Annotated in this window: 54 protein-coding genes and 3 pseudogenes (1 of these 57 only partly in view); 27 read left to right on the top strand and 30 right to left on the bottom strand. The window is 61.4% G+C overall.

The genetic code is table 11. The features are described 5' to 3' along the window. Positions 1-1,774, bottom strand: partial view of a heavy metal translocating P-type ATPase gene (locus AC07X4_RS10420; RefSeq protein WP_494740009.1) — the 5' portion only. It extends 548 nt beyond the left edge of the window; only the first 1,774 of its 2,322 coding nucleotides appear in the window; the start codon lies at positions 1,772-1,774; its stop codon lies off the left edge, out of view. 78 nt (positions 1,775-1,852) lie between these two features. Between AC07X4_RS10420 and AC07X4_RS10415 the strand changes: the two genes are divergently transcribed. Both AC07X4_RS10415 and AC07X4_RS10410 read left to right on the top strand, forming a co-directional pair. Beyond that, positions 1,853-2,287 (top strand): Cd(II)/Pb(II)-responsive transcriptional regulator, encoded by a 435-nt coding sequence (locus tag AC07X4_RS10415; protein ID WP_056637555.1) that lies wholly within the window; start codon positions 1,853-1,855, stop codon positions 2,285-2,287. A gap of 60 nt (positions 2,288-2,347) precedes the next feature. After that, positions 2,348-2,539, top strand: a complete 192-nt coding sequence (locus tag AC07X4_RS10410) for a heavy-metal-associated domain-containing protein (RefSeq protein WP_056637557.1) — start codon at positions 2,348-2,350, stop codon at positions 2,537-2,539. Positions 2,540-2,696: 157 nt separating this feature from the next. Here AC07X4_RS10410 and AC07X4_RS10405 read toward each other — a convergent pair whose 3' ends face one another. The 6 genes from AC07X4_RS10405 to AC07X4_RS10380 all read right to left on the bottom strand — a co-directional run bounded on the left by AC07X4_RS10405 (position 2,697) and on the right by AC07X4_RS10380 (position 7,149). Further along, positions 2,697-2,990: a hypothetical protein gene (locus tag AC07X4_RS10405; RefSeq protein ID WP_131798401.1), complete on the bottom strand. Its 294-nt coding sequence runs from the start codon at positions 2,988-2,990 to the stop codon at positions 2,697-2,699. Positions 2,991-3,068: 78 nt separating this feature from the next. After that, positions 3,069-3,410 carry a copper-binding protein gene (locus AC07X4_RS10400; RefSeq protein WP_056419633.1) on the bottom strand — a complete coding sequence of 114 codons (342 nt, stop codon included), beginning with the start codon at positions 3,408-3,410 and terminating at the stop codon, positions 3,069-3,071. A gap of 38 nt (positions 3,411-3,448) precedes the next feature. Next, positions 3,449-3,934 (bottom strand): cupredoxin domain-containing protein, encoded by a 486-nt coding sequence (locus AC07X4_RS10395; RefSeq protein ID WP_056419630.1) that lies wholly within the window; start codon positions 3,932-3,934, stop codon positions 3,449-3,451. Positions 3,935-3,969: 35 nt separating this feature from the next. Further along, positions 3,970-5,382 (bottom strand): multicopper oxidase family protein, encoded by a 1,413-nt coding sequence (locus AC07X4_RS10390; RefSeq protein ID WP_494740008.1) that lies wholly within the window; start codon positions 5,380-5,382, stop codon positions 3,970-3,972. Positions 5,383-5,401: 19 nt separating this feature from the next. Continuing rightward, on the bottom strand, positions 5,402-6,835 hold the full coding sequence (locus tag AC07X4_RS10385; protein WP_494740007.1) for a TolC family protein: 1,434 nt from the start codon (positions 6,833-6,835) through the stop codon (positions 5,402-5,404). Then, positions 6,832-7,149, bottom strand: a complete 318-nt coding sequence (locus AC07X4_RS10380; RefSeq protein WP_015012919.1) for a hypothetical protein — start codon at positions 7,147-7,149, stop codon at positions 6,832-6,834. The genes AC07X4_RS10385 and AC07X4_RS10380 overlap by 4 nt, the downstream gene beginning before the upstream one ends. Positions 7,150-7,293: 144 nt before the next feature. Here AC07X4_RS10380 and AC07X4_RS10375 point away from each other — a divergent pair, with 144 nt between their 5' ends. The 4 genes from AC07X4_RS10375 (at position 7,294) to fliE (ending at position 11,186) form a co-directional block, all read left to right on the top strand. Beyond that, positions 7,294-7,980, top strand: coding sequence for a heavy metal response regulator transcription factor (locus tag AC07X4_RS10375; RefSeq protein WP_015012920.1), 687 nt, complete (start codon positions 7,294-7,296; stop codon positions 7,978-7,980). After that, positions 7,977-9,383: a heavy metal sensor histidine kinase gene (locus tag AC07X4_RS10370; RefSeq protein ID WP_421561396.1), complete on the top strand. Its 1,407-nt coding sequence runs from the start codon at positions 7,977-7,979 to the stop codon at positions 9,381-9,383. The genes AC07X4_RS10375 and AC07X4_RS10370 overlap by 4 nt, the downstream gene beginning before the upstream one ends. After that, on the top strand, positions 9,376-10,638 hold the full coding sequence (locus tag AC07X4_RS10365; protein ID WP_494740006.1) for a type II restriction enzyme NmeDI-related protein: 1,263 nt from the start codon (positions 9,376-9,378) through the stop codon (positions 10,636-10,638). The genes AC07X4_RS10370 and AC07X4_RS10365 overlap by 8 nt, the downstream gene beginning before the upstream one ends. 239 nt (positions 10,639-10,877) lie before the next feature. Further along, positions 10,878-11,186 (top strand): flagellar hook-basal body complex protein FliE, encoded by a 309-nt coding sequence (gene fliE, locus AC07X4_RS10360; RefSeq protein ID WP_015012923.1) that lies wholly within the window; start codon positions 10,878-10,880, stop codon positions 11,184-11,186. Positions 11,187-11,329: 143 nt separating this feature from the next. Here the strand turns inward: fliE and AC07X4_RS10355 are convergent, their stop codons facing one another. The 3 genes from AC07X4_RS10355 to merR all read right to left on the bottom strand — a co-directional run bounded on the left by AC07X4_RS10355 (position 11,330) and on the right by merR (position 12,947). Continuing rightward, positions 11,330-11,854, bottom strand: a complete 525-nt coding sequence (locus AC07X4_RS10355; RefSeq protein ID WP_015012924.1) for a DUF4148 domain-containing protein — start codon at positions 11,852-11,854, stop codon at positions 11,330-11,332. Positions 11,855-11,949: 95 nt separating this feature from the next. Then, on the bottom strand, positions 11,950-12,321 hold the full coding sequence (locus tag AC07X4_RS10350; protein ID WP_015012925.1) for a hypothetical protein: 372 nt from the start codon (positions 12,319-12,321) through the stop codon (positions 11,950-11,952). A gap of 197 nt (positions 12,322-12,518) precedes the next feature. Next, positions 12,519-12,947, bottom strand: coding sequence for a mercury resistance transcriptional regulator MerR (gene merR, locus AC07X4_RS10345; RefSeq protein WP_015012926.1), 429 nt, complete (start codon positions 12,945-12,947; stop codon positions 12,519-12,521). 70 nt (positions 12,948-13,017) lie between these two features. Here merR and merT point away from each other — a divergent pair, with 70 nt between their 5' ends. From merT to AC07X4_RS10315, 6 genes are all read left to right on the top strand, one after another. Then, positions 13,018-13,368 carry a mercuric ion transporter MerT gene (merT, locus tag AC07X4_RS10340; protein WP_494740005.1) on the top strand — a complete coding sequence of 117 codons (351 nt, stop codon included), beginning with the start codon at positions 13,018-13,020 and terminating at the stop codon, positions 13,366-13,368. 15 nt (positions 13,369-13,383) lie between these two features. Next, the gene (merP, locus tag AC07X4_RS10335; protein ID WP_008905582.1) at positions 13,384-13,659 is read left to right on the top strand and encodes a mercury resistance system periplasmic binding protein MerP; all 276 of its coding nucleotides are present in this window, start codon (positions 13,384-13,386) and stop codon (positions 13,657-13,659) included. Positions 13,660-13,730: 71 nt separating this feature from the next. Beyond that, complete coding sequence (gene merA / locus AC07X4_RS10330; RefSeq protein ID WP_015012928.1) at positions 13,731-15,413, top strand: mercury(II) reductase; 1,683 nt, start codon at positions 13,731-13,733, stop codon at positions 15,411-15,413. Positions 15,414-15,734: 321 nt separating this feature from the next. Then, positions 15,735-16,007, top strand: coding sequence for a hypothetical protein (locus tag AC07X4_RS10325; RefSeq protein WP_015012929.1), 273 nt, complete (start codon positions 15,735-15,737; stop codon positions 16,005-16,007). A 213-nt stretch (positions 16,008-16,220) separates the two neighbouring features. Then, positions 16,221-16,460: a DUF2933 domain-containing protein gene (locus tag AC07X4_RS10320; RefSeq protein WP_015012930.1), complete on the top strand. Its 240-nt coding sequence runs from the start codon at positions 16,221-16,223 to the stop codon at positions 16,458-16,460. 119 nt (positions 16,461-16,579) lie between these two features. Further along, positions 16,580-18,871: a heavy metal translocating P-type ATPase gene (locus tag AC07X4_RS10315; RefSeq protein ID WP_494740004.1), complete on the top strand. Its 2,292-nt coding sequence runs from the start codon at positions 16,580-16,582 to the stop codon at positions 18,869-18,871. 30 nt (positions 18,872-18,901) lie between these two features. Here the strand turns inward: AC07X4_RS10315 and AC07X4_RS10310 are convergent, their stop codons facing one another. Beyond that, positions 18,902-19,294, bottom strand: coding sequence for a Spy/CpxP family protein refolding chaperone (locus tag AC07X4_RS10310; RefSeq protein WP_015012932.1), 393 nt, complete (start codon positions 19,292-19,294; stop codon positions 18,902-18,904). 198 nt (positions 19,295-19,492) lie between these two features. On the opposite strand from AC07X4_RS10310, the gene AC07X4_RS10305 reads away from it, so the two are divergent. Continuing rightward, positions 19,493-20,224, top strand: coding sequence for a Crp/Fnr family transcriptional regulator (locus tag AC07X4_RS10305; protein WP_442854098.1), 732 nt, complete (start codon positions 19,493-19,495; stop codon positions 20,222-20,224). A 63-nt stretch (positions 20,225-20,287) separates the two neighbouring features. Here the strand turns inward: AC07X4_RS10305 and AC07X4_RS10300 are convergent. After that, positions 20,288-20,920: pseudogene (locus AC07X4_RS10300) on the bottom strand (histidine kinase dimerization/phospho-acceptor domain-containing protein); the annotation flags it as partial. A 166-nt stretch (positions 20,921-21,086) separates the two neighbouring features. On the opposite strand from AC07X4_RS10300, the pseudogene AC07X4_RS10295 reads away from it, so the two are divergent. Then, positions 21,087-21,524 (top strand): annotated as a pseudogene (locus AC07X4_RS10295) (DDE-type integrase/transposase/recombinase); the annotation flags it as partial. Between the two features lie 280 nt (positions 21,525-21,804). Here AC07X4_RS10295 and AC07X4_RS10290 read toward each other — a convergent pair. Both AC07X4_RS10290 and AC07X4_RS10285 read right to left on the bottom strand, forming a co-directional pair. Then, on the bottom strand, positions 21,805-22,419 hold the full coding sequence (locus tag AC07X4_RS10290; RefSeq protein WP_015012936.1) for a cation efflux transmembrane domain-containing protein: 615 nt from the start codon (positions 22,417-22,419) through the stop codon (positions 21,805-21,807). A 70-nt stretch (positions 22,420-22,489) separates the two neighbouring features. Then, complete coding sequence (locus AC07X4_RS10285) at positions 22,490-24,631, bottom strand: protein-disulfide reductase DsbD family protein (protein WP_051022651.1); 2,142 nt, start codon at positions 24,629-24,631, stop codon at positions 22,490-22,492. A gap of 213 nt (positions 24,632-24,844) precedes the next feature. Between AC07X4_RS10285 and AC07X4_RS10280 the strand changes: the two genes are divergently transcribed. Both AC07X4_RS10280 and nadE read left to right on the top strand, forming a co-directional pair. Further along, entirely contained in the window at positions 24,845-26,080 is a 1,236-nt protein-coding gene (locus AC07X4_RS10280) for a sterol desaturase family protein (RefSeq protein ID WP_015012938.1), read from the top strand. Positions 26,081-26,092: 12 nt separating this feature from the next. Continuing rightward, positions 26,093-26,926 carry an NAD(+) synthase gene (gene nadE, locus AC07X4_RS10275; RefSeq protein WP_015012939.1) on the top strand — a complete coding sequence of 278 codons (834 nt, stop codon included), beginning with the start codon at positions 26,093-26,095 and terminating at the stop codon, positions 26,924-26,926. 3 nt (positions 26,927-26,929) lie between these two features. Here nadE and cadR read toward each other — a convergent pair whose 3' ends face one another. After that, positions 26,930-27,328, bottom strand: coding sequence for a Cd(II)/Pb(II)-responsive transcriptional regulator (cadR, locus tag AC07X4_RS10270; protein WP_015012940.1), 399 nt, complete (start codon positions 27,326-27,328; stop codon positions 26,930-26,932). Between the two features lie 95 nt (positions 27,329-27,423). Between cadR and AC07X4_RS10265 the strand changes: the two genes are divergently transcribed. The 9 genes and pseudogenes from AC07X4_RS10265 to AC07X4_RS10225 all read left to right on the top strand — a co-directional run bounded on the left by AC07X4_RS10265 (position 27,424) and on the right by AC07X4_RS10225 (position 39,051). Then, on the top strand, positions 27,424-30,348 hold the full coding sequence (locus AC07X4_RS10265) for a heavy metal translocating P-type ATPase (protein WP_015012941.1): 2,925 nt from the start codon (positions 27,424-27,426) through the stop codon (positions 30,346-30,348). A 5-nt stretch (positions 30,349-30,353) separates the two neighbouring features. Next, positions 30,354-30,977, top strand: coding sequence for a phosphatase PAP2 family protein (locus tag AC07X4_RS10260; RefSeq protein WP_015012942.1), 624 nt, complete (start codon positions 30,354-30,356; stop codon positions 30,975-30,977). 157 nt (positions 30,978-31,134) lie between these two features. Continuing rightward, positions 31,135-31,632 (top strand): signal peptidase II, encoded by a 498-nt coding sequence (lspA, locus tag AC07X4_RS10255; RefSeq protein ID WP_015012943.1) that lies wholly within the window; start codon positions 31,135-31,137, stop codon positions 31,630-31,632. Between the two features lie 126 nt (positions 31,633-31,758). Continuing rightward, complete coding sequence (locus tag AC07X4_RS10250; protein ID WP_015012944.1) at positions 31,759-32,187, top strand: TlpA disulfide reductase family protein; 429 nt, start codon at positions 31,759-31,761, stop codon at positions 32,185-32,187. Between the two features lie 145 nt (positions 32,188-32,332). Further along, positions 32,333-32,449, top strand: a pseudogene (locus AC07X4_RS10245) (copper-transporting ATPase); the annotation flags it as partial. 69 nt (positions 32,450-32,518) lie between these two features. Further along, positions 32,519-32,974 (top strand): hypothetical protein, encoded by a 456-nt coding sequence (locus AC07X4_RS10240; RefSeq protein WP_494740003.1) that lies wholly within the window; start codon positions 32,519-32,521, stop codon positions 32,972-32,974. A 75-nt stretch (positions 32,975-33,049) separates the two neighbouring features. Beyond that, positions 33,050-34,375 (top strand): TolC family protein, encoded by a 1,326-nt coding sequence (locus AC07X4_RS10235; protein ID WP_108625375.1) that lies wholly within the window; start codon positions 33,050-33,052, stop codon positions 34,373-34,375. Between the two features lie 12 nt (positions 34,376-34,387). Beyond that, positions 34,388-35,905, top strand: a complete 1,518-nt coding sequence (locus AC07X4_RS10230; RefSeq protein ID WP_056419591.1) for an efflux RND transporter periplasmic adaptor subunit — start codon at positions 34,388-34,390, stop codon at positions 35,903-35,905. After that, on the top strand, positions 35,902-39,051 hold the full coding sequence (locus AC07X4_RS10225; protein ID WP_494740002.1) for an efflux RND transporter permease subunit: 3,150 nt from the start codon (positions 35,902-35,904) through the stop codon (positions 39,049-39,051). Before AC07X4_RS10230 ends, AC07X4_RS10225 begins: the two co-directional genes overlap by 4 nt. Before the next feature lie 397 nt (positions 39,052-39,448). Here AC07X4_RS10225 and AC07X4_RS10220 read toward each other — a convergent pair whose 3' ends face one another. The 9 genes from AC07X4_RS10220 to AC07X4_RS10180 all read right to left on the bottom strand — a co-directional run bounded on the left by AC07X4_RS10220 (position 39,449) and on the right by AC07X4_RS10180 (position 48,956). Continuing rightward, positions 39,449-39,841, bottom strand: a complete 393-nt coding sequence (locus tag AC07X4_RS10220; protein WP_015012950.1) for a YkvA family protein — start codon at positions 39,839-39,841, stop codon at positions 39,449-39,451. Beyond that, on the bottom strand, positions 39,838-40,824 hold the full coding sequence (gene dmeF / locus AC07X4_RS10215) for a CDF family Co(II)/Ni(II) efflux transporter DmeF (RefSeq protein WP_015012951.1): 987 nt from the start codon (positions 40,822-40,824) through the stop codon (positions 39,838-39,840). The genes AC07X4_RS10220 and dmeF overlap by 4 nt, the downstream gene beginning before the upstream one ends. 40 nt (positions 40,825-40,864) lie before the next feature. Then, the gene (locus AC07X4_RS10210; protein ID WP_494740001.1) at positions 40,865-41,137 is read right to left on the bottom strand and encodes a metal/formaldehyde-sensitive transcriptional repressor; all 273 of its coding nucleotides are present in this window, start codon (positions 41,135-41,137) and stop codon (positions 40,865-40,867) included. A gap of 595 nt (positions 41,138-41,732) precedes the next feature. Then, positions 41,733-44,903, bottom strand: a complete 3,171-nt coding sequence (locus AC07X4_RS10205) for an efflux RND transporter permease subunit (RefSeq protein WP_015012953.1) — start codon at positions 44,901-44,903, stop codon at positions 41,733-41,735. 11 nt (positions 44,904-44,914) lie between these two features. After that, positions 44,915-45,256: a P-II family nitrogen regulator gene (locus AC07X4_RS10200; protein WP_015012954.1), complete on the bottom strand. Its 342-nt coding sequence runs from the start codon at positions 45,254-45,256 to the stop codon at positions 44,915-44,917. Positions 45,257-45,270: 14 nt separating this feature from the next. Next, positions 45,271-46,794: an efflux RND transporter periplasmic adaptor subunit gene (locus tag AC07X4_RS10195; protein ID WP_015012955.1), complete on the bottom strand. Its 1,524-nt coding sequence runs from the start codon at positions 46,792-46,794 to the stop codon at positions 45,271-45,273. Positions 46,795-46,810: 16 nt separating this feature from the next. Next, positions 46,811-47,971: a TolC family protein gene (locus AC07X4_RS10190; protein WP_494740000.1), complete on the bottom strand. Its 1,161-nt coding sequence runs from the start codon at positions 47,969-47,971 to the stop codon at positions 46,811-46,813. 206 nt (positions 47,972-48,177) lie between these two features. Beyond that, on the bottom strand, positions 48,178-48,576 hold the full coding sequence (locus AC07X4_RS10185; protein WP_148279920.1) for a hypothetical protein: 399 nt from the start codon (positions 48,574-48,576) through the stop codon (positions 48,178-48,180). Between the two features lie 41 nt (positions 48,577-48,617). After that, on the bottom strand, positions 48,618-48,956 hold the full coding sequence (locus tag AC07X4_RS10180; RefSeq protein ID WP_015012957.1) for a hypothetical protein: 339 nt from the start codon (positions 48,954-48,956) through the stop codon (positions 48,618-48,620). A gap of 157 nt (positions 48,957-49,113) precedes the next feature. Here AC07X4_RS10180 and AC07X4_RS10175 point away from each other — a divergent pair, with 157 nt between their 5' ends. Together AC07X4_RS10175 and AC07X4_RS10170 are read left to right on the top strand one after the other, a co-directional pair. Continuing rightward, positions 49,114-49,800, top strand: coding sequence for a heavy metal response regulator transcription factor (locus AC07X4_RS10175; protein WP_015012958.1), 687 nt, complete (start codon positions 49,114-49,116; stop codon positions 49,798-49,800). Next, positions 49,797-51,131: a heavy metal sensor histidine kinase gene (locus tag AC07X4_RS10170; protein ID WP_015012959.1), complete on the top strand. Its 1,335-nt coding sequence runs from the start codon at positions 49,797-49,799 to the stop codon at positions 51,129-51,131. The genes AC07X4_RS10175 and AC07X4_RS10170 overlap by 4 nt, the downstream gene beginning before the upstream one ends. 81 nt (positions 51,132-51,212) lie before the next feature. Here AC07X4_RS10170 and AC07X4_RS10165 read toward each other — a convergent pair whose 3' ends face one another. The 6 genes from AC07X4_RS10165 to AC07X4_RS10140 all read right to left on the bottom strand — a co-directional run bounded on the left by AC07X4_RS10165 (position 51,213) and on the right by AC07X4_RS10140 (position 55,331). Further along, entirely contained in the window at positions 51,213-52,457 is a 1,245-nt protein-coding gene (locus AC07X4_RS10165; RefSeq protein ID WP_015012960.1) for an MFS transporter, read from the bottom strand. A 3-nt stretch (positions 52,458-52,460) separates the two neighbouring features. Further along, positions 52,461-53,198, bottom strand: a complete 738-nt coding sequence (locus tag AC07X4_RS10160) for an MBL fold metallo-hydrolase (protein ID WP_015012961.1) — start codon at positions 53,196-53,198, stop codon at positions 52,461-52,463. 81 nt (positions 53,199-53,279) lie between these two features. Then, complete coding sequence (locus tag AC07X4_RS10155; RefSeq protein ID WP_015012962.1) at positions 53,280-53,948, bottom strand: ArsR/SmtB family transcription factor; 669 nt, start codon at positions 53,946-53,948, stop codon at positions 53,280-53,282. Between the two features lie 376 nt (positions 53,949-54,324). Beyond that, the gene (locus AC07X4_RS10150) at positions 54,325-54,831 is read right to left on the bottom strand and encodes a hypothetical protein (RefSeq protein ID WP_015012963.1); all 507 of its coding nucleotides are present in this window, start codon (positions 54,829-54,831) and stop codon (positions 54,325-54,327) included. Positions 54,832-54,849: 18 nt separating this feature from the next. Continuing rightward, positions 54,850-55,173: a heavy-metal-associated domain-containing protein gene (locus tag AC07X4_RS10145; protein ID WP_015012964.1), complete on the bottom strand. Its 324-nt coding sequence runs from the start codon at positions 55,171-55,173 to the stop codon at positions 54,850-54,852. Positions 55,174-55,193: 20 nt separating this feature from the next. Continuing rightward, complete coding sequence (locus AC07X4_RS10140; RefSeq protein WP_156391310.1) at positions 55,194-55,331, bottom strand: hypothetical protein; 138 nt, start codon at positions 55,329-55,331, stop codon at positions 55,194-55,196. Between the last annotated feature and the right edge of the window lie 301 nt (positions 55,332-55,632).

The following is a 55,632-nucleotide window of genomic DNA, read 5'->3' as shown; positions in this document are numbered from 1 at the left end:
CCTTGATGGTGTCGGCCACCGCAAAGATGGCAAGAACCTCCGATTGACTGGCCAGAAGGGTCACCGTGCGGCCCTGCGATTCCTGTGCCTGTAGCAGCGTCTCAATGGCGGGGCTGCAAAGACCCCGTTCCTCGATGAGCCGGTGATTCCCGAGAATCAGGGGTTGGCCATCAAGCTGGGCTTCCACACCACGTCCGGCAAGGGCCGTGAAGCCTGCCACGATGCCCTGGCCAGCAGACAGTCCTTGCGCGATGGCCTTGGACACGGGGTGGTCAGAGTGACCGGCCAGGTCCGCCGCCCAGCCCAGAATCTGGGTTTCGGGATACGTTCTGGCCAGCACGTGCTGGGCCACCAGTTTGGGTTTTCCTTCCGTGATCGTGCCGGTCTTGTCGAGCGCAATGACCTTGAGTTTGTGCGCGTCTTCCAGGTAAACCCCGCCCTTGATGAGGATGCCACGCCGGGCCGCAGAAGCCAGACCACTGACCACCGTCACCGGCGTTGCGATCACCAGCGCACAGGGGCAGGCGATGACCAGCAGTACCAGAGCCTTGTAGACGGCATCCACCCACGTCAGGTCCATAAAGACCGGAGTGAGCGTCGCCACAAGAACGGCCATGATGAACACAGCCGGGGTGTAAATGGCAGCAAACCGGTCCACGAACTGCTGTGTGGGGGCGCGTGAGCCCTGCGCCTGTTCCACCGAGTGAATGATGCGGGCCAAGGTGGTGTTGCTGGCCTCTGCCGTGACCATCACCTCCAGGGTGCCTGTTTCGTTGATGGTGCCAGCAAACACGGGATCTCCAGGAACCTTGTCCACCGGAATGCTCTCTCCCGTGACCGGCGCCTGGTTGACTGCGCTGGTCCCAACGGCCACCGTGCCGTCCAGCGGCATGCGCTCGCCCGGCCTGACCCGGACGATGGCGTTGACGGGAACCTGTGCAGCGGCCACCGATTTCCAGCTGCCGTCAGGCTGGCGTACTTCGGCCGTCTCGGGCGTGAGATCCAACAGGCTCTTGATGGCATTGCGTGCACGGTCTACCGCGCGGCCTTCGATCAATTCAGCAATGGCATAGAGGGCCATCACCATGGCGGCTTCTGGCCATTGGCCAATGAGAAACGCGCCGGTCACGGCCACCGTCATCAGCGCATTGATGTTCAGCCGTCCCTGCAGCAAGGCGGCAAACCCCTTGCGGTAGGTGGAAAAGCCCGCCAGCCAGATGGCCGCCGCCGCCAGGGCCATGCCAATGCCCTTGAAGGCCAGCGTGTCTGGAGAGAAGAAGGCCACGGCTTCGGCGCAGACGGCCAGGCCCAGCGCCAACCCCATACGCCCGAGTTCGTCGGTGGTGGAGGCCCGCCCAGGGGCTTCGCCCGTTGCCGCAGCGGTTGCCACGGGCTGCGGGTCGAACCCTGCCTTGCGAATGGCCGCCAAGGCTTGAGGAATCACAGCATCAGGGGCGTCAATGGTCAGCGTGCGTGCGCCGAGCTGAAACCCCAGGCCGCGCACCCCGGCAATTGACTTCAGCGCGCGGCGGATCTCACTTTCTTCGGCTGCGCAGTCCATGGCCTCGATGCGGAACATGGCTCCCTGGGGGCCACGCCCATTTGCAAACGAAGGCGCTGCGGTTGCTAGCGAATGTGGGGTACAGCAAGTATCTGGAGAGGCCGCAACCGGGCTGGCGCAACAGGAATCAAGCTGAGTAGAGACGGGAGCGGCTGGAGCGCAGCATGGGTCCTGGGAGGTTGGTTTTTGTGCTTCGTCGCAGCAGGATTTCATAAATTTCTCTCCTTGATGCCTCGATTGGAAACCTTGGAGTAGCTACAGTGTCAAGACCTCCAATATCCAGCTCTCAACATGCAGATCAAGGAACTGGCCGCCGCAACAGGCGTTGACGCCGAAACGATCCGTTTTTACGAAAAGGAAGGCTTGTTGCCCCAGCCCGCGCGGCTGGCCAACGGCTATCGCAACTATGCTCCCGCTCACCTGGAGCGGCTGTCCTTTGTACGGCACTGTAGGGCACTCGACATCCCACTGGCAGATGTGAGGAGCCTGTTGGGTGCGCTAGATGCGCCCCAGGAGGCGTGCGCAGACGTCAACAATCTGATTGACGACCAGCTAAGTCGGCTGCGCGCTCGTCTCATCAGCATGATGGCGTTGGAAAAGCAACTGCTGCAGCTGCGCTCAGCATGCAGTGGAGAGCATGCGCATCAGAGCTGTGGAATTCTTAATGAGCTTGTCGCGGCCGCCCATGGCGAGGCGTGTCTGTGCCATGGAGGAAAAAGTGGTTGACCTTGCCACTGTGGCAAGTCCGAGACTGCACTCCTCTCAACTCTTTGCCACGAGAAGTAAATGCATGAATTCCAGCTTCCCGACATGACCTGCGGGCACTGCGCAGGGATGGTGAACCAGACACTGCAGATGGTGGATCCTGGCTGCAAGGTGCAGGTGGACATGTCCAAGCGCTTGGTTACGGTGCAGAGTGCTGAAGACCGCCTGACGCTTGCGGAAGCGCTCACCGAGGCGGGCTACCCGCCCTCTTGACTACGCGTCCGTACCGCAAAAGATCTGCTCCGGCACACGTTCATCGCGGCGGGCATTGACACCGCCTTGGAGCCGCCGACCATCGCCTTGACGCAGCGATGGTCGGCCTGAGGTCTTTGGGCGGTTGCTACTTTTTTGCCACCTCTCTGTCTCGGAACTACTTGGGCGTGGAGCCCGGAGTGGCTTCCTTGTGCGGCATGGCTTCACGCGCATTGGCCTTTTCCTGACCACGGGCTTCGGCCTTGCTGGTGTCGGCGATGCCAGAGCCTTCACCCCGCGCCGTACTGCCATCCTTGGTCCGCTTCACACCGGTCGCAGGACGGGCCTTTTTGTGTTCCTCGCCATGCGCTTGCGCCTTGGAGTTGGTGTAGGGCGTGGCCTCTTGGGTGTCGCCAGCGGCGAATGCGGACGATGCGGCGGTCATGGCCAGGGCGATAAGGAGAGTTCTCATGATTTTTCCTTGGTAGGTTGACGTGCGAACAGAAGAACGCCCCCTTTTCTTGAGGGCGTATCGAGACACTTTTTGCGCTTACTTGGCAGGCTCGATGGCGGTGACCACCATCTTTCCGCCCTCGTTGATCACCATGAAGCGGATCTTGTCGCCGACCTGCGCCTTGTCGAGCAGGGCCTTGTCCTTGGCAGCAAACACCATGGTCATCCCCGGCATCTCCAAGTGCTTGATGTCGCCATGCTTGATGGTGATTTTTCCGGCGTCCTTGTCGATCTTGCGCACCTCTCCATCGGTCATGGAGGCTGCGGTCGTGGATGCGGCTTTTCCGGCGTCTCCAGCGGCCTGCGCCACGGCCGACAGCGGCATGAGAGTGACCAGCGACAACATAGCGCCGATCAATAAAGTGTTTGCGTTTTTCATACGAGCTCCTTGTTCAATTGCGTGCAGGGATTCCCCGATTACTTCTTGACCACCGTGACCTGGCCCTTCATGCCTGCGTCGTAGTGGCCTGGGTACAGGCAGGCGAACTTCACTTCGCCAGCCTTGGTGAACTGCCAGATGATTTCGCCTTGCTTGCCGGGGGCCAGCGACACCTTGCTGGGCTCGTCATGCTCCATGTCCGGGAACTTCTTCATCGTCTCGTAGTGCTCCTTGAGTTCGGCATCGGTGCCCAGGCTGAACTCATGCTTGACCTGGCCACTGTTCTTGATCACGAACTTGACCGTTTCGCCCTGCTTGACGGAGATCGCGGCGGGCGTGAAGCGCATGGTGTCAGCCATGTCCACGTTGATTGTGCGACTGACTTTGGAGGCTTTGCCTGGTTCGCCGATGGCTGACTCCTCGCTTCCATGGCCGTGACCGCCGCTGTGGGTACCGCCCGCAAAGCTGTTGAAGGACAGGGCCACCAGGGCGGAGGCGGCGATCAGGGAAAGAGTGCGTTTCATAGTTACCTTGGGTTGTGGATGAGGAAAGGAGGCGATCAGTGGCCGCTGTGCGAAGACGGCTTTTTGACCTTGACGACAGTGTCCGAACTGGACTTCTCTTTGCGGGGCATGGACTGGCCGCCCTCGGCTTTGAAGCGGGCAGGCTCCGCCATCGGACCGGTGTACTCATACGCCACCGTGCCCTCCGGGTTTTTGTACCAACCCGGGTTCTTGTAGTCGCCTGGCTTCTGGTCGCGGCGCACCTTCAGGACACTGAACATGCCACCCATCTCCACCGAGCCGAAGGGGCCTTCCCCGGTCATCATGGGGACGGTGTTGTCCGGAATAGGCATCTCCATCTCGGTCATGTCCGCCATGCCCCGTTCGCCCATGACCATGTAGTCGGGAATCAGGTTGTTGATCTTCTTGGCCACGCCCCGGTGGTCTACGCCAATCATGGTGGGAATGTCGTGACCCATTGCGTTCATGGTGTGGTGGCTCTTGTGGCAGTGGAATGCCCAGTCACCTTCTTCGTCCGCGAGGAACTCGATCTGGCGCATCTGGCCCACGGCCACGTCGGTGGTCACTTCATAGAGACGGGTGCTCTTGGGTGTAGGACCACCATCCGTGCCCGTCACCAAAAACTCGTGACCGTGCAAGTGCATCGGGTGGTTGGTCATGGTGAGGTTGCCGATGCGAATACGCACCTTGTCGTTGAGCCGGACGTTCAAGGAGTCGATGCCAGGAAAGATGCGGCTGTTCCATGTCCACAGATTGAAGTTCGTCATCTCTGCAACCTTGGGCGTCGCGGCCCCGGGCTCAATGTCATACGCACTGAGCAGGAAGCAAAAGTCTCGATTCACTTCATCAATCAGCGGATGCTTGGTCTTCGGATGCGTGATCCAGAAGCCCATCATGCCCATGGCCATCTGGGTCATTTCATCGGCATGCGGGTGGTACATGAAGGTGCCCGGGCGGCGTGCCACGAACTCGTAGACGAAGGTCTTGCCCGACTGGATTGCGGGCTGGTTCAATCCAGCCACACCGTCCATGCCATTGGGCAAACGCTGTCCATGCCAGTGGATGCTGGTGTGCTCGGGCAGCTTGTTGGTCACAAAAATGCGAACGCGGTCGCCTTCCACCACTTCAATGGTGGGACCAGGACTCTGGCCGTTGTATCCCCACAGGTGGGCCTTGAAGCCAGGGGCCATTTCGCGCACAACGGGTTCTGCCACCAGGTGGAACTCCTTGACCCCCTGGTTCATGCGCCAGGGCAGCGTCCAGCCGTTGAGCGTGACCACCGGGTTGTAGGGGCGCCCGGAGTTGGGCACCAAGGGGGCCATGGTGTCGGCGCTGCCCTGGAAAATGGGCTCTGGCAGTGCGGCCATCGCCACGCGGCTCACAGTCGCTGCGGCCACTGCCCCTCCGGCAATGCCAGCAAACCGGAAAAAATCTCTTCTTGAATTCATGTTGGTTTCCTTGAGGGGATCAGTGGCCTGCACCGGCTTCGGCAGCGGCTGCGCCGCCGCCCGAGACGCCAGCGCTGGTGGGCTTGCCGATGAGAGAGGCCTGAAGAGCAGCATCCGCCAGCCAGAACTGCTGTTCGGCGTTCAGGGCCGCCATCACCGAGCTGACCTGATCGCGGGAGTCCGCCAGCAATTCGAAAACGCTGATCAGCATCCCGTTGTAGCGAAGCTGGTTTTCTTCGGAGATGGTTTTTCGCAGGGGAATCACCTCGTCGCGGTGGTGACGCGCGATGTCATATGCAGTGCGGTACGCGGAGTAGCTCTCCCTAAGGTTCGAACCCGCCGCGCGTGCGGTTGCTTCCAGGCGGTTGGCCGCAGCCAGGGTCTGCGCATTCATGGCGTCGCGCCGCATTCCACCCCAGTCGAAGATCGGCAGCTGCAGGCTGATCTCGAAGCCGCGCCGCGTGGAGTGGGTGTTCTCGGCGGCATCAAAGACAGAGTCGCGCCGCACGCCCAACTCGATGTCTGTGAAGGTCGTGATCCTGTTCCAGCCTTGCGCGCGTGCAGCTGCGTCGTAGTCAGCCTTCGCGATCTGCAGATCCAGCCGCCCCTTAGACGCTTGGCGGCCAGCGTCCGATGGGGACAGCGGCTCCTTGGGCAGTGTGGGCAGGCGCTCAGGCAACTTGAGCTGTTGGGCTTGGCTGTCGTCCAGACCCAGCAGCCGGACCAGTTCCTCACGGGCTGCCGTGACTTGGTGCTGGGCACTGGCCAGCTGGGTCGCTGTGTCGGCATAGAACGCTTGCTGGCGTGCACGGTCAAGCTTGTTGAAATTGCCCACCGCCTGCATGCGCTTGGCCAGTTCGGCACTGGCTTGGGCACTGGCGACGACCTGTTGGGTGTAGGCCAGCGTTTGTTGCGCGGCAACGGCGCGTACCCATGCCTGACGTACCTGCGTGACTTGGTCCACTACCTCGCTGCTCAGGCGCAACTGGGTCTGCTTGATGCGCTGCTCGGCGATGCCTTTGCGCGTCGGCAAGGTCAGCAGGTCCAGCAGCCCGAAGGACAGGAGGCGGCCGATCTCCGTCTCGCTGCCCAGGCGAACGCGCTCCAGGCTCAGGATGGGGTTGGCGATGCGGCCGGACTGGGCTGCCGTGGAAGCGTCCGCCCAGTTTTGGGCCACGATGGCCTGCAGGGATGGGCTATTGACGAGTGCGAGTTGAACGGCATCCTTCTGACTGAGCGGCTTGGCCAGCAGATCCGAAGCGCGCTGGCGCAAGGCGTCCCGCTCGCTCTGGTCCCGGGCCAAGGTAAGCTGGCCGTCCGTGAAACCGCTTGCGGCTGTATTGGCGCTGGTGAGGTTCTGCTCCAGATTCACGCTGGCGCAACCAGACAAGACCGCCACTGCGGCCACGGCGATCACGAGTTTGGCGCGGGGCGTGTGCAAGGGGCGGTTCATTGTTTGCCCCCGTGGTGTGCGTCATGGCCCTGCGCGGGTTGGTCCTGGCCGGTTGTGGGTGCCGTCTGGCGAATTTCCTTGGCATAGGTGCGCCAGCCTCCGATCTCGCCCACCTTGTCATTGGCCGCTTTCCAGGGCTGGACGGATTGCTCTTTGTAGGCTTCGTAGCCCGAGAGGGCTGATCGGTACGAAAGCTGATAGTCCACCTTGGCGGATTCGCCCTCTGGCATCTGAGCCAGAGCCAGGGACGGCGCTATTAGCGCGGCGGCCAGCCAGGGGGTTGATATAGGTCGTGAAAGCCAGGAAATTTTCATAGGTTCACCATGCGTTCTTGATGCAACGCATTGTGTGATCCCAAGGCTTCCGCCGACATAACGGCTTAATTACATCTTTGTCATCTGAAAGAAAGCCCGCGATCTGCAGGCACACTTGCCGTCATTCGCAGACAGGGAGATCCCGTGAAGATATTGATCGTCGAGGATGAAATCAAAACCGGCGAATACCTGCGCCAAGGCTTGCGTGAGGCAGGGTTCAACGCCGATCTGGTTCACAACGGAGTCGATGGCCTGCATCTGGCCCAGGAAGGTGACTACGACCTGGTGATCCTGGATGTGATGCTTCCTGGGATGGATGGCTGGCAGGTGCTCACCAATCTGCGTCGCCGGGGCCTGGAGATGCCCGTACTGTTTCTCACGGCCAAGGATCAGGTGCAAGACCGGATCAAAGGGTTGGAACTGGGGGCGGACGACTACCTGGTCAAACCGTTTTCCTTTGCCGAGCTATTGGCGCGAGCGCGCACCATCCTCAGGCGTGGTCGCAATGGCACCGAGGTGACGGTCCTCCAGGTGGCCGATCTAGAACTAGACCTCTTGCGGCGGCGAGTCAGCAGATCTGGCAAACGCATCGACCTCACGGCCAAGGAGTTCGGACTCCTGGAGCTGCTGATGCGCCGCCAAGGGGAAGTTCTGCCGCGCTCTCTGATCGCGTCGCAGGTGTGGGATATGAATTTCGACAGCGATTCCAACGTGATCGAGGTGGCGATGCGCAGGCTTCGGGCCAAGATTGACGATGCCTATGACGCCAAGCTGATCCAGACGGTGCGAGGCATGGGGTATGTGCTTGAAGCGCCGCAGGAGCGTGCGTGAAAGCCCGGTACTCGCTCACGACACGGCTGACGGTCTTTTTTACTTTGGCTTCCGGGCTGGTGCTAATTGGACTGGGAACTCTCGTGGCGATTTCCATTGACCGGCATTTCGTGGAGCTTGACCGCGATGCACTGCGTGACAAGGTTCACCTGACGCGTGAAGTCATCGGCAAATCGAAGTCGCCGCAGGATCTGAAGACGCGGCTGGATGACGTTTTGCACAGCCATGAGGGCCTCTTCGTCACCGTGCTTCGCAATGGTCAATCGCTGTACTCGACGGAAGACTTTGAGTTTCCTGCGGACTTGAGCGTGCGGACCCAGCATTCCCGCTTGGGGGTCGCCTCGTGGCGAATCAAGGACCGTGAGTACCGGGGAATGTCCGAAGCCGTGACGCTGCCTGATTCCGCAGAGCCGCCGCTGCAGGTCTGGGTGGCGGTGGACATTGCCCACCACAAGCACTTCATGTACGAATTGATTTGGGTGCTTGTGGGCTACGTGGCATTGGCAACACTGGTGGCTGGGGTCCTGGGCTGGTGGGCCGCAAAGAATGGATTGGCCCCCCTTCGCGCCATGCGGTCCCGCGCTATGGCCATCACGGCACAGCGACTGGATGAGCGGATGCCAACCCAGGAGTTTCCGGTGGAGATGGCCGACCTGGCGACCACCCTCAACGAGATGCTCCGGCGCTTGAAGGAGGAGTTCGACCGCCTGTCCGAGTTTTCTTCGGACCTGGCTCACGAGCTGCGTACGCCGATCAACAATCTGATGACACAGACGCAGGTCACACTCAGCCAGGCTCGCTCCTCTGAGGAGTACCAGGACATACTGGCCTCCAACGCCGAGGAGTACCAGCGCCTGGCCCGCATGGTGGCTGACATGTTGTTCCTGGCCAAGGCTGACCACGGTCTCATTCTTCCCAGCACGGAAAGAATCGCGGTCCATGATGAAGCTCAGGCTTTGTTTGACTTCTACGAGGCCTTGGCAGAAGAGAAGCAAGTCCGACTGCAATTGATCGGGACGGCGGAGATCACAGGCGACCGGTTGATGTTGCGCCGGGCGCTCAGCAATCTCCTGTCCAACGCCATTCGCTACACCCCACCAGGCGAGCTGGTGGTCGTGGACATCCAGGGGGGCCTGCACGGAACCACCGTGGACGTCGTCAACACTGGACCTTCCATCGAGGCGCAGATGATCCCCCGCCTGTTCGACCGCTTCTTTAGGGCGGACAAGTCGCGCAAGCAGCTGGACTCGGACGGCGCGGGCCTGGGCTTGTCCATTACCCAGGCGATTGTTCATGCGCACCGGGGGCGGATTTCCGTGAGTTCGGCCGATGGCAGGACTTGTTTTTCGATGTATTTCCCCAGTGCACAGAGCATTGGCAAGCACCTCACGACAGATGCATGACCCCCTGGCAACCCTCATAGACTGCTGGAAGGCACATCCAAGCAGCACCTACAACACCTGGTTCCTGTGGGATCAGCGGATCAAGAACTTCCGCTCCATTCGCCGAGGCATCGCGCAGGTGGTGGAGGACATCCGGGGCGGAACGTTTGGCAACGCCTACCGAGGCTCCTCGCTGGAGACGATCGTGGGTTCCGTGGCAGAGCAGCGCCAGATTTTCAAGGGAGCGGACCACGCGTTCCTCTGGAAGCCCAAGCTGCGGATTCCGGACATCTACGAGAACACGAGCAACCAGCGCGCCTTTGCGGACCTCCTGCACACCTGCGATCACTGTGACTGCGCAGAAGACGTAGTGGCCGCCATACAGCGCATTGATGCGATTGGCATCAAAGGCTTGGGCCCAGCGGTCGCCAACTTGCTGTATTTCATCCACCCAACGCTGGTCTCTCCCTTCAACACGGCCATCGTCAATGGTTTCAACGCGGTGACCGGGGGGCGCGTGAAGCTTGGGCGCTGGGACCACTATCTCTCCATGCGGGAGGGCTTGCTGCGCTTGAACGCGCGGTACCGGCTAAAACTGTCGAACGATCTGGGCGCGATTGCAGGACTCATGTTTGACATTGGCAGTGGCCGATATGAAGCGCCGCCACAAGCAATGGATGTAGCGGCGACAGCTCTCTGGCAAGAAGACCTTGAACGTGTGCGGCAGGAATCCACCGCATTGCAACGAGAACTGTCCCAAGCGACCGAGAGCGATGCGACCCACACGGGTGTCCAGGCTTCGCTGCGCGACCTGGGCAAGGCGCTCGGATTTGAGGTCTGGATAGCGTCCAACGACCGGGGCCGCGCCTATGGCGGGGGGCTGCTGGGAGATGGATGCATGGCGCAGTTGCCCGCCAGCCTGGACCGAGGACTGGAGTCCGTGCGACTGATCGATGTCGTATGGGTTGATCCCCAGACCTCGCAATTCGCCGCCGCATTCGAAGTCGAACACACCACGTCCATCTATTCGGGCATCGTACGCATGCTCGATCTGGCCCTGGGAACGCCGGTTGCGGGCAACTGCGCCCTGTTTCTGGTGGCTCCAGACAATCGCAGAGACAAGGTCGCTGAGCAACTTCAAAGGCCTGCCTTCTCCAGGGTGTCGGAGCTGGGAATCCGGTACTTGCCTTACAGCCAGCTGGAGCAGAACCATGCCTCCATGAGCCGCTTTGGGTCCAGCATCAAGCCGTTGCTGGAGATTTCGCAGCGGCTGTGAGCCACGGCTATTTCGTGCGGCGCGCTTCGCTGCGCTCGGCTCTTTGGGCCCCAGGGATGCGGCGACCCACGGCGATGTCGGCAAGATGAAGTTTCTGTTATCCCGAACGGCGGGATTGACGGGTGGCGCCTTGCGTTGCGAAAGCTACAGATCGAACTCCAATCTCTACGATTGGGCGTTGCCTCGGTACAGATTTCGAGGCAGAACTTCGCAAACTCTTCGCCCCAGAAAGCCTCGGCATGAACGTCACGACAAAGCCATTGGATGCACTATTGCCTGTCAGTTCGCTGGGAAACTCTGTGCCCAAAGCACCGAGCATCCAGGGAGGCGGTTTTCTGGACGCGATGAAGCAGGCGCTTTCAACCACAAGCCAGTTGCAGAGTGAGTCTGGTCGCCTAAGCCGCGAGGTCACATTCGGCAATCCCACGGTCAGTCTTGAAGAAACGATGCTCGCTGGAGTCAAGTCGAACATCGCGTTTCAGGCCACTCTTCAGAGCCGCAACCGCATTGTCCAGGCCTACACCGATGTGATGAACATGCAAGTCTGATGCTCGGAGGCCAGAGCAATGCAAAAGTAGATGTCGCACGCACTTGCTGCTAGCGCCGCAGACATGCATGGCGAGCCAATTGGAGGAGGCCCTGTTTCGAAAGACCCCCTCCAGATCAGCCGCCGACCGCCCGGAGAACCCGTTTAGAACCGAGGGGCCTTGGTGGATTCGTCCGAGGTGGCGGCCACGCCTGCATGGTGCGCTGCGTGGTAGCGGTCAGGATAGATTTCATTGAGCTTGCGGCCGTCTTCGCCCACAGCGATGATTTCTCCTTCGCGGATGGCTCGTGCCAACTCACTCTTGACTTGTTCCCGCGTCTTCAACGACTTGCCTGCCACGATCGGATAGCGACCAGACATCAACTCATTGCGTTTGACTCCGAATTCACCGGCCACCATGATGTCACCCGTACGGATAGCCTGCTCCAATTCTTCCCGCACTTGCTCGCGGGATTTGCTAGCCTGAGTCGAAGTAGTCGAGCGATAGGCTCCGGGGTTGATTTGCTTGAGAGTCATCCCCGAGTCGCCTGCAGCAAGCATCTCGCCGTTTTGCTGAGCCTGCGCCAATTCAGCCAGCACTTGTTCGCGCGTCTTGCTGACCGCTTGGTCCGACGCAAAAGCGGGGGCTGCGATGAGGGAAAGGACGATGAGGGTGGACTTCAGTTTCATGATGGTGTTTCCTTTTTGGGTAGATGGCAATGGTTCAGGTGCAACCGCAGGCCGGTTTGGGAGGGCACGCGGTTGCCGGTGATCGTTGAGAGGGTTCAGGGCAGTTGGCGGGCATCGACCCAGCCAGCTTCGCCGCCCATATCCCGTACACCGTCACGACCGACGGGGTTGCGCTTGGCTGACTGCAACTCATCGAGGACTTGCTGGCGGGTCTTGGTCAGTTTGGGGCCCGGAACGAGTGGATAAGTGGCAGGGTAGTCACGGCTGATCCAGTACAGCGAACCGTCCTTCTGAGCGGCCAGCACGGTGCTTTCGACCGCTTGGCGGCTCACCGCATTGCCCAAATGGTCGGCGGCCAGGCTCACGCCTTCCTCCTGGCTTGGGCTTGCGTGGTAAACGGAAGTTGCGAAAGAGGCGGTGGCGGATGCAGCAAGGCTGGCGACGAGGATTGCGGTACGAACTTTCATGATGGTCTCCTGTGGCGCCGGATGCCCGATATGGTTCATCCAGGTGGCGTTTTCTGCACCACGGAGAGAAGTCTAAAAATTGCCGCCCCACATGGAGGTGACCTCCTGATTACGCTTTCGACAGCAATCTGCAATCCACTAAAACCCGAGTGCATCCCCCGCGTCGGTTCTGGGCGTCATACGACACTGCGGCCACCTCATTGCGGCAACGAGAGTCTCCCGCCGTCCTGCAGCGACGCAATCAGCGGGCAGGAGACATTCCCTTTTCTCGCATGGCATGCGCATACCAGTTCAGACAGCACCGACTCCATGCGTGCCAAATCGGCTATCTTCTCGCGCACATCCTTGAGCTTGGACTCAGCCAGTGCGCTGGCTTCTTCACAATGAGTTCCATCGTCTAGCCGCAGCAGCTCGGCTATTGCATCCAGGCTGAAGCCCAGGCGCTGAGCCGCTTTGACGAAGCGCACCCGCGTCACATCTGCATCTCCATAGCGGCGGATGCTGCCGTGAGGCTTGGCCGGCTCGGGCAACAATCCCTTGCGCTGATAGAACCGGATGGTCTCTACATTGACCCCGGCCGCCTCGGCAAAAGCGCCGATCGTAAAACTCTCCAAATTGGCTTTCATACCGCTTGACTCCGTACATGACTACGGAAGTAAGGTTACGGGATTCAACCAATTTTGAAAGGTCAAGCGCATGTCGGAGCCAAACAACGGGCGCACAGCGCTCTTCGCCGGAGGGCTGGCGGCCATCCTTGCCTCGACTTGCTGCCTCGGACCGCTGGTCCTGATCACCCTGGGATTCAGCGGGGCATGGATTGGCAACCTGACCGCGCTGGAGCCCTACCGCCCGATCTTCATCGGGGTCGCGCTGGTGGCGCTGTTCTTCGCCTGGCGGCGCATTTACCGCCCGGTGCAAGCCTGTAAACCGGGGGAGATCTGCGCGATTTCCCAGGTGCGAGCTGCCTACAAGCTTATTTTCTGGAGCGTGGCCGCACTGATTGTGGTCGCGCTCGGGTTCCCCTATGTCATGCCATTTTTCTATTGATCACAGGAGTTCTTCATGAAACAACTACTTGCCTCCCTGGCGCTCACCCTGGCCGTTGTCCCCGTGTGGGCCGCCACCCAGACCGTCATGCTGGCCATTCCCGGCATGACCTGCTCCACCTGCCCGATCATCGTCAAAAAAGCGCTTTCCAAGATCGAAGGCGTTAGCGAAGTTGAGGTGACCTTTGAGACGCGCGACGCAGCTGTCACCTTCGATGACGCAAAGACCAGCGTGCAGAAGCTGACCAAGGCAACCGCAGAGGTGGGGTTTCCATCCAGTGTCAAGCGGTGAAGCATTGACAACTGCACTGCAGCGCATGTGATGCCGTTACCTGGCGCGCACAAGCAAAAAGGATCTGTCGCATGACCCATCTGACAATCACCGGCATGACCTGCGGTTCGTGTGCGGCACACGTCAAAAAAGCCTTGGAAGACGTGCCCGGCGTACAGTCGGCATTTGTCTCCCACCCCGAAGGCACTGCCCAACTTGTCACCCTGCCGGGCACATTGCCCGATGCTCTGACTGCCGCTGTGGCCAGACTGGGCTACAAAGCAATGCTCGCCGATGTCCCCCCCAAACACAACCACGCTGGATCGCTCGATCAGGTGCGTCAGTGGACAGGGGGCGCTGACAAGCGCCGTGGCAACGAGCGTCCGCTGCAAATAGCCGTGATCGGAAGTGGTGGAGCCGCTATGGCGGCAGCACTGAAGGCCGTCGAGCAAGGCGCGCACGTCACGCTGGTGGAGCGAGGCACCATCGGCGGAACTTGTGTGAACATTGGCTGTGTGCCGTCCAAAATCATGATCCGCGCCGCGCATATCGCGCATCTGCGCCGAGAAAGCCCGTTCGATGGGGGCATGTCACCCACACCGCCGACGATCCTGCGCGAGCGGTTGCTAGCGCAGCAGCAGGCACGTGTCGAAGAACTCCGCCATGCCAAGTACGAAGGCATCCTGGACGGCAACCCAGGCATCACGGTGTTGCACGGTGAAGCGCGTTTCAAGGACGATCGGAGCCTTGTCGTCCGTTTGAGCGAGGGGGACGAGCAGATCGTGGTGTTCGACCGCTGTTTGGTCGCGACAGGAGCCAGCCCGGCCCTACCGCCGATTCCGGGTTTGAAAGAGTCACCCTACTGGACTTCGACGGAGGCGCTCGCCAGTGCCACCGTTCCCGAACGGCTGGCTGTGATTGGCTCGTCGGTGGTGGCGCTGGAGCTGGCCCAGGCTTTTGCCCGGCTAGGCAGCAAAGTAGTGATTCTGGCGCGCAGCACCTTGTTTTTCCGGGAGGACCCGGCCATCGGAGAGGCCATGACTGCTGCTTTTCGTGCCGAAGGCATCGAGGTGCTGGAGCACAGGGAAGCCAGCCAGGTCGCGCATGTTGACGGTGAATTTGTGCTGACGACGGGGCACGGAGATATCCGCGCTGACAGGCTGCTGGTCGCAACGGGGCGGACACCGAACACGCACAGCCTCGCGCTGGACGCGGCGGGGGTCACAGTCAATGCGCAGGGGGGCATCGTCGTTGACAAGGGCATGCGCACCAGTGGCCGGAACATTTACGCGGCAGGCGATTGCACCGACCAGCCTCAATTCGTCTATGTGGCCGCAACCGCAGGCACGCGCGCGGCCATCAACATGACCGGTGGGGAAGCGGCACTCGACCTGACCGCGATGCCCGCCGTGGTGTTCACCGATCCACAAGTAGCAACCGTGGGCTACACCGAAGCAGGAGCGCGCAATGGCGGCATTGAGACCGACAGCCGGCTGTTGACGCTGGACAACGTGCCACGTGCGCTCGCCAACTTCGACACGCGTGGTTTTATCAAGCTGGTGACCGATACCACCGGGCACTTGATTGGCGTGCAGGCGGTCGCGCCGGAAGCTGGCGAACTGATCCAGACGGCGGCCCTGGCAATTCGGCACCGCATGACAGTGCAGGAGCTGGCCGACCAGTTGTTCCCCTATTTGACGATGGTCGAGGGACTCAAGCTCGCGGCGCAGACCTTCAGCAAGGACGTCAAGCAGCTTTCTTGCTGTGCAGGATGAGAAGCGGGCGAGATGATGAGAGTGCCCGCACAGTAGCTCAAATCGCTATTGATTGGCGCCGACTTGCCAAGCAACAGCCAACGCCGAGCGAACTTGGTGCAGGGACACTTTTCTGAGTGAAATTTCTCAGCATCCGAAACGCTTCACGGCGCGCCCAAAGCGGCGCCTGCCAGCATTACAGAAATATCATCGACCCATCATCTTCTGGTGTGTTGCTGTATTCCAAACTTCCCCTCGTCACGACGCGCACCGAGCCCATCGGACCGCGTGGGGCCGTCAGCCTGGCTGACGTTTCAATGACTCATGATGAGGGTTAAGACCATGTTCAAAAAGATCTTTGCACCCGCCGTTGTCGCGGCGCTGTCGATGGCTTGTGCAGTTGCTTTCGCAGCTTCCGCTGGCAACGAGGCACGCGACCAGGCATCGCCGGTCAAGATGCAGGTCGGGGAAGAAACGGCACGCTACTGGAGTCATCCGAGGCTGGGAATGGTCAAGGTGGACGCCGCTGGCCGCATGCTCACGGGTGACTCTGCCAAGGATGATGCTGCGCGATCTGCAGCTCCTTCCGGCAATCCCTCGACCCGCACACGTTGACGCACCCCGGCGAGGCGGTGCAACACCCGTAGCGTCCAGGGAAGGCGGCAAGGGAGCATTGCTGCGATCAAAGTTGAACGCCTGGACATACCGCCATTCATGTGACGCAAGTCAAGGATTGATGATGATCATGCTTGACATTGCCACCATGTAAACCCTTATCGTTCCCCCAAGGTCCATCACCATCTCGATGACCACTTCTTGGAGATCGCCATGAACCACGACCACACCACAGGGCATTCAGAAGCTGCCAACGCCAGCGGAGGCAGCCGCAAATTGATCGGCGCGGTGATCATGCTTGCGCTCATCGGGGCATTCTTCTTGCTCAGGGAGCATTGGTCGCACATCGCGGGCTACTGGCCGTATCTGCTCTTGCTGGCTTGCCCGTTGATGCACCTCTTCCATGGGCACGGGGGGCACGGCTCTCACGAAGGCGATTCGAGCAAAAAGTAATCTTGCAGGCACACAACACATTTGCAGGGAGGCCATTCATGTCCAACGCGGAACCGCACGATCACACCCACCATGGCCATCAGCATCATGAGGGGGTCCACGGGGATACACCGCCGCCCATGACGAAACTGAAAGATCCAGTCTGCGGTATGGACGTGACGGAACAATCGCATCACTCGGCGGAGCATGAGGGGCGGCACTACTACTTCTGTAGCGCCAAGTGCCAAACGAAGTTTGTTGAGGACCCGGACAAGTACGCTGTCACGCCTCCCGGTACCGACAAGGTTGCGCGAGAGCCAGAAGCCACTCAGCCCGGCACCATCTACACCTGCCCCATGCACCCTGAGGTGCAGCAGGACCACCCCGGGAACTGCCCCAAATGCGGCATGACGCTGGAGCCCATGCTCCCCACGCTGGATGAGGGAGAAAACGCCGAACTCGTGGATTTCCGGCATCGCTTCTGGTGGACGTTGCCACTGACCGTGGTGGTCACTGTTCTGGCCATGGTGGGGCACAGGCTGCAGTGGTTCGAAATGGCCACACAGAGCTGGATTGAGCTCGTGCTGACGGTTCCCATCGTGCTGTGGGCTGGCTGGCCCTTCTTTGTGCGTGGTGCCCAATCCATCGCGAACCGCAGTCCCAACATGTGGACGCTGATCGGTCTGGGCACGGGTGCCGCATTTGTCTACAGCGTGGTCGCCACCGTGGCGCCTGGGGTATTTCCGGCCTCGTTCCAGGCCATGGGCCGCGTGGCGGTTTACTTCGAAGCAGCAGCCGTCATCATCTCGCTTACGCTGCTCGGCCAGATGCTGGAGCTGAAGGCACGCTCGCAGACCTCGGCCGCCATCAAATCGCTGCTGGGCCTGGCCCCCAAGACCGCACGGCGTATCGACGCCAACGGTCAGGAGAGTGATGTCCCGTTGTCCCATGTCCATGTGGGAGACCTCTTGCGCGTACGTCCCGGTGAGAAGGTGCCGGTGGATGGCGTGGTGGTCGAGGGGAGCAGCGCGGTGGACGAAGCCATGCTCACTGGCGAGCCTGTGCCCATCGTCAAAGGACCTGGGGACGCCGTCATCGGAGCCACGCTCAATACCAACGGCGCTCTGGTGATCCGGTCCGAGCGGGTGGGCTCGGCCACCATGCTGTCGCAGATCGTTCAAATGGTGGCCCAGGCGCAGCGCTCACGGGCCCCCATGCAGCGCATGGCGGACCAGGTGGCGGGCTATTTCGTGATGGCCGTGGTGGGTATCGCGTTGCTCACACTGTTCGCGTGGGGCCTGTTCGGTCCGGAGCCACGCTGGGTCTATGGCCTGGTCAACGCCGTGGCCGTGCTGATCATCGCGTGTCCCTGCGCGTTGGGCTTGGCAACCCCCATGTCCATCATGGTGGCCACGGGCCGGGGGGCGACCCGTGGCGTTTTGTTCAGGGATGCGGCAGCCATCGAAAACCTGCGCAAGGTGGACACGCTGATCGTGGATAAAACCGGCACGCTCACCGAAGGCAAGCCCTCGTTCGAGCGCGTGGTGGCCATGCCCGGTCTGTCCGAGGACGAAGTGCTGCGCCTCGCAGCCAGTCTGGACCAGGGCAGCGAGCACCCGCTGGCCGATGCCATTGTCCAGGCGGCCCGCGCCAAGGGGCTGACCCTGGACAAGCCCGAGGACTTTGAGTCCGGGTCTGGCATCGGGGTGCGCGGACAGGTCGCTGGACGCCAGCTCGCCCTGGGCAACACAGTCCTCATGGAGCAGGTCGGGGTTTCTGCGAACCCGCTGCTTGCGCAGGCAGAGGCCTTGCGCGCCACAGGCGCCAGCGTGATGTACCTGGCGGCCGATGGCCAGCTTCAAGGCCTGCTTGCGGTCTCGGATGCCATCAAGGCCAGCACGCCGGAAGCGCTGGCGACCTTGCATGCATCGGGGCTGCGCATCGTCATGGCCACGGGTGATGGCATGACCACCGCCAAGGCGGTGGGGGCAAAGCTGGGGATTGATGAGGTTCATGGCGAGGTCAAGCCTGCGGACAAGCTGGCCCTGGTGTCCCGGCTGCAGGCCGAAGGCCGTGTTGTTGCCATGGCGGGTGACGGGATCAATGACGCGCCCGCCCTTGCCAAGGCAGACGTGGGGATCGCGATGGGTACTGGCACCGATGTGGCGATGAACAGCGCACAGGTCACCTTGGTCAAGGGCGATCTGCGAGGGATTTCCACAGCTCGGGAATTGTCGGAGGCAACGGTGGGGAACATGAAGCAGAACCTGATGTTTGCCTTCCTCTACAACGCGCTGGGCATACCGATTGCTGCAGGGCTGCTGTATCCCTTCACCGGATGGCTGCTGTCGCCAATGATTGCGGCCCTGGCGATGAGCCTAAGTTCGGCGTCAGTGATCGCGAACGCCTTGCGGTTGCGTACCGGTCGATGACGGAAACACCAGGCCTGCTGTGCAGCAGCATCAATTTGCCCTGTGTTTTGGAATAGCGCTGGCAGGCGCTACATAGCCGCGCAGTTCTTGATAGCGCGCTACTTGCATTGGCGTGAGGATTGCGACCGTCCGCAGGTGGTAGTTCAGATGCGAAGCGCGAAGCGAAGCTTGCGCGAGCGCAGCGCGTTCAACTGCCTGAGTCACGCTGGCTTCGCTGGGCGGCCCTGACCTGAAGAGGCGATCCAATTCCCTTTCGGTCTCAATTGCGTCCTTGCCGAATCGTTGAGCGTCGGCCTTCATCTGCTCTGTAAGCGCCGTCGCTTCTCGCTCTTGGTCTTTCGTTAGACGCAACTTTTCGCCCAGCTCCACAACGTGGGCGGGGCCGGGGAAGCCATTGAGTTCGGCTGCAAGTGCGAGCGACATGCCTCGTCCAACTTGAAAGTCTTCGATTTGCTACGGAGAAAGTGCTTTGATTTCGCGCTGTTTATAGCCAGCGTATTGCGAGGGTGCGGTGTGCGGAGCGAGCTGAGCAGGTTGGTTTGGATCAGGATGCTTGTGGGACTGGGCTGCGACAACGGAGGCAGTGCCAGCCAGAAGGAAATAGGCGAGTAGCGTTTTCATATGGGATCTGAAGGGAGTTGGTGCCCAAAAATCTTCGTTCGATTTTTGCCAGATGAATATGATTGCAGTCATATGGAAACTTCATCACCTGAAGATGCAGAGGACTGCATCGCGCCTTCGGACAGAGCGTTTGGTGTCACGCCCTCGCTGCGTTGTCTTGCTTCGGGGCAGATGCTTTTTCGCGAGGGCGCTGCAAGTGCGGGCGTCTTTCGCCTGCGGTCCGGCTGTGTGCGCCTAATTCGCACCACCCTCACTGGCGGTCAAGCCACGATGCACACAGTGCGGCAAGGCGAGTTCTTTGCCGAAGCTTCACTTTTCTCAGCCATATACCACTGCGACGCGGTAGCACTGGAATCCTCGGAGGTACTGGTTTTTCGCAAGCAGGCATTGGTCGACCAACTGCGCAAGTCGCCCGAGCTGTTGTGGACATTCACGGCCGAGTTGGCACGGCGCGTTCAAGGACTTCGGACCAGGCTGGAGATAAAGCAGACGCGCTCAGCCGAGGAGCGGATTCTGCAATTCATAGGACTTCACTGTGACGCGTCCGGTTTTTGGACTCAACAAGGAACGCTGAAGCATCTTTCCGAAGACATCGGTCTTACTCACGAAGCGCTTTACCGGGCACTTGCTCGCCTGCAGCGACAGGGGGCCATCTTGCGCTTAAAAAATGGGTTGAAGATATGCCAACCGGGGGTGCTGGCCCCCAGCGCCGAACGTCGGCGGTGTTCATGACGTGGATCGACAGGACGTATTCGCCTCGGTGGACCGTCTTTTCCACCGGACTGCCCGGGTCACTGTGCCGAACAGCGTTGGACAGCAGATTGCCCATGGCACGACGGAACATCAGTCTGTCACCATCGAGTTCGCCGTCACCCGACAAGGTCAGGCGAACTCCCTTCTCTTCTGCCCCCGCGTCAAAGAACTCCATCAGAGCTTGGACCTCTAGTGCCATGGCAAATCGCTCGCGCCCCGGAAGCACCATGCCGCGTTCGGCGTTGGCCAGGAACAACATGTCCGACACCATGCGGGCCATGCGCTACAGCTCTTCGGCGTTCGATGCCAGGATGTTGCGGTAGGTCGGCGCATCACGTTTGGCAGACAGCGCCAGCTGGGTTTGCGTCAGCAGGTTGCTGATCGGCTTGCGCAGTTCGTGGCCAGGTCTGACGAGAACTCCGACAGCCGGTGACAGTCGTCTTGCAAGCGGTCCAGCATGCCGTGGAGCTCGCCCGCCAGATCGGCCATCTCGACCGGCACCGCCTGAACCGGCATGCGCTCGCTGAACTGATGCCCGGACACGGCAACCGCCTTGGCCTTCATTGCTCGCAGCGGCGCCAGGCCTTGGTGTGCCGCCAGCCAGCCCAGAACACCGCTCATGGCAACGGCGATCAAGGCGTACCAGAGCAAGGTGCTGCGCAACTCAACCAGAAAGTGTCATGGTGCAGCGGGACGCTTGGAGGTCATGAGCCGCATCGCGGCCCCATGCTGGGCGGTATGGTGACGGCGCCGCTGTTGTCCTTGTTCGTGATTCCTGCGGCCTATGTGCTGATGAGAAAGCCGAGAAAACGCGGCCGGCTGAACACCGAGGCCTCGTGAGGCTGGCAGGGTTCCCCCTTGGCGAGTGAGCAGTTCAATGCGCACGGACTTCGTGCTCGATGCGCTGGAACAGCTGTGTACGCCCGGCAACCGGAGTGCGACGGGAGCCTGGTCTGTCACTCCGATAGGGGATCTCAGTACCTCAGCATTCTCTACACAGAGCGGCTGGCCGAAGCCGGCATCGAGCCATCTGTGGGCAGCAAGGGCGACAGACAGCTACGACAACGACTTGCCCGAGACCGTCGACGGACTCTACAAGGCCGAGCTGATTCAACGCCGAGCGCCGTGGCGGACCAAGGAGGCTGTGAAGCTTGCAACTCTGGAATGGGTGTCATGGTTCAACCACCATCGCCTGCTCGAACCCATCGGGTACCTCCCGCCCGTTGAGGCCAACTCCTATCGACAACTTGCCAAACAGGACACTGCTGTGGTGACCTGACTTAAACCAAACAAGGACGTCCTCAACCGGCTGCCCACCCACAAGGCCAGCCGGATTGAAGAGTTGCTGCCGCATTGCTGGCAGCCCGCCGACACCATCTGATCAAAACCATACCCGCCGTCGGTAGTCAACATGGGTTCACCGCGCCCTTACGGCTGACCAGCCGATCGCTAGCCCACAGCACCTCAGATTTGTAGATTTCTGAAGGGCGGACGCGCGTTAGTATGTGGCCTCCAAGGAGCTCGCATATCCGGCGGCGTAGTGCCCATAAAAGCCGAAGTCATTCCGGAAGGGCTTCTGATGCTTCCCGCAGTATTTCGCGCCCCCCATTTGCTGCAATTGCAGCTACGACAACGCCCAGCAACAGGTCCGGGATATTCGATCCCAGCCACATGACCAGCGCCCCGGACAGCACAATGGAGCCGTTGACGATGGAGTCGTTGTTCGTGAAGATCGCCGACGCCTTGAAGTTAACGTCTTCACCGCGATGACGGCGCAGCAACCTCAAACACACCAGGTTCAAAGCCGCGTTCGCCGCAGCTATCGCCATCATCGCTGGACCCACCGGCTCCTCGCCCCCCGAGAAGCGGCGCAGAACCTCCACCAATAGCAGCACGGCTAGGCCAATAAGCAAGTAGCCGGACAAACGCGCTGCGCGTACCTTGACCATGGCCGCCCGCCCGACGGCGTACAAGCTGACGGCGTAGACCGATGCGTCGGCGAGGTTGTCCAGTCCGGCGCCCATCAGCGCAGTGGAGGCAGCCCATATGCCAAGGCCGATGCCAGCGGCGGACTGTCCCAGGTTGATCAGCAACACGGTCCGCAAGATTTTGCGGTCAGCTGCGTTGCTCGCGTCCAACCCACCGAGTTCGTCGTCTTCGTCGTGTTCAGCCATGCTTGTCCCTTAGAGTCCACACATCTTGAAGCCTACAGTGGCTGGAGGGTCAAGCACCTGCATCACATAGCTACTGCGACGCCTGCGGGCCTTTCGGCGAAGGCGCCAAGGTCGAAGCTGAGAGCGCCGCGCGCAGTTCGGACGCGCTCAATATTTCGGAAAGAACTCGCGCAGGAGCGTTGCTGGTGTAGAGCACGTACAAAGGTACGCCACTGCGCCCGAGTTTCCCCAGTGCGGCGGTAATCGCCGGGTCGCGCAGCGTCCAGTCGGCACGCAACAGGGCAACGTCCCTGGCTGCGAAGTCCGCCAGCACCACCGGGTTCTGCAACACCGTCTTTTTGTTGTACTGGCATGTGACGCACCATGCCGCGGTGAAGTCGACAAACACTGGACGGCCGCTCGCAAGCAATTGCTCCACCAGGCCCGGCGCCCAAGCCTGCCAAGTACCATCGTTCACCGCCACAGTCTTCTGCGACTGCACTGTGCCAATCTGGCCTGCGAGCAGCCAGGCGGATCCAGCCGCACACGCGACTGCAATCAGACTGACGATCACGCGCGTGCGGCCCGTCAAGCCCAGGCTCCATGCCAGCATGCTGGTGGCAACCAAGACCACCAGCAAGGCGCTGACCGCATCGATGCCGCTTTGCTGCCCTAACACCCACAACAGCCACACCACCGCTGCGAACATCGGGTAGGCCATCAGTTTGCGAAAGGTCACCATCCACTCATCTGGACGCGGTAGCAGCCGCGCAAAGGCCGGGACCCAGCTCGCGACCAGGTACGGCAGCGCCATGCCGGCGCCCAGCGCCGCGAAGATCAAGAGGGCTCGGACGGCGGGGAGCCCTACCGCGAACCCCAGCGCGGCCCCCATGAAAGGTGCCGTGCAGGGCGACGCCACCACCACCCCCAGAACGCCGGACAGAAAGGAGTTCAACACCGGATGGCTGCTCTGTAGGGAAGCCAAGCGGGTGGGGATGAGCTGGCGGACCTCGAACACGCCCGTCAGGTTCAGGCCGATCAGCGTGAACAACACGGCCAGCGCGGCGACCACTCCAGGCATCTGCAACTGGAACCCCCAACCGAGCTGCTGCCCGGCGCCGCGCAGCGCGACGACGAGCAGTCCCAGCGCCGCGAACGACGCGACCACCCCGGCGGAGTACGCCGCCCCGTCGAGGCGCCGTGCCCGCTGGTCGCTGGCATGCTGGGCGAAGCCGACCACCTTGATCGCCAGCACCGGGAAGACGCAAGGCATCAGGTTCAGGATCAGCCCGCCGAGCAAAGCGCCCAGCAAGGCAGCCGTGAACGTCAACCCGGCGCCCGATTCCGCCGCCGCCGCAGTCACATTCTTGCGAAGCGCTTCTTGTAGGGCCGGTGACACAGCGACCGGCGCGGCAGTCGCAGGCCATGAGCCTTGCACGCGTGCGTCAATGCTCCATCCTTCATTGCCCTGTGTCAGCACAATCGGCATCACATCGGGACTCTGACTTCGCTGGGGCGAGAGCGGGACCTGCGCGGTCCAGACCTGGCCGTCCCATGCTTGGCTCCAATGCGCGGAAGTCTCGATGACCTCCGTTGTTTCCGGAAAAAACTCCACCGGCTTGCCGCGAAGGCTCGCAGGCAGCCCGCTGACTCGAAGCCGCAAGGCATTCCCATCGATCGTGGCAGTTGCCTGACCCATGAGCGGCTTCGGCTGTGCCGCGAAGCTTGCCTGGAAGACGCCGCCGTGCAAAGCCGTAGCGCTCTTGGCGGAAACCGCAAGCGAGAATTCGCCCTCCTCGGGAATGCATAACTCGCGGCACACCAGCCATTGCGCCTTGAGTTTGACCTCCAGCGTCCCGCCGAGGGCCGAAGGCTTGAATTCCGGCGTGATGGTCAGAGGTACCGGTAGCAGCACCGTGTTCTCATAGCCGAAGTTGATTAGCGTGCCGATCGAATACTTGCCGGGCGTCGGCCATGCGATCTCTCCCGCCAGCACTCCGGCGGGCAGCTTCCATTCGAGCTTGGTGGGGAGCCCGGAGTCACCGGAATTTTTCCAATACGAGTGCCACTTCGGCTGATGCGCGAGCTGCAGGCCCACCCAGACCGGCTTACCCGGCTCCAAGCCCTCGGGCGCATGGGCCAGAAGTTCCGCGCGCGTCCGCTCGGTCACGACCACGCTCTTGCCGCCGAGCTGCGCCGATGCCGCGCCGCCCCACAACAGAAACAGCAGCATGAGAAGGCGGGCGGCGACGGAAGTAGATGGCGTGAACATGGAACGGCAATGCATTTGCGGCGCGCGCGATGCACGCCATCGGACGCGACTATAGGTGCATTCCGTGGGCGGATTGCCAGCAGCCTCGACCTGTCGGGGGGCTCTAATCAGGCTCGCTTGACTCTACCGTAACTAGAGGGTTTCCAATCCCAACCAGATTTCGCGAGGAATAAGATGAGTACAAAAAAATCCCCCTTCCTGGGAGCTGTCATCCGGTATGGCAGCTACCCGCTGGTCCTTGGCGCAACCGCCGTGGTGCTCTTCGGTGGGCTCGCGGCCGGCTGGCCTTATTTCCCCACGGTGCCGCTCACGGTGGCCGCCGCACTCGCTTCTGTCGCCCTGTTGGAGCGGCGACTGCCCTTTCATGAGGCCTGGGCCCGCGACCACCGGGACAGCATCTGCGACGCGATCCACGCAGTGGTCAACCTCGTCGTACTCCTCACCGTCCACGGCGTTATTGCTGCCCTGGCGCCCCTGTGGTCGGCCGGGACATTGTGGCCAGATCAGTGGCCGCTTTGGGCGCAGGCCCTCGCAGTTGGCGCGGTCCTCGATCTCAGCCTCTACAGCGTCCATTGGCTAAGTCATCGCGTGGCCTGGCTCTGGCGGTTCCACGCGATCCACCACAGCTCGGAACGTCTTTACTGGCTCAACGGAGAGCGCCGGCACCCTTTGCATGCCGGAATGATGGCCGCGCCCGGCTTGCTTGCCGTGGTGCTGATGGGAGCGCCAGCATTGGCCGTCGGAGCATGGCTCGGCCTGCTGGCCGTGCACTTGGCCTTCCAGCACTCCAACATGGACTACCGGGTCGGGCCGCTGCGCTTTGTGATCGGCGCCGCTGAAGTCCACCGTTGGCATCACAAGCGCGAGTACGAGGACGCCCAGGTCAACTACGGCGAGTTCTGGATGCTCTGGGACCACCTGTTCGGTACCTTTCGACTGCCCAAGCACAATCTGGGCGCCACTGAAGTGGGTCTGAAGGAGACTAACTTTCCGATGGACTACGGCCCGCAGCTGGGCTACCCCTTCCGCAGCCCGCCAGCGTCGACGGACGCTTTAGCCGGCGACTACGGGCTCGCCCGTGCCGCGTTCCTGCGCGAGACGGGACTAGCTGCTTCTCGCGAGGTCACCGGCGATTTGCGCGGAGCATGGCGTGCGCAAGAGCTCGGCCATATCGTGTCTCAGTGCTACTTGGGCCTGCACCTGCGTAGTCACGCATCGATGCTCGGTCTGGCCTGGAGGACTCGCGACTATTCGGAGATCTTGGCCCAAGTCGTCCGTCTCGCGCTGGCTCCCGTGGGCCATGCGCTTGGCCGCACCCCGCCGCAGAACGTCGGCACCGGGCGCTTTGGCGTGATGGAGCACGGCACGTGGCCGTCGGAGCTGGACCCCGTTACTTTTCAGCGCCGATAACATCTCCTCTTCATGACGACAGAACAGAGCCGCATTGCCGCCGAGCTGGGTGTCGACCCGCACTTCGATGCATCAACGGAGGTAGCTAGGCGCACGAAGTTCCTCGTAGAGTACGCGCGAGCCGCGACGGCGGGATCGCTTGTGCTTAGGATCAGCGGCGGAGTGGATTCGAGCGTCGCCGGACGCCTCTGCCAACTCGCGGCAGAGCAGCTGCGCTCCTCGGGGATGCCCATCCGCTTCATCGCGATGCGGCTGCCGTATGGGGTGCAGGCCGACCAGGCTGACGCGCGGCGGGCGTTATCCTTCATCGATCCGGACGAGACACTGGAAGTAGACATAAAGCCGGCCGCCGACGCGATGCTCGCGCAGTTGCAAGCAGGCGGACTCAAGTTCAACGACCACTGGCAGGAAGACTTCGTGCTCGGCAACATCAAGGCGCGCCAGCGCATGATCGCGCAGTACGCAACCGCAGGCACAACGGGCGGGCTGGTGGTCGGGACGGACCATGCCGCCAAGGCGGTGATGGGTTTCTTCACCAAGTTCGGCGACGGCGCGTTCGATCTGAGTCCGCTGGGCGGCCTCACCAAGCGGCGCGTTCGCGCCCTCGCTTTGGCGCTGGGGGGCGACGAGCAGCTGGCGCACAAGGTCCCCACGGCCGATCTGGAAACCATGCGACCATTGCGCCCCGATGAGGCCGCGCTGGGTGTCAGCTACGACGCGATCGACGACTTCCTGGAAGGTAAGGAGGTGGACGTGCCAAGCGCCGAGGTGATCGTGCAGACGTACCGCCGCACGGCCCACAAGCGGGCGCTGCCTGTCGTCCCCGCTCCCCAGCGCGCCGCTTGAGCTTCAGGCGGGCTCACTCAAGCTGTTCAGAATACCGCATTCGCGCGCGGTGCGGGCGGAGTCGCACAAGCGCCGCAAATCGATCAACTCGCGCTCCAGCTCGCGCAATTCCTTGATCTTGACCCGCACTTGAGCGATATGGGAATCGACCAGGGAGTTCACCTCGCCGCAGTCCAGCTCAGGCCGATCCCGGAAGCTCAGCAGTTGCCGAATCTCAACCAGGGTCATGTCCTTGGCCCGGCAGCGCCGGATGAACAGCAGGCGCTGCAGGTGGGCATCGTCGTACAGCCTGAAATTTCCCTCGCTGCGCGCGGGATCGAGAAGCAATCCCTCGGACTCGTAAAAGCGCACAGTCTGCACCAGGCAGTCCGCCCTTTTGGCCAGTTCGCCGATCCGCAGCATGATTCTTCTCCGCAAAAGCTTGACTCTATATCAACTAGAGGTTGTCCAATGATGGCATGCGGGGAAAGCCCCTGCCAACGAAGAGTGAGCAATCTATGAACAAAGACCCGTCCAACTCGTGCGGCTGCACCGGCGGCAACAACGGCCAAGAGGCCAGCTGTGCCAAGGAGCAGGCCGGCAGCGAGAACACGGTTTTCCATGTGAGCAACATGGATTGCCGCAACGAAGAAGCACTGGTGCGGCGGACGCTGGAGGGCATGCCCGGCGTCGAGCGGCTGGACTTCGATCTTTCGCAGCGCAAGCTCACCGTTTCGCACAGCGTGGTAACGGCCGATGCCCTGGCGCAGGCGCTGAACGCGGTGGGTATGAAGGCGCTGGCCGTCCGGGATGCCCCGGTGCTGACCACCTACCGCATCGAGAACATGGACTGCCCGAGCGAGGAGAAACTCATTCGCTCGTACCTCGGCGCGGTCGAGGGAGTCCAGGACCTGGACTTTGATCTGGCCGAGCGCACCCTGTCAGTGAAGCACCTTGCCGAGGCGCGCGCGCAGATGGAGCAGGTGCTGGCCTCGATCGGCATGCGTGCCAAGGAGCAGACCGCAACCCCCGGGAGCCCGGTGGCAACTGCGGCACTGGTCGAATCCCCGGCGGCCCAACCCCCGCAGCCCCAGTCGCCCGCCCCGGTCTCCGCGATGCCGGCCGGAGAGCGCGTGACGTACCGGATCGAGAACATGGATTGCCCAACGGAGGAAGCGCTGATCCGCAACCGCCTGGGCAAGGAGCCAGGCGTCACTGCCTTGGACTTCAACCTGATGCAACGGGTGCTGGGCGTCCAGCACACCCTCCCTTCGACGACACCGATCGAGAAGGCGCTCGTTTCCATCGGCATGCGGGCCGAGCGGCAGGACCTGCAAACGGTCACCACACTGCTGCGCATTGCAAAAATGGATTGCCCGACTGAGGAAAGCCTGATCCGCGGCAAGCTTCAAGGCATGCCCGGCGTGCAGGGACTGGACTTCAACCTGATGCAGCGCACGCTCACCGTCCGGCACGCGCCCGACGCGCTCAAGCCGGCGGTCGAAGCCATCGAGTCGCTGGGCATGGAAACCGAGATGCAGAAAACCGATGAGCCGCGCGATCCGCAGGCGCCCGCGCAAAAGACCAACTGGTGGCCAATGGCGGTTTCCGGCATCGCAGCCGTGCTCGCCGAAGGCGTGTACTGGGTCAACGACGGCAACCACTGGGCTGTCATCGTGCTGGCCCTTGTCTCGATTTTCACCGGTGGCCTAAGCACCTACAAGAAGGGTTGGATAGCCCTTAAAAACCGCAACTTGAACATGAACGCGCTGATGTCCATCGCGGTCACAGGTGGTATGGCAATCGGCCACTGGCCCGAAGCGGCCATGGTCATGTTCCTCTTTGCGCTGGCCGAGGTGATCGAGGCGAAGTCGCTGGACCGCGCCCGCAATGCGATACGCGGGCTAATGGACCTGGCACCAGAGACCGCGACTATGCGGCAGACCGACGGCTCGTGGAAGGAATTGCCGGCCAAGGAAATCGCCAAGGGCTCGGTGGTCCGGGTGCGTCCGGGCGAGCGCATTGCACTGGACGGCCTTATCACCGCAGGCAGTTCGGCTATCAACCAGGCCCCCATCACTGGCGAGAGCCTTCCCGTTGAGAAGGCGGAAGGCGACCAGGTTTTCGCGGGCACCATCAACGAGACCGGCTCCTTTGAGTACAAGGTGACCGCTGGCGCAAGCGACTCGACGCTCGCGCGCATCATCCATGCGGTGGAGTCCGCGCAGGGAAGCCGCGCGCCCACGCAGCGCTTCGTCGATCAGTTCGCGCGGGTCTATACCCCGGCTGTATTCGTGGTGGCTGTGCTGGTCGCGGTCGTTCCGCCGCTTGCGTTCGGTGGCGCCTGGTTCGACTGGATCTACAAGGCGCTGGTGTTGCTGGTGATCGCGTGCCCCTGCGCCTTGGTCATCTCCACGCCCGTCACTATCGTCAGCGGCCTGGCCGCAGCCGCCAGGCGCGGCATCCTGATCAAGGGCGGCGTGTACCTGGAGGGAGGGCGCAAGCTCAAGTCTCTGGCCCTGGACAAGACCGGCACGCTCACCCACGGCAAGCCCGAGCAGACCGACTTCCTGCCCCTGGTCGGCGATGGGAAGGAAGTGGCCGCATGGGCTGCGAGCCTCGCTGCCCGCTCGGACCATCCGGTATCCGAAGCCATTGCCCGCAGGGCGAACCGGGACGGCGTCTTGCTGCACGAAGTCGACGACTTTGCGGCATTGCCCGGGCGCGGCGTGCGGGGCCGCATTGCCGGTCGGATGCTGCAGATGGGCAATCACCGGCTCGCGAAAGAGCTCGGCCTCAGCGAAGTCGCGTTGCAATCGCAGCTGGAAGCCCTTGAGCGCCAAGGCAAGACGGCCATCCTGCTGATGAACGAAACCACAGTGCTCGGCATCTTTGCCGTCGCCGACACGGTGAAAGAAACCAGCCGTGAAGCCGTGGCCGACCTGCAGGCGCTGGGCGTGCGCACGCTGATGCTCACAGGGGACAACCAGCACACGGCCGACGCCATCGCGGCCCAGGTTGGGATCTCCGAAGCCCGTGGCGACCAGCTGCCCGAAGAAAAACTCAAAACCATCGAGAGTCTCATCGGCGGTGAGGGCCAGGTCGGCATGGTGGGCGATGGTATCAACGACTCGCCGGCCCTTGCGCGTTCCGATATTGGTTTCGCTATGGGCGCGGCTGGCACCGACACCGCTATCGAGACGGCCGACGTCGCGCTGATGGACGACGACCTGCGCAAGATTCCGACGTTCATCCGCTTGTCGCGCATGACCGCCTCGATCCTGACGCAGAACATCGTGTTGGCGTTGGGGATCAAGGCGGTTTTCCTCGCACTTACGTTCACTGGGCATGCCACCATGTGGATGGCAGTGTTCGCAGACATGGGGGCCAGCATGCTCGTCGTCTTCAATGGCTTGCGCCTGCTCAAGCTCAAGACGGCCTGACCGACATGCAAGCGCCGCACACCGCGACGCAGTGGACGAGACACTGGCTCTATGACTGGGGCGGCGCCAACGTGGACCTCTTCCTGGTCATCCAGCGCGCGCTGCCTGACGGCTGGATCTGGCTGCCCGAAACCCTAAGCGCGTTTGGCAGCTACTGGGGAGCGCCCGCCGTCGTGGTTCTGATGCTGGTTTGGCGGCGAAGGCAGGTCCGTGAACGGTCAACTCCGCTCGACGTACAGTTGTGCAGATTCGTGATTGGGTTGGTGTTTGCTTTCGCCGGCACAGCTGTTTTAAAGGCGATGTTCGCGCTGCCGCGTCCGTTCGTGGTCCTGGGAGATGCTGTCTACCGGGTCCACGCTGCGCCTGACAGCCGCTACACCATGCCCAGCGGCCACTCGGTCTATGTAGGGGTCCTGGCGGCAGCGCTTTGGCCAGCACTGGGCCGGGCGGGCAGGGTTGGCTTGCTGGTGTTCGCAGCCGCAGTAGGCTGGTCGCGCATCGTCTTGGGCGCGCATTTTCCGATGGACGTGATTACCGGCCTAGCACTGGGTGGGACATGCGTTGCGGCTGCGGGCGCATGGGTTCAACGCATCGCGCGAGGTGTGCCGATGGCAGGGCCGAGGTGGTGAATGTCGCTTTCAGGTCGTGCTGCGCAAATGCGGGCGGCCTGGACGGTTCGGACTTAACCTCCTTTTGGCTCTACCCGCGCCAGCAAAGAAACCATCAATTTCCTTTTCTCTTCCTGTCGACGCCGAGCGCGAAGTCTGCAAATCCGAGCGAAATCATATGAATCAGCCATCCGAACGAACGCAATGGTACGCACTCGCGGTCATTGTGTTTCTAGCCGATCAGTCAGCCAAGAGTTACATCGATGCGACTACCCCCTTGGGATGGTCGCATGAGGTCACGTCATTTTTTAACTTGGTCCATGTGCTCAATCCTGGTGCGGCGTTCAGCTTCCTCGCCGGCGCTGGTGGCTGGCAGCGATGGTTCTTCCTTGCGATTGCCCTCGCGGTCTCAGCCTGGCTGGTGCTGCAGCTGTACAGCCCATTGCGGAAACTGGAAGGCCTTTCATATAGCCTCATCCTGGGCGGTGCATTGGGCAACGCATTTGACCGGGCCGTGCGCGGTCAGGTCATTGACTACCTCGACTTTCACCTGCGCGGATGGCACTGGCCTGCCTTCAACATAGCCGACATGGTCATTGTTGGGGGAGCGATCACACTGGTGCTTGCGTCGCTTATGAGCGGGGACAGTCCTATCGCAGCGAAAGAGCCACGGTGAACCAGAGCGTCTTGGGAGTTCCAATCTGGTATGCCTTCGATCCCGTCCACCAAAACAGGTGCATAGATGAAACCTCTGCGACACGTCCTTGCCCTCGCCGCTATCTCATTGGCACTCACAGGTTGCATGAATTCCTCGACCGCCCCAGAAAGCACTTTCACGCTGCTGGATGGCTCGTCGCTGACCACTTCCGACCTCAAAGGAAAGGTGGCGCTGATCAACTTCTGGGCGACCAGTTGCACCACATGTGTGGCGGAGATGCCGATGCTGTCGGCCAGCCACGAAAAGTTCCGTGGCCGCGGCTACGAGACCATCGCGGTGGCCATGAGCTATGACCCCCCGGCCTACGTGGTCAACTTCGCCCAAACACGCAGGTTGCCATTCGCTGTAGCCATCGACAACACCGGCGTGGTGGCCAAGGCGTGGGGCGATGTCAATGTCACGCCTACAACGTTCCTCCTCAACAAACGAGGGGTGGTAGTGAAACGCTTTGTGGGCAAGCCGGACTTCGCTGAGCTCAATCTGCTTATCGACCGATTGCTCTCTGAAAGCTAAGCCAAGCCATTTTTTTCTTCATTCTTCATCATGATCAAAACGCTTGTTTTCTGCAGCTTTGCACTTCCCTTGACCCTTGGCATGCGTTCCACCTCGCGCGCCCAGGAAGAGTTTGCCCCGGGCAGACACTATGTGGAGGTTTCTAGCTGGGTTGCTGTATCCCTTCACCGGCTGGCTGCTGTCGCCGATGATCGCAGCCTTGGCGATGAGCCTGAGTTCGGCGTCCGTGATCGCCAACGCCCTCCGACTTCGCAAGGGCTGAGATGGCTCGGCAGGCTCGGATTTGATCTAGGTTAAGTCTGTGGCCGCCGCTGGAGATACCATTCGCACCATGATCTTCGCCAGAAGCACCGTATCGCGCCAAGGACGCTGGATAGCCAGCGTTCTGGTCGCGGCGTTGCTTCTGATGCAGTTCGCGTTGGCCGCCTATGCCTGTCCCAAGCTGGACTCCGCAGCCCATGCGGCATCGATGCAAAAAGCGGGCATGGCCATGGGAGATGCCGTCGGCATGCCCTCCATGCCCGATTGCCACGCGATGGCGGGCACCATGGATGAGCAGGATCCTCAGCTGTGCCGAGCCCATTGTGACGGCGACAGCTTGTCCTCCCCCTCGCTCCAAGGTCTCGATCTGCAGGCGCTAGCGGCGCACGCCATTTGGGTTGCCTATGTGCTGCCTGTGGTCCTGGATTCCGAGCGCCAAATCGATCCGCGTGCTGTGTACGCGGAGCTGGACAGTCGAGCGGGCTCTCCCCCCATCTATCTAACCCATCAGGTCTTTCGGAATTGATCGTGCACGCCTTGCGCGCTGCCTTGCAGCGTTTGCGCAAGTCTGACTTCGTGCCCCTTCATTTCGAGGACCACCATGCCCATCATCTCCTTCGGCGCTCCCTGCGAGCGCCTGTCTGCGCACCAGCGCATTCACCCCATCTCGCAGCGCATACAGGTGCGCAACCTCCGCCAACTGCGCCTGGGCGCTCTCGGGGTCCTGTTGACCAGCATCGGCTTGGCTGGCAACCAGGCCCACGCCCTGGGCTTTGCAGAGGCCTTGGATCTGGCGGAGCAGCACAGCCCTCGCATCACGGCCCAGCGGCTGCAGATTGACGCAGCCACCAGCACCCGGCAGGCGGCGGGAACGCTGCCGGATCCCAAGCTCTCGGTCGGTATCGAGAACTTTCCCATCAGCGGCATGGACCGCTTCAGCCTCACGCGTGAGTCCATGACCATGCAGCGCCTGGCGCTGATGCAGGAGGTGCCCAACCGGGCCAAGCGCGATGCCCAGATCGCCGGTGCCGAGGCCAAGGTGGAACGCGAACGCGCCACCCTGGCGGTCCAGCGCCTGCAGATCCGCCAGGAACTGAGTCAAGCGTGGATCCTGGCCCAGGCTATCGAGCAACGTGACCAGGTACTCACCGGTCTACTGAGTGAGAACCAGCGCCTGCAGGACAGCCTGCCCGCCCGCATCGCCGGAGGCACGGCCCAGGCCGCAGACCTGCTGATGGCCAGGCAGGAGGCGCTTGCGCTGTCGGATCGCAGGGACGATCTGCAGCGGGACCGATCCAAGGCCAGGGCGATGTTGCGGCGCTGGGTTGGCGCTCGCGCCGACGAGGCGCTACAGGGAACTCCTGGGCCGCTGAGCCGCCCCTTGGATCAACTGCGGTCTGAGGTACACCGCCACGCGGAACTTGCGCAGTACCCCGCCATGCAGGCCATGGCCTTGGCGGAAACGCGCGAAGCCCAAGCAGAAACCAAGGGTGATTGGTCCTGGGAAGTCGCCTACAGCCGCCGCGACCGACGCTGGGGCGACATGGTGTCCTTCCAGGTGACCTTTGACCTTCCCTGGCAACAGGAGCGGCGCCAGGGACCCCAGATCAAGGCCAAGCAGCTGGAGCTGCAGCGCCTGGACGCCGAGCAGGAAGACGTGACCCGCAGGCACCTGCAGGAGCTGGAGGACAGCGCCTCAGAGCTGGCGGCACTGAACAGTCAGATCGAGCGGCTGCAATCGGCGGGCATGGGCTTGGCACAGGGGCGTGCCGAACTCGCGTTGGCCAATTACCAGTCTGCCAAAGGCGACTTGAGCGCCGTGCTGGCGGCCAGGGCCCAAGTGCGGGAGACGCACTGGCGGCTCATTGATCTGCAGGCGCAGCGGGACACCGTGATTGCCCGTCTGAACAGCCTGATCGCGGACTGAAGGGAGAACCACATGACCAATACCGTTTTCAAGAAGACCACTGTGGCCGTGGCACTGGTGGCTGCTGGCATTGCCCTCGGTTGGGGCGTCTCCCAATGGCGCATTGCGAGCAGTCATCCATCTGGCGCTACCCCTCCATCGGCAGAAGCGGCGAAGGCCGACCGCAAGGTGCTGTACTGGTACGACCCCATGGTGCCAACGCAGAAGTTCGACAAGCCAGGCAAGTCGCCCTACATGGACATGGCGCTGGTTCCCAAGTACGCCGATGAGGACGCACAACAAAGCACCGGTTTGAATGTCTCGGCACAAGCGGTGCAAGCCCTCGGCCTGCGCACCGCCACGGTGGAGCAGCGCGACATTGGATCCGATGTGGACGTGCTGGGCACGGTCCAGCTCAATGACCGGGATGTGAGTATCGTCCAGGCGCGTTCTGCAGGATTTGTGGAGCGTGTCTATGCCCGGGCCCCGGGTGACGTGGTGGCCGCAGGCGCGCCATTGGCCGATTTACTGCTGCCTGAGTGGGTGGCTGCGCAGCGCGAGTTCCTCGCTGTCCGGGCGCTCAAGGAAGAGTCGCTGACGGCCGCTTCGCGTCATCGGTTGTCACTGCTGGGCATGCCTGCCTCGCTCGTGGCCCAGGTGGAGCGCACGGGCGAACCTCAGGGCCGCTACACGGTGACCTTCCCACAAGCAGGGATGGTGGCCGAACTGATGGTGCGCCAGGGCATGACGGTCTCTGCGGGGGCCAGCCTGGTGCGCGTGAACGGTCTGGCCAGCGTCTGGATCGAAGCGGCCGTTCCCGAAGCGCAAAGCGGTCCCTTGCAACTGGGGCAGGACGCCCAGGTGCGCCTGGCCGCGTTTCCGGGCGAAACCCTCAAAGCCCGTGTCGTGAGCATCCTCCCAGAGGCCAACCGGGACACCCGCACGGTGCGCGTGCGCCTGGAGCTTCCCAACCCCACCCAGCGCCTGAAGGCGGGCATGTCCGGGCAGATTGTCCTGGCGGGACGCACCCAACCGGCGCTGCTGGTACCCAGTGAAGCGGTGATCCGAACCGGTAAGCGGGCACTGGTTTACGTGGTGGACGGCCCCGGCAAGTACCACCCCGTCCAGGTACAACTTGGCGCGGAAATCGATGACCGACTCGTCATTCAAAGCGGACTCACCGCAGGGCAGCAGGTGGTCGCCTCGGCGCAGTTCCTGATCGACTCGGAAGCCAGCCTGCGAGGCATCATGCCCGCTCAACCTCCCGGCAGCAGCGCACAACCCATCGCTGAACAGGGTTCCTCGGCCTCTGCGGCTCCGGCGTCCAAGAGCTTTACGGTGCGAGGGGTGGTCGATGAGGTCACGCCAACCGAGCTGACCCTTACCCACGAGGCCGTGCCTGAACTGAAGTGGCCCGGCATGACCATGCCATTCAAGCTGGCAAACCCAGAGCTGGCCAAGGCCCTGAAACCCGAGCAGCAGGTCAAGTTCACCTTCCAGCAGCAAGGCAAGGACTTCGTGATCACTGCCGTGGAAAGGATCAAGCCATGATCGCACGTCTGATCCGCTGGTCGGTGGCGAACCGACTCCTGGTTCTGCTGGCGACCGTGATGCTCACGGCCTGGGGCGTGTGGGGCGTGCGCAGCACCCCCGTGGACGCGCTCCCCGATTTGTCGGATGTCCAGGTCATCATCCGCACCTCCTACCCCGGCCAGGCGCCGCAGATCGTGGAAAACCAGGTGACCTACCCGCTGGCCACCACCATGCTGTCCGTCCCGGGCGCCAAGACGGTGCGCGGCTTCTCGTTCTTTGGCGACTCGTTTGTCTACATCCTGTTCGAGGACGGCACGGACCTGTACTGGGCACGTTCCCGGGTGCTGGAGTACATGAACCAGGTGCAGGGGCGACTACCCGCCACGGCCAAATCGTCGCTCGGCCCCGACGCCACCGGGGTCGGCTGGATCTACCAATATGCGCTGGTGGACCGCACCGGCAAGAACGATCTCGCCCAGCTGCGGGCCCTGCAGGACTGGTTCCTGAAATTCGAACTCAAGAGCCTGCCCAATGTCGCGGAAGTGGCGTCGGTGGGCGGCATGGTCAAGCAGTACCAGGTGGTGCTTGATCCGATCAAGCTCGCAGCCCAAGGGCTGACCCAGGGGCAGGTGCGTGAGGCCATCATGGGCGCCAACCAGGAAACGGGTGGGTCGGTGCTGGAGTTGTCCGGGGCCGAGTACATGGTGCGCGCCAGCGGCTACCTCAAGACGCTGGACGACTTCCGGGCCATCCCGCTGGTGTCGCGCGCCGGGATTCCCGTGCGCTTGGGTGATGTCGCAACGCTCCAGATCGGGCCGGAAATGCGGCGCGGCATCGCCGAACTCGACGGCGAGGGCGAGGTGGCCGGTGGCGTGGTGGTCCTGCGCTCGGGCAAGAATGCCCAGGAAACCATAAAAGCCGTCAAGGCCAAGCTCAGTGAGCTGCAAAGCAGCCTGCCCCAGGGCGTGGAAATCGTCACCACCTACGACCGCAGCGCACTCATTGAGCGGGCGATCCAGAACCTAACGACGAAACTCGTGGAGGAGTTCATCGTGGTGGCTGTGGTCTGTGTCTTGTTCCTCTGGCACTTGCGCTCGGCACTGGTCGCCATCATTTCTCTGCCTCTGGGGATCATGGCGGCGTTTCTGGTGATGCGCTACCAGGGCATCAACGCCAACATCATGTCCCTGGGCGGGATTGCCATTGCCGTGGGCGCCATGGTTGATGCGGCCGTGGTGATGATCGAGAACGCCCACAAGAAGCTGGAGGCCTGGCAGCACAAGCATCCCGACCGCCAACTGGTGGGGGAAGAGCGCTGGAAGGTAATCACCGAAGCCGCCGAGGAGGTAGGCCCCGCGCTGTTCTTCTCGCTGCTCATCATCACCTTGTCCTTCGTGCCCGTCTTTACGCTGGAAGCACAGGAAGGTCGCCTGTTTGGACCGCTGGCGTTCACTAAGACCTACGCGATGGCCGCAGCTGCGGCCCTCTCGGTCACGCTGATCCCGGTCCTGATGGGCTACTGGATCCGGGGCCGCATCCCAGATGAGCAAAAGAACCCGATCACGCGCGCGCTGATTGCCGTGTACCGGCCTTGCCTGGAATGGGTTCTGCACCGCCCCAAATCCACACTGGTCATCGCCGTGCTGGCGCTGACGACCACGATCTGGCCCCTCTCGCGGCTGGGGGGCGAGTTCCTGCCCAGGCTCGATGAAGGCGATCTGCTGTACATGCCTTCGGCGCTCCCGGGCCTGTCGGCACAGCGGGCGACGGAGCTTCTGCAACTGAGCAACCGGATGATCAAGACGGTTCCCGAGGTCGAGCGCGTCTTCGGCAAGGCTGGCCGCGCGGAGACCGCCACGGATCCGGCCCCGCTGGAAATGTTCGAGACCACGGTGAAGCTCAAGCCCAGAGACCAATGGCGTCCAGGAATGACGCCCGAGGGTCTGATCGAGGAGCTGGACAAGGCCGTCAAGATTCCTGGCCTGTCCAACATCTGGATTCCACCCATCCGCAACCGGATTGACATGCTGGCCACCGGCATCAAGAGTCCCATCGGGGTCAAGGTGACCGGCAACGACCTGAAGGTGATCGACGGGATCGCTGCCCAAGTCGAGCAGGTCGCCAAGGGCATTCCGGGAGTGACTTCGTCGTTGGCAGAGCGCCTGACGGGGGGGCGCTACGTCGATGTCCGCATCGACCGCACGGCCGCAGGGCGCTACGGGCTGAACGTGTCCGAAATCCAGGCCGTGGTCTCCGGGGCCATCGGTGGTGAAAACGTCTCGGAAACGGTCGAGGGCCTGGCCCGCTTCCCGATCAACCTGCGCTATCCGCGTGAGTGGAGGGACTCGCCAGAGCGCCTGGCCCAGTTGCCCATCTCCACGCCCATGGGGCAGCAGATCACGCTGGGTACGGTGGCCAGCATCTCCATCACCGATGGACCACCTATGCTCAAGAGCGAGAACGCCCGCCCATCGGGCTGGGTGTATGTCGATGTGCGGGGTCGCGATCTGGCTTCCGTGGCCAATGAGCTGCGCGATGCCGTGAGCCGACAGATCAAGCTGGAGCCCGGGGTCAGCATCACGTACTCAGGCCAGTTCGAGTACCTGGAGCGGGCCAATGCCCGCCTTAAGGTAGTCGTGCCCGCCACCTTGCTGATCATCTTCGTGTTGTTGTACTTGACCTTCTCACGCATGGGGGAGGCAGGACTGATCATGGCGACACTGCCGTTCGCGTTGACCGGGGGCATCTGGTTCCTGTACCTGATGAACTACAACTTGTCCATCGCAACGGGCGTTGGCTTCATTGCCCTGGCAGGGGTGGCAGCAGAGTTTGGGGTGGTCATGCTCATCTACCTCAAGCAGGCGCTGGCAGAGAGATGTCCAGACGGCGGGCAACCTACGCTGGAGGAGCTTCTGGACGCCATTCGGGAAGGTGCCGTGCTACGCGTCCGGCCCAAGGCGATGACCGTGGCTGTCATCCTTGCAGGCCTGGTGCCCATCGTGTGGAGCAGCGGGACAGGCTCGGAGGTCATGAGCCGCATCGCGGCCCCTATGCTGGGCGGTATGGTGACAGCGCCGCTGCTGTCCTTGTTTGTGATTCCTGCGGCCTATGTGCTGATGAGAAAGCCGAGAAAACGCAATCAGCCTGACACTGAGGCTTCGTGAGGCCGGCTTAGGGCGGCCCCCTTGGGGGCGTCGAGTTTGCTGATAGACAGGCTGCGTGGCGACGTCAGGCAATGCAGCTTCAATCGGACTGGCTCCATGGCATGGGTGCCGATCAAAGCGGCGCCACCAGGTCAGCGGCGCCCCCCTGTCGCTATCGCTCAAAACTGAAGACCCGATAAGAGCACCGTGGCCGCCATCAATGGCACCCAATGGAGCTATCGATCAAGTATGGATGCAAAGGAACCGAACACATCCCCACATCTGAAGTACGTCTCGCTTGGGGGCGGAAGTAAGGGGCATAGGGGGCCTTGCGCCGGTCGATTCAGCGAGGCGATCTAGAGAATGTCAAGGAAATTCGGTGCAAGAAGAGTCCCTCGAGTTACGCGCGGGGGCCAACCTATAGATACAGCTTGAGCCACAAGCATGCCGCTGTAGCTACGCTCAACCACACCATCACGACGAGCACCATCCCAAACTGACTTCTGGGTTTGGCACCCTTAGCTCGTATCCAAGCATCCGCCTGGACGCGGCATTCCGCAAGGACATCCGGTGGCAGTAGCTTCACGGTCAGCCAGATCAATGCTGGCAACAAAAGTATGTCGTCAACGTAACCCAATACGGGGATGAAATCCGGGATCAGGTCGATGGGACTCAGTGCGTAAGCAACTACAAAGACTCCCAGAATCTTCGCATGCCAGGGTGTGCGGGGATGCTTGCCCGCAAACCAAAGCGTCACGCCGTCGCGCTTGACCCGCTTGGCCCAGGTCTTCAATAGGATCCCGATACTCATGTGACCTGCCGCTGAATCTCTACCGTGACATGCGAAAGCTCGTGAATTTGCGCCATCAGCGCTTTGTAGTGCGAAGGCTCTTTCGGCTCCGGTGCTGTCAGCGAGACAATGGCCGCGAAGTGACCCGGCCCGACCTGCCACACGTGCAGATCGGTAACCTTGCTTCCTGTTGGCGCCATCGCCTCCCGGATCTCCAGCTGCACTTCCTCTCCTTCGGCTGAGGCATCCAGCAAAACACTACCAGAGTCGCGGATCAGACCCCAGGACCAGCGGGCTATCACCAGCGCGCCTACCACGCCCATGAGAGGGTCAGCCCACAGCCACCCGTAACTGCTGCCGACCAGCAGCGCGACGATGGCCAGCACCGAGGTAAGCGCATCCGCCAAGACGTGGATGTACGCAGCGCGCAGATTGTTGTCGCGGCTCATGCCCGGCGCATGGTGGTCATCGTGGCCGCAGTTGTCGCCGCGCTCAGAGTCATGTTGATGATGGCCGTGGTGGTGACCGTGGTGCGCGTGATCGTCTTTCAGCAGCCAGGCGCAGACTACGTTGATGACCAAACCCACGGCGGCCACGACGATCGCTTGGTTGAAATCGATAGGGATCGGTTGGGTCAGCCGGACCACGCTTTCGTAAGCGATAAGCAGGGCAATCAACGCCAAGATGACTGCGCTCGCAAAGCCAGCCAGGTCGCCGAGTTTGCCCGTGCCGAACGTAAAGCGCCGATTGCGCACGTGCTTGCGTGCGAAGCGATAAGCCAACGCGGTGATCAGCATAGCGCCTGCATGGGTGGACATGTGCCAGCCGTCGGCCACCAGCGCCATTGAGCCGTAGAGCGTGCCCGCAATGATCTCAACCAGCATCATGCTGGCCGTGAGGGCAATGACCAGCCACACTTTGCGCTCGTTGCGCTCGTGGTCGGAGCCCAGAAAGAAATGGTCGTGTGCTGACTCGGCGACTGCAGTGGGTGTTGCAAAGCTCATTTGTATTTTCCAATGTGGAGGTGACTTTGGTGCAACAGGTTCATTTCATGTAAGCCCGGATGACCTCAATCATTTGCTCACCGCCCCGGTGGCGCTCCGTGTTGTCCGACGGCGCAAGCACGTGGTCACGCAGGTGGTCTTCCATCACCTCGGCGGTCAATCCGCTGACTGCACCCCGCACGGACGCGATCTGACGCAGCACTTCGACACAGGGTGCATCTGAATCTAGGGCGCGCTCGATTCCTTCGATCTGACCCTTGATACGGCGGACACGCGCGATCAATTTGGATTTTTCACGAGAGGTATGGGACATATTGGGGAGCAATAAAAATAGTCTAGGGGACTATATTACCAAGGTGAGTGCAAAGTTGCTGCGGGGGCATACGGTGATGATTTTGAGGTCGAGACAAGTTTGGGCTTTGATTGCCAATCGGAACCAAAGGCTATGGCAGCTCGCGCAACTAAGGCTCCGTGCGCATTTCCACTGGGCTCTCGCAGCTGTATACGTTCACATAGACTGCCGAGCCCACTTGGATGGCGGTTGGACTGGGTACAGCCGCAACGCGCCAGCGAACTCTGCTCATCTCCTTCCACCGGACGACAGCCAGCGACTCGATGGATGGGCGTTTTGGTGTCCAAAGACATTGCCCTTCGTACCTGCTTCGAAGCACCTCGTTAGAACCTACCTGTACGACGACACCCATTCGCCAGCCCTCGTTCCAGGCGAGGCGGTTTTCATACACGGGGGTTGCGCACCCGGCTAAAGCCGCTGCAGCCAATAGAGTCGCGAGCCAACTTGATCTATAAATCATGGCATTTGTACCTCTGTAAGAGAGTCACTGCAGCGCTGGCTGCAGCGAGCCTGGAAAAGATCAGGACCCAGACATTCGCCCGGGTTCTTTACTGGATCAAGCCTCGGCCAGATGACCAGATTGCACTTCCTTTTGGTGGTCCTTCTCGCGACGGCGATGCGCCATGCCGTAGAGCATGGGCAGCACCAGCAGCGTCAATGCGGTGGAAGACAGAATGCCCCCGATCACGACCGTGGCCAGTGGCCGCTGCACTTCGGCCCCGGTACCTACGGCAATGGCCATGGGTACAAAACCCAGGGAGGCCACCAATGCAGTCATAAGCACAGGCCGCAGCCGCGTCAGGGAGCCTTCGCGGATGGCGGCATCCAGTGTCATCCCATCCTCTCGGAGGCTTCGGATGTAGGAAATCATCACCAGACCGTTGAGCACAGCGACACCAGACAGGGCAATGAAGCCCACCCCTGCTGAAATCGACAGGGGAATGTCACGCAACCACAGCGCCACAACGCCGCCGGTGAGTGCGAACGGTATGCCGGTGAACACCAACAAGCCATCCTTGGCGTTACCAAACATCACGAACAGCAGGGTGAACACCAGCAGCAGCGCCACGGGGACAACAATCTGCAGCCGCTTGGAGGCTGACTGGAGTTGCTCGAAGGTCCCCCCCCACTGCGTCCAGTAGCCGCTTGGTATTTCCACCTGCTGTGCCAACTTGGTCTGGGCCTCGGCCACGAAACTGCCGATGTCCCGTCCGCGCACGTTGGCCGTCACGACCACCCGACGTTTGCCGTCTTCGCGGCTGATCTGGTTGGGTCCAGGAGCCGAAACGATGGCCGCGACATCCGACAGGCGGACAAAGCCGCGCGTACTGGAGCCTTCCGCGGCCAGCAGGCGGACCGGCAGCCGCTCAATGGCTTCGATATCGCTGCGAAGAATGTCAGGCAGGCGCACCAGAATGTCGAACTGGCGATCCCCCTCAAAGACGCGGCCAGCCTCCTGCCCACCCAGTGCGGCGGACACGCTGTCCTGTACATCGGCCACGTTCAAGCCGAGGCGAGCGGTTCTTTCCCGGTCGATCTTGATGGTCAGCATCGGTAGCCCGGTGGTCTGCTCGACCTTGACGTCCGCAGCACCAGCGATGCCTTCCAGCACCTGAGAAATCCGTTCGGCGCTCTCATTCATCTGGTCCATGTCATCGCCAAACACCTTGACCGCCACATCGCTGCGTACGCCAGATATGAGTTCGTTGAAGCGCATCTGGATCGGCTGAGTGAACTCGTAGTTGTTGCCAGGTACTTTGGCCACTGCAGCCTGCATTGCAGCAACAAGGTCTGCCTTCGTTCGCTTAGGATCCGGCCACTGGTCGCGCGGCTTGAGCATGACGAAGTTGTCGGCCACGTTGGGGGGCATGGGATCGGTGGCGATCTCGGCGGTTCCGAGCTTCGCAAACACTGCATCCACCTCGGGAAACTCCTTGATCGTTTTTTCCAGCTGAATCTGCATGCCAATCGCCTGCGTCAGGCTGGTCCCCGGGATGCGAAGCGCGTGTAACGCAATATCACCCTCATCCAAGTTGGGGACGAACTCGCTGCCCATGCGTGTCACCAGCAGCCCGGACAACAGCACGCAGGCCGCTGCAGCCGTAAGCACCAGTGGCTTTCTGTCCATCACCCAGTCGAAGATGGGGGCGTATCCGCGCTTAGCCCAGAGCATCAGGCGACTTTCGGTTTCGCTCACCTTGGAGCCGATGAAAAGCGCGACCGCAGCAGGAATGAACGTGACTGACAAGATCATGGCGCCCAGCAGTGCAATGACCACCGTGAAGGCCATGGGGTGGAACATCTTGCCCTCCACCCCGGTGAGCGCAAAGATGGGGAGGTAGACCACCATGATGATCAGCTGTCCGAACATCAACGCGCGGCGAGACTCCTTGGCAGCGGAAAACACTTCGTGGAATCGCTCGTTGCGTGTCAAAGGTCTGCCTGCAGCGGCCTGCGCGTGCGAGAGACGCCGTATGCAGTTCTCCACGATGACGACCGCGCCATCGATGATGATGCCGAAGTCGAGCGCCCCCAGACTCATCAGGTTAGCACTGACCTTGTTGCTCACCATCCCGGTGAACGTGAACAACATCGCCAGCGGGATGACCAGCGCCGTGATGATGGCAGCCCGAATGTTCCCCAGAAAAAGGAACAGGATCGCGATCACCAGCAACGCGCCCTCCATCAGGTTTTTCTTGACGGTCGCAATGGCTTTGTCCACCAATACGGTACGGTCATAGACTGTCTTGGCAATAACCCCCTTGGGCAGGCTCTTGTTGATGGCCTTGAGCCGCTTGTCCACTGCTGTAGATACGTCGCGGCTGTTTTCTCCAATCAGCATGAAGACGGTACCGAGAACCACCTCCTGGCCGTTCTCTGTGGCCGCTCCGGTGCGCAGTTCCTTACCGAGGATGACATCCGCGACATCACGGATACGGACAGGCACACCCTTGGTGGTTGCGACTACCACGTTCTGGATGTCTCCTATCGATCCCACCTGGCCCGGCGCGCGGATCAGGTACTGTTCGCCGCGACGCTCGATGTAGCCTGCACCCACGTTGGCGTTGTTACGCTCCAAGGCAGTGACCAGGTCTGCAATCGTCAATCCGTGGGCCACGAGCTTATCTGGCCACGGCGCCACCTGGAACTCCTTGGCATACCCGCCGATGGTGTTGATTTCGGTGACACCCGGAACGGTGCGCAGCTGCGGTTTGATGATCCAGTCCTGGATTTCTCGCAGATCCATGGGGGTGTACTCGCCGCCATTGGGTTTGCGTGCACCCGGCTCGGCTTCCACCGTCCACATGTAGATTTCGCCCAGACCGGTGGAAATAGGCCCCAGCGAGGGCGTCAGCCCTGCAGGGAGTCGACCACGCGCTTCCTGAATGCGCTCGCTCACCAACTGGCGCGCGAAATACAGATCGGTCCCCTCCTTGAAGACAACGGTCACCTGTGACAAGCCGTAGCGTGAGATGGAGCGTGTCTGCTCCAGCTTGGGCAGGCCCGCCATGGCGGTCTCGATGGGAAAGGTGACGCGTTGCTCCGATTCCAGCGGTGAATAGCCCGGAGCCTCGGTATTGATCTGTACCTGCACATTGGTAATGTCTGGCACAGCGTCGATGGGGAGCTTCTGGTAGTTGAAAACGCCGAACGCGGCCATTCCCAGAACCGCCAGCAGCACAAGCCATCGCTGATCGATGGCAAAGCGAATGATGCGTTCAAACATCGTGGTGTCCCTTAGAGCGCGGCATCGGCGCGTTCACCCGTGCGAGTGCGCACGACATCGATGAGTTCGACTACGCCGATCACGCCGTCGCCGCTCTGGCCGGTACGTGCCGCATTGGCAATGGCATCCACGATGCCGGGGGCATCGCCGTCGTTGCAGAACACCATCAGAACCAACTGCTGGTGGTTGTCGGGACTCCATTCGTCGTTGTCGAAGTGGTGGTCGTGACCATGCCCTCGCGGATGACCGTGGGCCGGGAAAACCGTGAACCCCGGGAGATGAGGCAGCGCGTGCAGTGCCGCTTCCACTGCGTCAAGGCGGTGGGGCCGGATGATGGCGGTGATCTGTTTCATGTGCAGCTCCTTCATCAGTGGTCGTGGCTGGCGCCGGCTTTGCCCAGCTCCGCTTTGACAACAAAGCTATTGGTGGCTGCGTAGCGATCTCCGGCCTTGAGGCCACCTTTCACCTCCACCATGCGACCGTCGCTGCGTCCCAGCTCCAGGGGCCGCGCCTCCAGGCTCTCGCCATAGCGGCCGAACACCACTTTCCAGTCCCGCAGGTCCTGCACCGCCTGAGCGGAGACTGCAACCGGCACTTCCTTCTCTTCCAGCAGCACTTCCACCGTGACGGGCAGACCGGGCCTCCACAGTCCCTTGGGGTTGGGCAGCGTGGTGCGAACCATTGCGCTGCGTGTTTGTTCGCCGACGAGCGCGCTGATGTAGGTCACCTTGCTCGTCGCGGTGGCCTCAAACGCATTGGCCCGCACCTGGGTCGGCTGGCCCACAGCCAAACCGCCAAGGTCCTGGCTCGATACCGGAGCCTCCACCCAGACAGAAGACAAATCCGAGACTGTGAAGACAGCACTGTCCTCTTTGACGGCTTCGCCCAGCGAGATGCGCTTCTCTGTTACGACGCCGTCAATGGGCGAGCGCAACTCGTATCGGGTGAGACCACCGCTTGCCGCATCGCCGCCCAGGGACGCTGACTTGCTCTGGGCACTTTGCGCGGCAATCGCCGCTTCTTGCATGGCGGACCGCGCGCTGAGCATGTCCTGCTCAGCGGTGATTTTTTCTTCCCAGAGCTTTTTTTCGCGTTCGTACGTTGTGCGCGCGAGGGACAGGCGCTGCTGTGCGGCCAGCAGCTCGGCGCGCTGGTCTGCAAGTACCTGGCTGCTGAGAATGGCCATCACCTGGCCTTTGCGGACCGTATCTCCCGCGCTGACCAGCACCTGCTCAACGAGTCCTGCCAGGCGCGGAACCATCTGCACGGTCCGGTCGCTGTTGTACTTGACCTCGCCCAAGAGGCGCAGGGTGGTACCAATCTTGGCCGGGCCTGCTACTCCCAATTCAACACCGGCTGATTTGAGCTGATCGTCAGACATCGCGATCCGCGCCTCCACCTGCTCGTACCCCAGCTCGTGGGTTTTTCCCGCGTAGGTGGCGGCAACCTTGACTTCGAATGAATGGGGTTCCTCCACCACCGCGTCTCCGAGCAAGTAGTCCTTCTCCTTGCGGAACGTGAAGGCCTGCGGCGGCTGCCCCAGCCGCAGCAAGCTCAGCTGGATCTGGCTCTGGGCGGGGTCGATGGGCTTGCCGCCCAGATAGGTGTAAAGCCGAAACTGAGGCTCCACTCCGGTCTCGAAGATGGTGACTTCCACGGCGTAATCACCGGATTTCAGGAGCTTGCCGCCGTGGGGGCCCTTGGCGGGCTTTTCGGCTTCAGCATGTTTGTCGTCATCCTTGTGTGCCTCGCCAGCTTCTGCTTCCTGGTGGCCGTGCTCGTCACCACCGCTGGAACTCTTCTTCCCACTGACGATGAAGGCCCCGAGAACGAGGGTAACGATGAGGACGGCCGCGATGGCCAGCCATTGCTTCTTGGGTTTGGTAGTCATGAATGTGCTCCGGAGTTCAACGCGCACTGGTCAGCGCGTCAGTGCCCAAAATTCGATGGAGTTCGGCGCTTGCGCGATGGGCTTCTGCAAGGGCTTTGAGGTACTGGCTGCGCGCCTGGAGAAGCGTGCGCTGGGCGTCCAATGCCTCCAAGAAACTGAACTTTCCCAGCTCGAACCCTTTGGTGGCGGCGTCATAGGCCGACTGGGCTCCGGGAACGACATCCGCAGCAAGCGACTGTGCTTCCGCGCGGGCACTGGACAGGCGTTCACGCGCCTGGAGCGCCTCACTTTCCAGCTGCATGCGCGTGGATGCCAGTTCCAAGCGCGCCTTGTCTTCGCGCTTGAGGGCTTCCAGGATGTTGCCTTCGTTGCGGTCAAACAAGGGAAGCGGGATCGATAGTCCGATCACCGCCTGGGTACGGCCTTGCTCCTGATCGCGTTTGGCGCCCAGGCTGACCGTGATGTCCGAGATGCGCCGTGCGTTCTCCACGGCGGTAAGGGCTTGCCGGCGTCGAACTTCCATCTCTGCGCGCTGCAACGCGGGCGATTGATCCAGCTGTGCCTGAAACACCTCATAGTTCTGGATCGGAGGCAAATCGTCGAGCCGACCTTCCAGTACAAGGGGCCCCAGGGGACTGCCCATTGCGCTTGCAAGGCGCGCACGGGCGGCACTGGATTCCGAACGGGCTTGCGCCAGTTCAATGCGCACATTGGCCTCGGCAACCTTGGCCTTGGTTTCTTCGACAGGAGACAATTTGCCAGCTTTCACGCGCTGCGATGTCGCCAGGCTTGACCTCTGGGACAACTCCAGCGCCGCCTCGGCGAGACGCAGACGCTCCTGGATGGTGAGCACGTCAAAGAATGCCGTCACTACCGCTGCGGCAATGGCATGGCGGCGCGCAGACAGGTCTGCCCGGGCTAGCTCGGCGGCCCTCTCAGCCGCCGTCATACGGGCCTGCCGCTTGCCACCCAGCTCTATGGGCTGATTGATCTGCACTGTGGTCGTGCGCGATGGGCTTTTGGTGCCTTCTTGTGTGAAGGACAACTCGGGATTGGGGCGTGCGCGGGCCTGAAGGCTCGCGCCGCCCAGCGCTTGCACTTCAGCATCGGCAACGGCCAGTTCGGGATGGTGCGCCAGCGCCTGCTCTACAGCCTGCCGAAGGGAGAGTTGCCCCATGCCCAAGCTTGGCCGCTCAGGTATTTGAACTACTGCAGGTGCAGATATTGGGGGAGTGCCCTGGGCAAATGCCACGGGCACAAGAAAAGCCGCTCCCAAGAACGGCAACAAAGGGTATCGCATCGAATTCTCCGCTGATCACTGAAACAGGAGGAATTCGGCGAGATGGGGGGCGACGCTCGCCCCCTTGCTAGGTCAAGAAGCGTTCAAACATGCCCAGGCCCTTCCCGCCGAAGAGTTTCAGCGAGGGCCTTGGGAGGGCGTTCGAGTCCTGATGTCGTTGCTGTGGAGAAATCCACGCTCAGCTCAGGCGGGGATACGGAGACAGTCCCCACGAGGAATGGCTGCACGAAGAGTGAGGGGAATGGGTAGGCACCCGGCAGATGATGGTGGTCCGCATTCACTGAACCACCAAGGGACTCCCCATCGAGGGAGACATGATCGCTTCCCGGTTCGGCGGACGCATCTTCCACGTGCTCCGCTTCATGGTGGCCCCAGTGCGACGTGCCTTCTAATTGCTCATGGATGCAGGTTGCTGCCGCCGCGCTCCAGGAAAACTGGAAGGGCAGCAGCACCATCAGGCAGATGAGGAAGGCGCGGCGCATCGGGGCGAGTGTACCTGTCGGTGATCACTGCATGCCAATGCTCAGCCGCCTGCGCCGTACATTTCCTGCAGGCGCTGCTTTTCGGCAGCGGACATGCCCAGGTACTCTTGCTGCACTTGGTCACGAGTTTTGGCTGGGCCGGTTGCCTTGATGGGCAGCGCCCCCCCACGCGACAGGACCGCCAGTGTTCCATCCTTGCGTGCGGCTTCCACGGACTGCATCACTTCACCACGGGATTTGGTGCTTTGAACATGATCAGGGTGTGTGGTGTAGCCGACTTCACCACCCGTGGGGTGATACAGCGACGAGGCAGAGGCCAGGCCAGGGGCGACGATCATCAGGGCGGCCAGTGAAAAATCTAGGGATTTACGAGTAGTCATGGGTGCGTCTCTTGGTTCAAGTGAGCCTTTGGCGACTTGCCTCGGCTATGCCTTTCGACATGGAGTGCACTTTAGAAAGCGGCCCACGACACTGCGCCAACAGCCAGATGACAAATTCGTAATCTACGGACGCCCCACATTCTTCGAGAATCGGCGTATGAAAATTCTTCTCATCGAAGACGAAGTGAAGCTGGCCGAATACCTGCGAAAGGGTCTTGGGGAAGTCGGTTACGTGGTGGATGTTGCGCACAACGGGGTAGACGGTTTGCACATGGCGCTGGAAGGCGGACATGACCTGCTTGTGCTCGACGCCATGCTGCCGGGCATCGACGGCTTCAGCTTGCTGACCGCTTTTCGTAAATCCAGGCAGACACCGGTACTGATGCTGACGGCCCGGGTCAGCGTGGAGGACCGGGTACTGGGACTGCAAACCGGCGCAGACGATTACCTGGTCAAGCCCTTTGCGTTTTCCGAACTGAATGCCCGCATCCAGGTCCTGCTCAGGCGTACCCAGGGCGCGAGGGACACATCCGAACCCGCGCAGCTGCGCCTGGCTGACCTCGAAGTGGACTTGGTACGGCGCAAAGCCTCCAGGAGTGGCCAACGGCTGGATCTGACATCCAAGGAGTTCCTGCTTTTGACGCTGTTCCTACGGCGCAACGGTGAGGTGCTGTCTCGCACCGAGATTGCCGAACAGGTGTGGGACATGAACTTCGACAGTGACACGAACGTTGTGGAGGTCGCGATACGTCGCCTGCGCAGCAAGTTGGACGTTCCTTTTGAGAGACCACTGCTTCACACCATCAGGGGCATGGGCTACGTCATGGAAGAGCGCAACGCATGAAGGTACTGGACCGCCATCGGTCGTTGCGCCAGCGGCTGTCGTGGTGGCTGGCGCTGCAGAGTTTTGCCGGACTCGGGTTGGTCTGTCTGGCCGTCTACTTGGTGACGGAGTTCAATTTTCGTGACCGCCAGGAGGAAACGCTGGCGCAAAAGGAGAACGTTATCCGGAACCTTCTGGCGGATGGCAAGGAGCACCGGGATTCGGAGGACCTGACTCACAAGCTCGATGACTTTCTGGTGGGGCACGGGGATCTTTCTCTCGAAGTTCTGCAGTCCGACGCAGTTGTGCTCTACACGCACACTCGGAACCAGAACTCGCATACAGTGCTGCGCCAACGGCAATTCGAAGTGGCACAAGTCGATGGCTTGGCGTCAAGGGTATTGCGCGTGCAGCTGTCGCTGGACATACAAACCGACAACCAGTTGCTGCATCGGCTCGCAGTCACTTTGCTCGTGGCTGCAATTGGGGGCGCGATCGTGGTGTCGCTGGGAGGATTTTCCCTGGTCAACCTCGGGCTGGCGCCAGTGCGAAGGCTTGCCAGTCAAACACGTGCACTGTCTGCGGATAGCCTGCATCAGCGGCTCGACGGCGGAGAGCAACCCCTTGAACTCGTGCCACTAATTGACCAGTTCAATGCACTGTTGGCACGCATCGAGAAGGCCTATTCACAGATGGAGGGCTTCAATGCGGATGTGGCGCACGAGTTGTGCACACCGCTGGCCACGCTGATTGCCAACAATGAATTGGCACTCCGGCACCCCGACCAAGCGGACATGCAGGAGGTCATCGCATCCAATCTGGAGGAGCTGCATCGCCTGACGGGCATTGTCAACGACATGCTGTTTCTATCCCAGGCGGATCGCGGTGTGGGTGCGCGCCGTGCACCAGTGTCAAGCCTTGCGTCGTTGGCTGCGGACGTTCTGGACTACCACGAGGCGTCGCTGGCTGAGGCGGGACTCACGGCCAAGGTGGTAGGAGACGTGCAAGGCGCCTTCGACGCTCCTCTGCTGCGTCGGGCGTTGTCCAACCTGCTGGGAAATGCCACGCGGTACGCAAGGCCGGGTTCGATTGTTCAAGTGGGTTTCAAGGCGATGGAAGAGGACCGTGTGCTCATCACCGTCACCAACTGCGGCGACATGATTGACCCCGAGATACTTCCGCATTTTTTTGATCGATTCTTCCGCGCCGATCCAGCCCGCAGCCATGGGCAAAGCAACCATGGGCTCGGCCTGGCCATCGTTGGTGCAATTGCCCGCATGCACCAGGGCAAGCCCGTCGCATGGTCAGACAGTGGGGTGACAAGCGTTGGTATGGAGATCAGCGCCAATTGATGCCGGTCACCCTGCCTGACTGTTTGTGGGCCGCATCATAGCGAGGGCAGCTGAAGCCCAGCATCTTCGGCTTGTGCTCACTCATGCTTTTTCAGCAGCGAGTGTTTCGTTCATCCGCACAGCAGCGATCACACCTGACAGCAAGGTGATGGCCGCGACCAACCACACTGCGGCGGCCAACCCAAAAAGGTCCGCCGTGATACCCGCCAGGAGCGCGCCGACCGCGTAGCCCAGATCGCGCCAGAGCCGGTACACACCCACCGCAGACGCGCGCCAGGCAGGATGGGCTACATCTCCGATGGCCGCCAGCAAGGTGGGATAGACCATTGCAGTGCCGAGCCCGAGAAGGACTGCGCCAAAGCCGAATCCCAGAAAGCCTGCACTCAGCGCGGTGACGGCAACACCCACCGCCTGCACCCACATTCCCCAAACGATCAGTTGTTTGCGTCCGATGCGATCAGACAGCGCTCCCGTGAAAATCTGCGCCATTCCCCAGACAGCCGGGTAGATTGCGGCGAGCGTGCCAATCTGCGCCAAGCTCATGCCAGCAGCGGCAAAAACCAGGGGAAACAGGCCCCAGGCCATGCCATCGTTGAGGTTGTTGACGAGGCCTGCCTGGCTGATGCTGGAGAGGTTTTTGTCGGTCAGAGAGGCGCGGCGGAAGATGTCCCCCTGGCTGGGCAGTGCCACATCGTGGCCGGCATGGTGCGTGCGCACTTCTTGGGCCACATAGTGCCGGGTCTCGCGGACCGCCAGCACCGAGAGCGCCAGGCCAAACAGGACATAGGCCACACCAAGGTAGAAAGGTTGCGGGCGCAGCCCGTAGTGGGAGGCTAGCCAGCCGGTGGCGAGCGCACTGCCCGCCACTGCGAAGTACCCAGAAAACTCATTGAGACCCATCGCAAGGCCACGCTGCTTGGGCCCCACAAGATCAATCTTCATGATGACGGTGGTAGACCAAGTGAGGCCCTGGCTCACCCCCAGCAGCACATTGGCCGCGACGATCCAGTTCCAATCGGGCGCCCACATCAGCATAAAGGGCACAGGGGCTGCAACAAGCCATCCAGCCACCAGGACATGTTTGCGGCCATAGCGGTCGGAAAGTCGTCCCGCAAAGTAGTTGGTCAGCGCCTTGGTGATGCCGAAGACGACGATGAACGACAGAATCGCCGCCCGCGCCGCAATGTGGAACTCTTGCTCGGCGATGGCCGGAAGAATGCTGCGCTCCAGGCCCACCATCGCGCCGACGAAGGCATTGACCAGGACCAGCAAAGAGAACTGGCCCAGGTTTTCACGCAACCCCAGGCGGACGGTGGCCGTGTGCATCGTTCAGCCCTCCATACCGAGGTTGAAACGCACCATCGCATCCATGGCGGCCGGTCGCGGGGGAATCTCTTGCGTCAGGAAGCTGATGAAGGCGCCGCGCTCCATGGTCAATGCCGGATTCCAGCGTTTCTCGAATCCCAGCGTTGAAGAGGGCTTGCCAGACAAGCCCGCACCACAGGCGCTGCCAGCCTGGTGCCCCGGATAGATTTCGATTTCGTCAGGGAGCGACAGAAGCTTGGTGTGCAAGGTGTCATAGAGAACACCCGCCATCTGCTGCTCCTGTCCAGCCAAGTCAGGCCGACCAATGGCGCCAACAAATAGGGTGTCACCGGTCACGACGAACCAGGGAGCCTCACCGCGCCGCTTGTCGGTGACCAGCAGACACAGGCTGTCCGGCGTATGCCCTGGCGTGTGCAGAACCTTGACTTTGACATTGCCGACATCGAGCAGCTGTCCGTCCTGCAATGGCAGAAAGTCGTACTGCACCTGACCGTGATTGGATTCGTGCAGGCAATAGGGGGCATGAACCTTCTGGGCCAACGAACGACCACCCGAGTAATGATCGGCGTGGACATGGGTGTCGATGACGTGGGTGATTTCGACATTGGCTTCACGGGCCGCCTGCATGAACCAATCCTCGTCGCCAGCCACTACGTCGACCGCGATGGCCTTGGCCTGTCCAGCGCAGCCGAAAAAGTACGACAAGGAGGACTCCTTGGTCGCCAGTTGCTTGAAGAACATAGGTGCCTCCCTAAAAAACGAGAACTTGTCGGCCTTTGCTGTCCAGGCGATCAGTTCGCTTTGAGGGCCGACTCAATGGCCTCACTGCGCGGAGGTTTCGATGGGCAGGCCGCTGGCAGCCCACTCGCTGACACCGTCACTGATCTTTCTGGCTACGAAGCCACGGGCGCGCAGCAGTTGCACTGCCTCGTCAGACATGAGGCAGAAAGGCCCCCGGCAGTAAGCGACGATGGTGCGATCCGCAGGCAGATCAGCCAGACGCTTTTCCAGCTCATCCAGCGGCATAGAGCGCGCAAAAGGCAAATGCCCCGCGTTGAATTCGCTGGAAGGGCGTACGTCGATCACGACGATCTCTCCGTGCCGTGCTTTTTCCAGCAGGCTCTCCCGTCCCTCCGATACCAAGGTATCCGGTTGAGACGTCATCTGCCCCAGAGCAACCCGCAGCTCGACCAAGTGCTCCTCAGCGGTCTCCCGCAGGGCGACCCACAGTTGAGACACGTCTTGACCACTGAGGCGGTAGTAGATGTGCCGACCATCGCGCCGGGTTGCCACCAGACGGGCTTCCCGCAGTGCTTTGAGATGCGCGCTGGCCAGGCGCAAGTCGATACCAGCCTGCAAGGCCAAGGTCTCGACCGATTTCTCGCTTTGGGCAAGCAGCTCCAACAGCTCTAGCCGTTTTGGGCTTGAGAGGGACTTTCCGATGCGGGCAACCTGCTCGTATAGCAGGTCTTTCAACGTTCGAGCATTCATGATCTTTTAATCCAACGATTATTAGATTATATGGCGAATGCTATTTTTCAGCGGCCACAGTTCGCACTCGGGCGAGCCGATGCGAGCGTCTGGTCCCTCCCCCTTGAAAGGGTTGCAAGTGGGGAAATAGAGCGGGCGCGTTGTAGCCGGATCCGCAGATACCCCGTAACTGCCGGGGAAACACACAGGCGCGACTTCGCATGGGTTGGTTTTCTCAGCCGCGTTGGTTCTGATGAAAGTCGCGCTGGCCGCATCTGCCGAACAAAAGCCGGTCTCTGACGCCGGCGCAGTACCAATACGAAACGCGGGCCTGGTGACGGAGGAAGCCGTCGGCGTACCTTCTATTTCATTGACGTGCCACTTGTTCGTGCGGTTCTCACTTGGATGGCATGACCGCTTGGCGGTCCACCATCATTTGCATCATCTGTTCCATCATGGCCATGCGGCGCTCCATTTGAGCGTGCATGCCCATCATGCCGCCTCCCATGCCCGAGTTTCCAGAGGCTGCAGGTGCGGCAGGTTTGGCCTGCGCCCCTTGCTGCATCATCCCCATACCCATGCCACCAGAATTACCAGCACCCATCATGGCCATGCCGGACTGCATGAGCTTCATGTGCTCGTCCATCAGAGCAGAACGTTCGGCGGGAGTCTTGGCCGCCTGCATTTTTTTGTGCATTTCCTGCATCGCCTTCATCTGACGATCAAAGGCGTCCGGTGCTGGCGGGGTAGTAGCTGTCGGGGCAGACTGGGTGGCTACGCCACCGCTCTGCGCATCACCGGGGTGGTGGCCTGCGTGTTCGTCCGTAGGTTTTGGAGATTGCGCGATGGCACATCCCGCCACGAAAAGGGTTGTCAACAGCCCAGCGACGATATTCAGACGCATGATGGTCTCCTTGTAGGTTCAATTGCAGCATGACGACGTACGGTTCGCAGCGCCTTGATTCACATCAACAGAGGTTGTGGACCGAGACGCACAGCAGCAGCCACCGGTTGTTCGGCCCGATGAAGTCCCCACCACGGCGTCTGCTTTGTATCCGGCACGCTCAATTGCGGAGCGAACAAGCTCCACAGTGTCGTCTTCGGCTTGCCCAGGAACGCGGACCTGCCGCGCGGCCACATCGATTTCTACTTCGACACCCGCCGGCATTGGGGCCTGAGCTATTGCTCGACGAATGCGCTGGGCGCAACCACCGCACGTCATGTCAGGAACATTGAAACGGACCATGTGAGCCTCCTTCAGTTGATTCATGTTTTGACTATGAACCTTGTCACGACGAGAAGGTCAAGCCCATTCGCAAAAATCAACCGGGCGTCAAGATCGAGAGCGGCAGTCGCCAAGGCATGTAAGGCTATGCCGATGCGATCATGCTTGGCGAGTTGCATGCTAAGAGGCTCTTAACGTTTTATCGAGCCGCCTATGGACCTCGCGGACCTGCTTAAGCTGGCTTGAAAGCGCAAGCCATGTGAGGAGCTAATAGATTGGTGTTCTCTATCTCCATCCAAAAATATGGCCCACTACTCCGAACGACCGATGAGAGATCGTCAGCGGACTTCCATAGCGGCAGGACGAGCGACGGCAACCGCTGCTTATGGAGAGCTCTCCATAAGCAGCGTTATGCACAGCACGCAGTTATGCACAGTTGGTCCGGCAGCGCGGCGTCGCCGCCCTCGCAAGAGGGCTGCG

Source organism: Acidovorax sp. GW460-11-11-14-LB4, from assembly GCF_059423685.1.
The sequence above is the reverse complement of the archived record's forward strand: the minus strand, read 5'-3'. Positions and strand labels throughout refer to the sequence as shown.

Coding starts and splice junctions, on each gene's coding strand:
- AC07X4_RS10415 (WP_056637555.1), top strand. CDS start 1,853: ATGCAGATCAAGGAACTGGCCGCCGCAACAGGCGTTGACGCCGAAACG.
- AC07X4_RS10410 (WP_056637557.1), top strand. CDS start 2,348: ATGCATGAATTCCAGCTTCCCGACATGACCTGCGGGCACTGCGCAGGG.
- AC07X4_RS10405 (WP_131798401.1), bottom strand. CDS start 2,990: ATGAGAACTCTCCTTATCGCCCTGGCCATGACCGCCGCATCGTCCGCA.
- AC07X4_RS10400 (WP_056419633.1), bottom strand. CDS start 3,410: ATGAAAAACGCAAACACTTTATTGATCGGCGCTATGTTGTCGCTGGTC.
- AC07X4_RS10395 (WP_056419630.1), bottom strand. CDS start 3,934: ATGAAACGCACTCTTTCCCTGATCGCCGCCTCCGCCCTGGTGGCCCTG.
- AC07X4_RS10390 (WP_494740008.1), bottom strand. CDS start 5,382: ATGAATTCAAGAAGAGATTTTTTCCGGTTTGCTGGCATTGCCGGAGGG.
- AC07X4_RS10385 (WP_494740007.1), bottom strand. CDS start 6,835: ATGAACCGCCCCTTGCACACGCCCCGCGCCAAACTCGTGATCGCCGTG.
- AC07X4_RS10380 (WP_015012919.1), bottom strand. CDS start 7,149: ATGAAAATTTCCTGGCTTTCACGACCTATATCAACCCCCTGGCTGGCC.
- AC07X4_RS10365 (WP_494740006.1), top strand. CDS start 9,376: ATGCATGACCCCCTGGCAACCCTCATAGACTGCTGGAAGGCACATCCA.
- fliE (WP_015012923.1), top strand. CDS start 10,878: ATGAACGTCACGACAAAGCCATTGGATGCACTATTGCCTGTCAGTTCG.
- AC07X4_RS10355 (WP_015012924.1), bottom strand. CDS start 11,854: ATGAAACTGAAGTCCACCCTCATCGTCCTTTCCCTCATCGCAGCCCCC.
- AC07X4_RS10350 (WP_015012925.1), bottom strand. CDS start 12,321: ATGAAAGTTCGTACCGCAATCCTCGTCGCCAGCCTTGCTGCATCCGCC.
- merR (WP_015012926.1), bottom strand. CDS start 12,947: ATGAAAGCCAATTTGGAGAGTTTTACGATCGGCGCTTTTGCCGAGGCG.
- merT (WP_494740005.1), top strand. CDS start 13,018: ATGTCGGAGCCAAACAACGGGCGCACAGCGCTCTTCGCCGGAGGGCTG.
- merP (WP_008905582.1), top strand. CDS start 13,384: ATGAAACAACTACTTGCCTCCCTGGCGCTCACCCTGGCCGTTGTCCCC.
- merA (WP_015012928.1), top strand. CDS start 13,731: ATGACCCATCTGACAATCACCGGCATGACCTGCGGTTCGTGTGCGGCA.
- AC07X4_RS10325 (WP_015012929.1), top strand. CDS start 15,735: ATGTTCAAAAAGATCTTTGCACCCGCCGTTGTCGCGGCGCTGTCGATG.
- AC07X4_RS10320 (WP_015012930.1), top strand. CDS start 16,221: ATGAACCACGACCACACCACAGGGCATTCAGAAGCTGCCAACGCCAGC.
- AC07X4_RS10315 (WP_494740004.1), top strand. CDS start 16,580: ATGACGAAACTGAAAGATCCAGTCTGCGGTATGGACGTGACGGAACAA.
- AC07X4_RS10310 (WP_015012932.1), bottom strand. CDS start 19,294: ATGTCGCTCGCACTTGCAGCCGAACTCAATGGCTTCCCCGGCCCCGCC.
- AC07X4_RS10305 (WP_442854098.1), top strand. CDS start 19,493: ATGGGATCTGAAGGGAGTTGGTGCCCAAAAATCTTCGTTCGATTTTTG.
- AC07X4_RS10290 (WP_015012936.1), bottom strand. CDS start 22,419: ATGGCTGAACACGACGAAGACGACGAACTCGGTGGGTTGGACGCGAGC.
- AC07X4_RS10285 (WP_051022651.1), bottom strand. CDS start 24,631: ATGCTGCTGTTTCTGTTGTGGGGCGGCGCGGCATCGGCGCAGCTCGGC.
- AC07X4_RS10280 (WP_015012938.1), top strand. CDS start 24,845: ATGAGTACAAAAAAATCCCCCTTCCTGGGAGCTGTCATCCGGTATGGC.
- nadE (WP_015012939.1), top strand. CDS start 26,093: ATGACGACAGAACAGAGCCGCATTGCCGCCGAGCTGGGTGTCGACCCG.
- cadR (WP_015012940.1), bottom strand. CDS start 27,328: ATGCTGCGGATCGGCGAACTGGCCAAAAGGGCGGACTGCCTGGTGCAG.
- AC07X4_RS10265 (WP_015012941.1), top strand. CDS start 27,424: ATGAACAAAGACCCGTCCAACTCGTGCGGCTGCACCGGCGGCAACAAC.
- AC07X4_RS10260 (WP_015012942.1), top strand. CDS start 30,354: ATGCAAGCGCCGCACACCGCGACGCAGTGGACGAGACACTGGCTCTAT.
- lspA (WP_015012943.1), top strand. CDS start 31,135: ATGAATCAGCCATCCGAACGAACGCAATGGTACGCACTCGCGGTCATT.
- AC07X4_RS10250 (WP_015012944.1), top strand. CDS start 31,759: ATGAATTCCTCGACCGCCCCAGAAAGCACTTTCACGCTGCTGGATGGC.
- AC07X4_RS10240 (WP_494740003.1), top strand. CDS start 32,519: ATGATCTTCGCCAGAAGCACCGTATCGCGCCAAGGACGCTGGATAGCC.
- AC07X4_RS10235 (WP_108625375.1), top strand. CDS start 33,050: ATGCCCATCATCTCCTTCGGCGCTCCCTGCGAGCGCCTGTCTGCGCAC.
- AC07X4_RS10230 (WP_056419591.1), top strand. CDS start 34,388: ATGACCAATACCGTTTTCAAGAAGACCACTGTGGCCGTGGCACTGGTG.
- AC07X4_RS10225 (WP_494740002.1), top strand. CDS start 35,902: ATGATCGCACGTCTGATCCGCTGGTCGGTGGCGAACCGACTCCTGGTT.
- AC07X4_RS10220 (WP_015012950.1), bottom strand. CDS start 39,841: ATGAGTATCGGGATCCTATTGAAGACCTGGGCCAAGCGGGTCAAGCGC.
- dmeF (WP_015012951.1), bottom strand. CDS start 40,824: ATGAGCTTTGCAACACCCACTGCAGTCGCCGAGTCAGCACACGACCAT.
- AC07X4_RS10210 (WP_494740001.1), bottom strand. CDS start 41,137: ATGTCCCATACCTCTCGTGAAAAATCCAAATTGATCGCGCGTGTCCGC.
- AC07X4_RS10205 (WP_015012953.1), bottom strand. CDS start 44,903: ATGTTTGAACGCATCATTCGCTTTGCCATCGATCAGCGATGGCTTGTG.
- AC07X4_RS10200 (WP_015012954.1), bottom strand. CDS start 45,256: ATGAAACAGATCACCGCCATCATCCGGCCCCACCGCCTTGACGCAGTG.
- AC07X4_RS10195 (WP_015012955.1), bottom strand. CDS start 46,794: ATGACTACCAAACCCAAGAAGCAATGGCTGGCCATCGCGGCCGTCCTC.
- AC07X4_RS10190 (WP_494740000.1), bottom strand. CDS start 47,971: ATGGGGCAACTCTCCCTTCGGCAGGCTGTAGAGCAGGCGCTGGCGCAC.
- AC07X4_RS10185 (WP_148279920.1), bottom strand. CDS start 48,576: ATGCGCCGCGCCTTCCTCATCTGCCTGATGGTGCTGCTGCCCTTCCAG.
- AC07X4_RS10180 (WP_015012957.1), bottom strand. CDS start 48,956: ATGACTACTCGTAAATCCCTAGATTTTTCACTGGCCGCCCTGATGATC.
- AC07X4_RS10175 (WP_015012958.1), top strand. CDS start 49,114: ATGAAAATTCTTCTCATCGAAGACGAAGTGAAGCTGGCCGAATACCTG.
- AC07X4_RS10170 (WP_015012959.1), top strand. CDS start 49,797: ATGAAGGTACTGGACCGCCATCGGTCGTTGCGCCAGCGGCTGTCGTGG.
- AC07X4_RS10165 (WP_015012960.1), bottom strand. CDS start 52,457: ATGCACACGGCCACCGTCCGCCTGGGGTTGCGTGAAAACCTGGGCCAG.
- AC07X4_RS10160 (WP_015012961.1), bottom strand. CDS start 53,198: ATGTTCTTCAAGCAACTGGCGACCAAGGAGTCCTCCTTGTCGTACTTT.
- AC07X4_RS10155 (WP_015012962.1), bottom strand. CDS start 53,948: ATGAATGCTCGAACGTTGAAAGACCTGCTATACGAGCAGGTTGCCCGC.
- AC07X4_RS10150 (WP_015012963.1), bottom strand. CDS start 54,831: ATGCGTCTGAATATCGTCGCTGGGCTGTTGACAACCCTTTTCGTGGCG.
- AC07X4_RS10145 (WP_015012964.1), bottom strand. CDS start 55,173: ATGGTCCGTTTCAATGTTCCTGACATGACGTGCGGTGGTTGCGCCCAG.
- AC07X4_RS10140 (WP_156391310.1), bottom strand. CDS start 55,331: ATGCAACTCGCCAAGCATGATCGCATCGGCATAGCCTTACATGCCTTG.